A 57,671-nucleotide genomic window follows, 5' to 3' on the forward strand; every position below is an offset into this window, starting at 1 on the left:
GTCTATAAAGAAAATGACGAAACAACTGCAGTTGTAAATATATTAAGAAAAAACTGAATCATTTCGATTCAGTTTTTTTATTCATATCAAATGCGAATATACCCTCGTTATGTAATACGGAGTAAACTTTGTGAAACACACTTTTTAGTTCATCTAAATTAAACTATCACCGGCAGAGATGACCAGTCCCGCAACAAAGATCTAATATACGAGAGTAGGGAAGAGCATCTTGTAAAACGAGGCTGGGTAGGAGTGTTAAACAAAATGTCTCCAATGTTTATTATAGATGTTTGCTAAAATATCATAATTAGAATAAATTGTTTTTTTACATATGTATTCACCTAAAAATTCATTAAATTATAATAGTCATGCCTCGTTTTAATTTCAAAACCACATTGTGTATATAGTTTTAAAGCGTGGATATTTTTCGTTTCGACGTCTAACTCAATTGTTGAAACTCCTTCTGTAATAAGGGTATGTACTATATTACAAAGAATATCTTTTCCGTATCCTTTACCTTGATAAGAAGGATGAACGGCGAATCCTGATAGTGTAGTAGATTGCTCTTGTTTAGAAACTGTAATTGTTCCTATCACTTTTTCAGCAATAAGGGCACTGTAAACTTGATGGGAAGATGAATTCATCATTTTTTGTAACCATGTAGCCGTATTTTCTACTGAATCACCAAAAGCTTTACTAGAAATTTTAATAAGGTCAAGAAGTGATTCTGAAGGTGCAAGAGTAAGCTGTATATTATTATCTGTTGTTTTTTGAATTTCGTTTGTTTTGAACGCCATACTATATTCACTATATAAATATGGTAACTTCATATGTTTTACAAATTCATTCCCAGAAATAGAATCCCCATTAATAATAAGAAGAGCTTCATCTGTCGCTCTATTTTGTATTTCTTTCATTGCAGTTTGTAAAAGGATAGTTCCGAAACTTTGTTTTCTAAAATGAGGATGTACAAAGCCTATTAGTTCAAGCTTTGTTGGTCTTTCGAAATCATACATATTTAAAGCGCCAATTAATTGAGTACCGTTATAAAGAAGAAAAACGTTTATATAATCTTCATTTCGATTTTTTAAAAAGTTGATATGTAAATCTGAAGAGTAATCAAGATTATCTTGTTGTCCGCAAATATAAGCTAAATCCTTCATTTGCTGTATTTCACTTTCTGTTACAGAACGCTTTTTCTGAATATCCATTGTATACTCCCTCTCATTTGTATTTAAAAATAGGATGGGTGACTTAACCATTTCTTTAATTCCACATTACCTTGCACAGATAACAGTCGGTATAAATAACGATAAGGCTGTCTATATTCTTCTAAGTGAGGAATAGACATAATTGTTTCGTAACCACTTTTAAAGGCATGTGCTTCTTTTTCGGTAAGTACATATTCTAGTCCGATAAAATCAAACTCTCGCGGAGCAACAGCGTAAGCTTCACTATCTACTAAACCCGTAATAGTTGTACCGTCAGATAAAAATTGAGTAGGATCCATATCAATTAAGACGAGTGTAGATTCCTTTGGTACGGACAGGGAAGAAAGTTGTGATTCAAAGGTAGGGAATGCATTTTTTATGCTTTCATCATCGGAATAAAACATATTCACAAGCTCTTTACTCACGTTTAAAATATGTGATTGGAATTCATCTAGTGGAACTTGGAACGTGCCTGACGGATTTCCTATGAAATCGGCTCTAAATTTATGTATTTCTGCAAGTCCTTTTCCTAGGCTGAATAAAATAGAATCTGGTTGCTCGATAAAAGATTGAACTGTGTTACCTACTAACTTTTCGACCACCACAAATTCACGGCTATTTAAAACATGTTTTTCTAATATTGTTGGGATAGGAAGATTCGTATGTTCTTGCAGCAATGTATGTACAGTTTCTAAATGATGGACGTTCCTTGGATCAATTCCAAATAGATTTTTACATCCCCACCAAAAATCATTATTTGGTTCTTCATTCATTTTAGAAGCACGAACGATAACTTCTGTATCTTCTGTTTGAACGAGAAAAACATCACTTGCATGATCTTCATAACCTGGGTGCAAGGCTTGAACGGATAGAATAGGTGAATTGAATAGTTGTTGTAACATGAAAAGACTCCTTTTTCTGTAAATTCCATAAATTCATTATATAATAGATGATGTGTTATGAGGATAAAGATAAAAAGATTGAAAGCATACTTATATTTATAGTGAAAGCTCATTAAAAATATTATATTTCTCTATTTTTGTATGAATTGTCTAAAAATAATAGTGGTAATACTTGAATGTAAGACTCGTATCTTTAAATCTATGAAGAGTAAAAGTAAGCATTCATTTATAAGATTGTGAATCACAATAATGTAGACTATAAAAAATATTTCTCAATAATAAAATGAAGAGAAAAGCATGAAGAAGTAGAATGCATTCATTTATAATAGACTTAAATTAATTAATATAATTAATTGTTAATTTTGTTATATTAATTGGATAGGAGAGAATGTTATGGCAAATGTACTCGTAATAAATTTTCCTGGGGAAGGTCATATTAATCCGACTTTAGCTATTGTAAGTGAGTTAATTCAGCGAGGGGAAACAGTTGTTTCTTATTGTATTGAAGATTATAGAAAGAAGGTTGAAGCAACAGGTGCGGAATTCCGAGTGTTTGAGAATTTTCTCTCTCAAATTAATATTATGGAACGAGTAAATGAAGGTGGGAGCCCTTTGACGATGCTATCTCATATGATTGAAGCATCAGAGCGTATTGTTACTCAAATTGTAGAAGAAACAAAAGAGGAAAAATACGATTATTTAATATATGATAATCATTTTCCAGTAGGACGTATTATAGCGAATATTTTACAATTACCAAGTGTTTCATCCTGTACAACGTTTGCTGTTAATCAGTACATTAATTTTCATGATGAGCAAGAATCGAGACAAGTAGATGAAATGGATCCATTATATCAATCTTGTTTAGCGGGAATGGAAAGATGGAATAAGCAGTATGGAATGAAATGTAATAGTATGTATGATATTATGAACCATCCTGGTGATATTACGATTGTATATACTTCAAAAGAATATCAGCCACGTTCAGAGGTATTTGATGAATCGTATAAATTTGTAGGTCCATCAATTGCTACTCGAAAAGAAGTGGGGAGTTTTCCTACCGAAGATTTAAAAAATGAAAAAGTGATTTTCATTTCTATGGGAACAGTTTTTAATGAACAACCTGCTTTGTATGAAAAATGTTTTGAAGCTTTTAAAGATGTTGATGCGACAGTCGTATTAGTCGTTGGTAAGAAGATAAATATAAGTCAATTTGAAAATATCCCGAAAAACTTTAAGTTGTATAATTATGTCCCGCAATTAGAAGTTTTACAGCATGCTGATGTATTCGTGACACATGGTGGTATGAATAGTTCGAGTGAAGCGTTATATTACGGTGTTCCATTAGTTGTAATTCCGGTAACAGGAGATCAGCCATTCGTTGCAAAACGATTGACTGAAGTAGGGGCAGGAATAAGACTTAATCGCAACGAGTTAACTTCTGAATTGTTACGTGAGGCTGTAAAGAAAGTAATGGATGATGTGACGTTTAAGGAGAATAGTCGTAAAGTGGGAGAGTCGCTTAGAAATGCCGGTGGATATCAAAGGGCAGTTGAGGAAATATTCAAATTAAAAATGAAGCCGTACGTAAAGATTAAATAGATGTTAAAAACACACTTACTTTTAATTTGTAAGTGTGTTTTTAGTATTACGCGTTACATGTGTTACATAAAAATAGCGATAAAGGAGAAACTTTTGTGTATATAAATCGATACCTTTGAATTAGTAGTAAAATTACGTTAAAATAATACTAAGAAAATATATAAGTTTTGGGGGTAATGAATGAAGAAAGTATTTGAATACGTATTATTAACAATTGGCTCAATTATAGTAGCAGGTTCATTAGAGCTTATTTTAGCACCTAATGGATTAGTAGATGGCGGGGTAACGGCTATTGCTATTATGGCAAATAAAGTCGCAGGATTGCCGCTTTATGGTGTGTTCTTAGGAATTAATATCCCAATTTTATTATTTACTGCAAAAGTAATGGGAAAGAAATTTTTTATCCGTACATCTTATGCGAATGTAGTTACAACACTCGGATTAATTTATTTAAAACCATTTCCAGCAATTACGACTTCTGAGTTATTAATTGTACTTTATGGTGGAGTACTGTTTGGAATTGGTGTTGGGATTGTTGTTAAAATGGGTGGAGCAATTGACGGTTCGGAAATGTTGGCAGTTTGGATGAATAAACACTTTAATGTACCGATTAGTACATTTTTACTTGCAGTAAATGCAGTTATTTTCATTTTTGTTGCCATTTTATTTTCAATCGAACAAGCGATGTTCTCGTTAGCAATTTTCTATATTGTTACGAAGATGATTGATTTTATACTAGATGGTATTAATCAAGGTAAGAGCGTTATGATTATTTCTGGTAAGAATAAAGAAATAGGCGATTTACTTATGAAAGAATTGCAACTATCTGTTACGTATCTACATGGAGAAGGTGGTTTTTTAGGGGAGCATAAGAGAATCATTTATTGCATTACAAACCGATTCATTTATCCGAAAATGAAAGATCTCGTTCTCTCTGTAGATCCAACGGCTATAATTGAAGCTTCCTATTCAACAGAAACGACTGGTGTGAAACGTCCGGGAAGGAAAGCTAGGTCAGGTGAATAACTAGAAGAAGGCTGTCCAAAAAGTTATTTTGGAACAGCCTTCTTTTTTATTTTGTTGAATTGTTAACATGTTACAAGTTAAACCCACTGTTAACAAGTTTCCTTGCAACTAGGAAACCAAGCATCTTTCAATAATATAGCCAACGTTTCAATTTTATTTTCCGGAATACTACCAAAGCCGAGTAATACGTATGATTCCTTACGTAAATCATTCACGAAATCATATGGAGAAAGTGGGTATAATTTAACGCTTTGTTTTTTAGCGGATTCAATCAGTTCATTTTCATTCATACTGTTATTTACACATAAAACAATATGAAGTCCGGACTGTTCGCCAAGAATTTGAACATTAGCCCCCATTTCTTTCATAATGGATTTTACTAATGCATGATGTTTTCTTTTATAAAGTGTACGACTTCGATTAAGGTGACGTTCCCAATTCCCGTTTTGTATAAAGTTAGCAAAAGCAAGTTGTTGTATTGTAGCGACTGTTTGTTTGAAAATTCCATGCAGTTCTTGATATGTTTTTAAAAGATGTGGTGGTAAAACAACATATCCCATTCGTAAAGAAGGTAAAAAAGATTTTGAGAAAGTTCCCATATAAATAACGCGTTCATTTGAATCAAGACTTTGTAAAGAAGGAATCGGCTTACCAGCGTAGCGAAACTCTCCGTCATAGTCATCTTCAATAATGTATCCATTGCAATCATTAGCCCACTTTAACAATTCTAATCTTCTAGATAAAGGCATAATAATCCCGAGTGGAAATTGGTGTGATGGTGTAACGTATGCGACATTGGAATTTGTATTGTATAAACTAGAAATATCAATCCCTTTTTCATCCAATGGTATGGGATGAATTTGTCTATCACAGCTTTTAATAATTGCGTGTATACGGTGAAATCCAGGGTTTTCAATGCCGTATTCTTTTGTAGGGCCAAGCAGTTGAAGTAGTAGCCAGAGAAGTGGCTGTGTTCCGGCGCCGATCACAATTTGATCAGGTGAAGAATGTACACCGCGAGAATGATATAAATATGTTGATATATGCTCTCGAAGAGCGAATTCACCTTGAGGATCTTCTTTGGCAAATAGTGCATTTTCGTATGTAAGTATGGATTCTTGTAATGCTCGTTTCCAATTTGTAATCGGAAATGCATTTTGATCAATAAGCCCTTGGCTACAATCATATTCAAATTTTTCTTCTATCAAATTGTTCGTCTTCTTTGCTGCATTTCGTTTTTTATTTGGGATAACGTCAATATCGAAATTTGCTACAAAAATACCACGTTTCGGTTTACTTTCTGCATAACCTTCAGCTAATAACTGTTGATAAGCTGATTCAACAGTAATGCGGCTAATATTAAGTTGTGATGCTAAATTTCTGTGTGAGGGTAGACGTGTGCCAACAGAAATAGTCCCTTGTATAATTTCAGCTTTTATATATTCGTAAATTTGCAAGTAAATAGGTGTGTTACTTTGTAATTGCAATGGGATAGTAAAATCCATATAAAACTCTCCTTTAAAACTGGCCTTATAAAAAACACTTAAACTGTCACTTAAGTGAAGGGCAGTTACTTTCTATAATAATGATATAACATTTAGAAAATTATTTAAATAGTTAAGGGAGAGTTAAAAATGAATGTTAAAGAAGTAGTAACAGAAGAGCAATTACATGAAGTATTACCTGTTTTACAGCAATTAAGAACGAAACTTTCAAAAGAGGAAACAAGCTCTTTATTTCGAAATATGAAAGAAGAAAATTATAAACTATTTTCGCTGCGTAATGAGGATGATGAAGTTGTTAGCCTTGCAGGTGTAGCAATTTGTACGAACTTTTATAATAAGAAACACGTTTTCGTATATGACCTTGTAACAGCAGAAGCACATCGTTCAAAAAGACATGGGAAAGTATTACTTTCGTATATAGAGAACTGGGGAAAGGAAAACGAATGTGAGTCTATCGTCCTCACGTCAGCATTTTCAAGAATTGATGCTCATCGTTTTTATGAAAGAGAAGGGTATGATAAGGTGAGTTATTCTTTTCATAAAGAATTATAAAAAATAAGAAGAAGTTGTCCCGCAAAAGTTGGGAACAGCTTCTTCTTATTTTTTCAGTTATTATTAAACCGTAAATAGGTTGTAAGTTATGGTATATGTATTTGAAAAGGTTATATAGTGTATTTTGTCGAATTGTTTTAATTTAATAAAGAGAATGATTGGAGCGCTTATACTTGAAAAAAATAAAGAAACTATCAATCCCTAATGATGCTAGAGTTATCGTCATATCTGATATTCATGGAGAATTAAATCTTTTAAAAGAAGCACTACATAAAGTTAACTTTAAAGATGAAGATTATTTAATTATTAATGGAGATCTTTGCGAGAAAGGACGAGATAGCGTAGGCGTAGTAAACTACGTTATGAATCTTGTAAAGAACAATCCAAAGGTTCACGTTGTTGAAGGGAATTGTGAAGTTTTAGTTGATGCTCTTCTAAATGAAAATCCTGATCTTATTAATTATTTATGTATGAGAAAGCACTCGATTTTTAATGAATGGCTAGAGCAATTAGGTTTTTCAGTTCATGAGGGCACTTCAATTCGTGAAGTGAAAGAAGCATTGTTAAGTGAATTTTCACAAGAACTATATTGGCTAACAGACTTGCCAACAGCGATTGAAACAGAAGATTATATTTTTGTGCATGCCGGTCTAGAAGATAGAGTAGATTGGAAAGAAACAGAGCGCAAAAATGCGATAGCAATGCCACAGTTTTTTAATAAATCACATAAAGCAAATAAGTATGTAATAGTTGGTCATTGGCCTGTCGTGAACTATTCTGAAGAAGCACCGTCTAACAATCCAGTTATTGATAAGGAGAAAAAAATTATTGCAATTGATGGAGGAAATGCAATTAAAGAAGCAGGGCAATTAAACGTATTTATTATTCAGAGGAAACAAACGGGCGATACGTTTTCTTATACATATGTAGACTATTTTCCGGAGTATGAAGTAATAGCGGATTTTAATGCGAATTCAGAAATGCAGGGCGGAGTGACATATTCGTATTATTACATAGAGCCTATCGAGAAGATGCAAGATTACACCGTATGTAAACAAAAGGAAACGAATAATTTGCTCACTGTAAAAAATGAATATATGAAACAACTTGAGTCAGGTGAATATACAGTGAAAACCGATATTTCTTGTGCGCAAATAAGCGTTAGGAAGGGAGATATCGTTTCTCTCATTGATGATAGCTGTTCAGGATATGATTTAATTAAAAAAGATGGTGTAGAGGGTTGGATAGGGAAAGGGATTTTAGTTGAGATAGAAAAAGTGAAAAATAAAACATTAAGCTGGAATAGGAGGGATATAACCTCCTATTTTTTTAAAGGAGTAGATTGCTTGCTGTCTTTAATAAGTAAATAAATCGTACTCGGCAGAATGATAAGCGTCATTCCTAAAAGAATTGCTAGTATAGCATAACCTCTATAGGGAGCAGAAACGATAAAAGGAAGTATCGCTAAAAAAATACCTGCTATCATCATTGAAATACTACTAATATTTGAAGCTCTTTTTTTAAGGTGCTTATCATTCCATTCTAATGAAACGGTTGATTTAGTCGTATCAATTTTGGAACTGAAATAACCTATTAATATAAATAAAAGCCCTAATGCTAAAAATATGAAATGATCAAGAGGAAGTGAAAAGCCAAGAGCGATGAGGGCGATGACAATATCGACAAAAAATAAGAATAGTAACATTGTGTTGCCGATCCAATGGAAAAATTTCTGGTTACTCGCTGCTTTAGATAAAGCTAAAAATACAAAGAATAAGAAGGAACATATAATTATATTTACGATTACAAAAGTGCTTTTATCCATTGTTGATGTAGGCATTCCATTAAAGTCCCATTTCGTAACAATACTTAATGGTAAGAAGAAATAGAGAATAATATTTGTCATAATAATAGTAAGAAATAAAGCAATACTAAATCGATTATTCACTGAATCACCAGCTTTCTAAATCAATAATTGGTATCTAATAACAAAATTATACAATATAATATATGATATTAGTTTTGATTTTTCTGAAAAAATATTATAATTATATATGAAATAAAGAGGAATGCAGGAGGGAATTATGCAAAACGTTGTATTAAAGGGGAAGAAAGTTACAATTTGTACAATAGAAGAATCGGATATAAAAACATTATGGAATATCATATTTAAAGAAGAAAGCCCAGAATGGAAGAAATGGGATGCGCCATATTTCCCGTTCTCAATGCAAGAATACTCTTCCTATAAAGAGAAGATGCAAACTCGTTTGCAAGAAGAACCACTGTCAAATTTAATTATAGAAAATAACGGTCAAATTATAGGGACGGTCGGATTTTATTGGGAGCATAAACCGACGCGTTGGTTGGAGATGGGAATTGTTATTTATGACCCAACATACTGGAATGGTGGCTACGGTACAGAAGCGTTAACGTTATATCGAGATTTATTATTTGAAAAGATGGAAATTGGTAGAGTAGGGCTCACGACTTGGTCTGGTAATGAACGAATGATGAAAGTAGCGGAGAAAATAGGAATGAGCTTAGAAGGTAGAATGCGAAAGTGTCGTTATTATAACGGAACATACTATGATTCTATTCGAATGGGCATGATTCGTGAAGAATGGGAAGCGCTATGTGTAACGAAGGGGTGAGAAAGATTGTACGCTATTATTGCTACATTTGATCGTGTGTTTACTAATAAAATTACAGAACTGCAAAATGAATTAACAAATGTAATTGGAACAAATCAACTAGCTGGAGTAGAACCTCATATTACGTTAGCTGATTATAATGAGTTAGATGTTCATTTGTATACGGAGAAACTAGGGGAGTTTGTAGCTATTCAAGAAAATATGGATGTAGTAACTTTTCCTTCTGTTGGAATTTTTCCTACTAATGGAACGGTCTTTTTAGCGCCGACTGTTACCAGTGAATTGTTAAAACTTCATCATTCTTATCATGATTATTTTAAAACTTTTCATGACAACCCAAATTCATATTACGTACCGGGAAAATGGGTTCCGCATTGTACAATTGCAAATAGATTACATACAAAGCAGTTTTTAAGTGTACTGGAATATATTTATGAGAAATTTGATTTTGTAACAGCTTCAATTGAGAAATTAAAATTAATTAAGGTGAATTATGAAAATGGTTCTGCCATTTCTTCTAGTATATTAGCAGAATATAATTTAAAGAGAATGGAGACATCGAGATGACATATATAATTAGAGAAATGAAGCAAGAAGATATTCATGCTGTACAATCAGTAGCAAAAATAGCTTGGCATGATACATATGAAGGCATTATTCCGAGAGAAATTCAAGATAGTTTTTTAGACGAGGCATATTCTGATGAAAAAATGAAATATCGTCTTAAAAATACGCATTTATTCGTTGCGGAAGAAGAGGGTGAAGTAATAGGGTTTGCAAACTTTTCACCTGTTAGACTACAAAACGAAGCAGAATTAGGTGCGATTTATTTGTTACCAGATCAGCAAGGAAAAGGGATCGGAAGTGCTTTATTACAAAGAGGGATTAAAGCATTAAATGGGATACGGAAATTGTACATACATGTAGAAGCAGCAAATGAAAAAGGAAAACGCTTTTATGAAGCGAAAGGTTTTGCTGAATTAGAGCAATTTGAAGAAGACTTTGAAGGACATATGATGCAGACAGTAAGGATGGTTTTATACGTATAAGGAGGACTAGTAATGAAAATGTTTGATTTTAGTGAAAAAGTAGGAAAGCACCTATCAGTATTTGAATCTAATTTCATCATGTCGAAAATATTAAACCATCGAGGAAATATACATATCGGTGCTATGCATTTACACGAGAATGGAATCATCGGTAATCATGAAGCAGTTGTATCTCAACTGCTTCTTATTGTGGACGGGACAGGATATGTATGTGGAGTAAATAAAGAAAAGATAAAGATAGAGGCGGGACAAGCTGTGTTTTGGGAAAAGGGAGAGCTCCATGAAACAAGTACAGAACACGGATTAACAGCAATTGTTATGGAAGCGGAGAATCTTGAACAAGCGATAGTAATGCCTATTATTCAAGGGGAGTTGTGAAAAATGATTGTTAAGGCGAATCAAGAAGATACCAATGAAATATTAAAATATTCGGCTCAATCGCTTTTTGAAGGGACGAGAGGCAATTGTCAATTAAGTACCGAGAAAGCAATTGAGATTACAAAGCCGATTGTAGAAAAAGGAGCATACTATTTAATTATTAAAGAAGAAAATAAAGTAATGGGATGGATATTAATAGGGGAAAATACAGACTATTTTTCTCGTGAAAAACTTGGATTTATATATGAATTGTACGTTTTCCCAGAATATCGCGGGAGAGGATTATCGCGAGAACTGATGGAAGCTAGTATTAAGGAATTAAAGGAGAAGTATTCAGAAATTCGGTTGAATGTATTTGCTGGGAATTTTGCAAAAGAGATGTACGAAGAGTTTGGGTTTGTTGAAAGGCAGGTAATTATGACTTTGAAGTGAGTATTATAGTCTGAATGGGAGGAAAATAATGATTTAGTGGCTACTTTATCGCTGGGATTTAAAGTGAATAAGTCCTTATAAATATATAAAATAGATGGTTTGCCTTTATTTTATAGTAGATTTATGGAGTGTGCTTAAAAAACAAATAAATTAGTATTATACAATATATCGTTATTATAGTAAAAGAGAAATTTTGGAAAAATATCATTTTTTTGTTTAGAAATTTTTAAATTATTGATATAATCAATTTGTAGAATTGATTATTGGTTAATTTTACTATTTTTTAATTTTAAGGGGGATTTAATAATGGCAGGACAAATTCGTATGTCACCAGAGGAGCTTAAATCGAAAGCGACTCGATATGGACAAGGTGCAAATCAAATTGAGGACATTTTACGTCAACTACAAAACTTACAAAATGAATTAAGAGGAGAATGGGAAGGTCGTGCTTTCGAAGGTTTTGACCAACAGTTCAATCAATTAAAGCCAAAAGTACAAAACTTCGCACAGCTATTACAAGAAATTAATATGCAGCTTAATAAAACTGCAGAAGCTGTTGCTAGACATGACGAAGATCTTTCTCGTAATTTCGGTCTACAATAAGACAGATAAAAAGAAATATATAATTTAGCCATGCAACCATACGTTGTATGGCTAAATTACTTTAAAACTAGAGTAAGATACGAAGTCTTTCATTAGATAGACTCGCAGTCGCAGGAGTGATAAGTAGTGAAAAAGTTCAAATGGAGCATCTTGTTGTTTATTATTTTAGCTCTTGTACTATCAACAGGGGTCTCCTATTTAGCATTAAATCAAAATGTTAAGAAAGCTAATGAGAATACTACACCAAAAATGACAGTTGCGTTGGTAAATGAAGATCAGGGTACTGTATTTGAGGGTAATAAAATAGCGTTTGGAGATCAATTTGTTAAAAATGTAAATAAAAATACGAAACAAGAATGGTACGTAGTTAGTCGCGGGGTAGCAGAAAATGGATTGAAAAATAATAATTACAATATGATGATTGTTATTCCAAATGATTTTTCTAGGAAAGCAGTTGCGATTGATTCAGAGATTCCGGAGAAATTAACGTTAAACTACAAAGTAAATGCAACTGGGAATAAGGATTTGAAAGCTGAGGCAGAAAATACAGCTTCTGTTATTTTAGAAGATTTCAATAAGCAAATAATCGACGTTTATTTTGCGAGTATTATCGGTAAGCTACAAGGTGCACAAGATAATATAGGTAAAATAATTGAAAAAGGAAACGTTCAAACAACTATGTATAAAAAAGATATACATAGTCCGTTAGCGAATTACACAAATCAATTTAAAACAGTACAAGATTATACAGGTGTTTCTGTTAATAGTTTCAAAGGATTTCAGGATGTTTTAAAAGGTTTCGGTCAAGCGTTAGATGAAGGGAATAAATCTAACAGTACGTACTTAGATGGTTTTAATAACTTTCAAAAAATGCAAACTGATAACAATTTGTTAGCGAATAATTTCACAAATCAATTCAATCAATATATGAATGATATGAATACAGGCGATGCTTTAAAGCAATTAAGTGCATTGGAATCCGCTAATAAAATTATTTCAAATCAATTTACGTTTTCAGAGAAAGAACCAAATATTTTAACTGATGCTTCAGCAATTCAAAAATATTTAGCAGATGTAAAAAAACAAGTGTCTGAATATGATACAGAACTTGCAGGGAAGTTAGAAAGTGATATTCAAGAGACGGTAATTAAGAAATTAAAGCAATCTATGTCGAATGATGGAAAGCAAGAAATCTTCATAAATACATTAATGAAACAACCAGATGCTCGAATAAAGAAACAAATCGAGAATTTAATTGCGAAATTACCTAGTTTAAACATGGAAGAAATCGGTCAAAGTGATTTGCCAGATACAACGAAATTACAACTGCAAAATGTAATTCAATTTACAAAAAAATATAATAAAGAAAATAATTTTTATTATGATCCTGTAAATAAAATATCTTTAGGAAACGCAATTAAAGAAGTAAAGGATAGACTTTATACAGAGGGAATTACATTTAGTGATACTGCTAAAGTAATTAAAATGGAATCTCCGCAAATTTTGAAGATAAAGATTCCAGAAGAATTTAAACTAGATGGAAGTACAGGATTCTTACATATTGATGATGTGGATCGTACAAGTGACTTTCTTCAAAGCGAAGCAGGAGAAATTACAATAGCTCCTCGTAATGAAGGGGATATAAAGATTAGCTTGGATGTGAAGTTAAAAGATCCAAACATCAATATAGATGTTTTCTCTCCTGTAACATGGCAGTGGGAATTGAGTGGGACTCATACAAAAGAAACTAGTCCTGAAAAAGAAAAACCTAACAAAGAAGATAAAGGAACACAAACGGAAAATAGCAAAGTGGAAAATGTGGTTCATAAATCACAGTATGGCATAATGCCGTTAGTACACAATGCTAAAACGCCTATTATTCAAAAAACAGAACAGAGTAATAATGGTGACAGTGTCAAGCCTGATGCAGGAGGAAAACCTGATACGGGAGGAAATCCAGACACAGGAGGAAAACCTGATACAGGAGGAAAACCTGATACGGGAGGAAAACCTGATACAGGAGGAAAACCTGATACAGGAGGAAAACCTGATACAGGAGGAAAACCTGATACAGGAGGAAATCCAGACACAGGGGGGAAACCTGATACAGGAGGAAATCCAGACACAGGAGGGAAACCTGATACAGGAGGGAAACCTGATACAGGAGGAAATCCAGACACAGGAGGGAAACCTGATACAGGAGGAAATCCAGACACAGGAGGGAAACCTGATACAGGAGGAAATCCAGACACGGGAGGAAACCCTGATACAGGAGAGAAACCTGATACAGGAGAAAAACCTGATACAGGAGAGAAGCCAGACACTGGGACAGATAACGGTAGCAATTCAAAAATTATTGAAAGTACAACGAATCAAGTTGTACATCAAAAAGCAGAAGTATTAACAAAAAATATATCTAGTGTATTAATTAAAGAAGCAGTAGATACAGTCGAAAGTTATCAAGGTTTAATGAGCCTTTACGAAATGTATTATGGGATTGATTTAAGAACGAAAGATGTAGGTCCTAAGTTAGAAGAGGGAAGTTTAGATGCAATTGCGACGGACCAATCTTTGTACTACGTATTAAATAAACAAAGCTTAATTGATTTAATTTCAAATCTTGTTTCATCAAGTATTACTACAGAAATAAAGCAAGATATGTCAGGTTTAAAACAAAAAATAAACTCTTATCAACAATCTATTACTAGTGCGGATCAAAATTCTATGCTACTAGCGGAGAAATTAAATGGAACGACGCAACAAGCAACTAGTATGAATGAAAATTTAGGAGAGTATGTAAAAGGTTTAGCGAAATGGCGTGAGAATAGCTTAAAGCTAGTTGAAGAGCAGCAAGTATTAACAACAAATCATGCTGGTGAGCAAACAGCTATTTTATCGTTAGATTCTGGTATTAAATCATTAATGATGCAAAGTCAGTCATTGGTCGAAAGTTCGAAGCATAGTTTAGCAACTTCAGACGATGTATATAAAACATTTGATCAAATTAATGGACAAGCAAAAGAAATTCAAGACAGCGGAACGACAATTGTTTCGAAAGCTGATTTATTATTAAACGACTTTACGAAGAAAATGGAAGATGATAAATCATTCTCCAAAAACTTTACGAAAATTTTAGCGAATAGTCGTATTGGAGATCGTCAAAATGAAATGCTATATGACTTTTTAGCTAGTCCAGTTCAAAAGCAAAATGATGGAGTAATTGTAGCAGGTAATGCTTTTACACCATACTTAATTGTATTAACTTGTTTCATTGTTGCATTATTTACAGCATACGCAATTGCGAATCAAGAAAAGAAACGAATGCAATCAGATCATTTTGAAGAGAAATTCTCATTAATTGATATGAATGTACCAACTACAGTAGTAGCTTTCGGTATATCAATTGTGGAAGGGATTAGTATAGGTATCATTTCTGGGCGTCTTTTAAAGTTCGGTCAGGATCAAAGTTTACTATGGATTGCGTTCATCACATTTATTATGATGGCGTTTGTATTGGTCTCAACCTACTTATTAAGACAAATAAAAATGGTAGGTATGTTTATACTATTAGTATTTTTAAGCATGTACCTATTTTTAACTGAGGCAGTTGGAAGTAAAGTAGATCAAATGTCCTCTGTCGGAAAGATACGTCAATTCTCACCGCTTCAGTATATAGAAAGTTTTCTAAATGATTTTATTAGTGGTAAAGATACTGGGAAAGTTATTTTTGTCGTATTGTTTGTAATTGCCATTATTGGATTGGTTAGTAATCTATTTGTATGGCATAAGAAATGGGAGGAAAAAGAAGTAAATGATCAAACAATGGAGCATAGTGGCTAAGTTATCATTTCTCTCTATCCTTTTACTGTTTGTCGCGCTACCGATAAGGAGCGCGGCTGACAGTTATCTTGGTGATGATGGGAAGATTAAGTTTAAAGTGGATCGACTTGAAGAAAGCGACCAAGAAAAAAATAAAAAGGAACATAAGGAAACAGAATTAGATAAAGCATCGATTGAGTTATTTAACAAAGATATAGAAGAAGAAATTGAGAAAAAGAAAAAGAAAGAACAAAAAGATATGGAAGCTTTGCGAGATTCTCTTTTTATAAAACAAAAAGAGAATAATAGTGTTAAAGATACGAAAAATAGTTTGTTTAGCAGTGAATACATTGTCAGAAAAAGTGCAGATGAAGTAGCAAGTAATGAAACAATGAATGAAGCGCCAATTAGTATAACAATAATATTATTATTTGGCGGCGGCATTCTACTTATTTGCATCGGTATTTATACGGTTCTTCGTAAAAGTTGGAGGTAAAGCGATGGCAATACAAACACATATCAATGTGACAGTAGATTTTAGTAAATGGAATGGAAATACATATGATTTGCGTATTCCGAATCATCAATCTATTAAATATTTATTGAAAAACTTATTAGATACGCTAAAGATTGATAATCATGAAGGTTCACATTTTGTGATTAAAGTGAAAAATAAGTCAATTGTTTTAACAGATAATGATCGTTTAATTGATCACCAAATAACAGATGGAGATATTTTGCAAGTTTTATAAAGAATATTTTTTACTTTTAGTTATTTGAAAATAAGTTATTACGGGTTATAAAGAAAAGGAGAAGAGGATAAACATGACGGAAAAAATAATTCAAATTGATGCAATGAACTATCAATTTCAAATAGAAAAAGAAAATTGGAAATTGGAGATGACCAAATCTCAAACACGTATAAAAGACTTCCGTCAATTCGATATAATTACGGGCGAATCATCTGAATTTGTACCATTAACAATAGAAGAAACGGATGATATGTTTACGTTTCTATATCAAGTAGATAAAAAATTATATAAGTGGGACGATCTTAGCCGTTTTGGAAGAAATGAGAAATTAAGACTACTTCGGAATGTTGCGCAGTTTCGTAAATATTTAAATAAACGAATCACGTTCTTTTTACATCCAGACAATATAGTTTTTAATGCTAATTTAATACCAAGTATTATACATAGAGGAATTCGAGATATTGTTCCGCCAACCCCGTTATTAGAAGAGCAATTTTTAACACAATATAAGTGTCTAATTATTGCTTTATTCTCCCAAAAACATAACTTTGATGATTTGTATGCTGGGTTACTAAAAGATGCAAAAGAAACAACATTTGAACAAACCGTTGCTCAAATGGAAAGCTTAGATGCATTACTGCAGTTTCTTGATGACAGCTTTGAGAAGGAACAAACAAAAACAGAAAAAAATATGCAGTTAGTACCTAAAAAAAGCTATAAATCATTTAAATACTTAGCTTTTTCCTTCATAGCGGCGACAGTTATTTTAGCTGCTCCTTTAATATATTTCACTTTTATAAAATTTCCTTATCAAAATAAATTGTTAGAAGCAAATGCAAGTTTCATAGCAACTGATTATGACAAAGTCATTACGCAATTGAATGAGGAGGAGTTTGAATCATTACCGATTGCATCTAAATATGAGTTAGCATTTGCATACATTACAGCTGAAAAACTAGGTGAAGCTCAAAAGAAATCGATTATGAAAAACATTAGTTTGAAAAGTGATGAAAAGTATTTGCTGTATTGGATGTATAACGGAAAAGGTAATTTTGATAAATCATTAGATTTAGCTAAGACACTTGATGATCCTCAGCTTATTATGTACGGCCTTGTTAAACAAATTGAATCACTGAAAAATAATCCAGATTTATCAGGGGAAGAACGTGATCAAAAGTTAAAAACATATGAGCAACAATTAGATGAATATAAAAAGAAATATGGCAATTCATCAAGCGATAAAAATTTGTCGGACACAGAGAAAAAAGAGTAAGCACTTGATGAGACAGTTGAAAAGGAGCGGTGAACAAGGATGGAGCAACTATTAGTATTGACTTATGGAGACAAAATATATAAGTGCACATTACATCCAAATGAGCAATCAATAGTGTCGATTGGAAAAGAGTGGACAAATGATATTACGAATCCAAGTTTAGAACAAGAAGTAGAGTTAAAGTGGAATAATGAAGTAAATGCTTGGATGGTACAGGATCAATTAATAGAATTTAATAAGGAAATTGAGATTGGGAAAACAAGAGATGTGAGCTTGAAAATCTTTATATCTATTGTTGGCACAACTAGAGTGTTTGATATCGGAACGAAACATTCTCTTACAGTGAGTCAAAACGATTACGATGATATTTCTATTACCGGGACTAGTGTAGATTTAATGCTATCTCGCGAAACGTTGTACGATTCTTTTAAAGTGAACGTGTATGGCGGGGATGTATTTCATAATTATACGAAGTTAAAAGATAGCGTTATGTTGGAATCAGGAGACGTATTATATTTTGATGGTATTTTATTGGAGATTGGTAGTGAAGACATTCAAGTACTTTCTTCAGAAGATAAAGTGAAATCTGAGTTACCTATTTTAGTAGAATCAGAAACAAATTATCAAAGTGGTTATCCAGACTATCATCGTTCACCACGTATTATTTACCGTGAACCAGAAGAGAAAATGACAATTGCAAAGCCTTCAAGTATGCCATCAAAACCAACGGAGCATTTAGCAAGAATCATTGCACCTTCACTTGTCATGATTGTCGTAACCGTATTACTTGCTATTTTCATGAAATATGGAATGTTTATTATCGCATCGATTGCGATGACATTAGTAACAATCATTGTTTCTGTCACATCGTATATAAAAAATTTAAAGCAATATAAAGTCGATATTGTTGAACGAGATAAAAGCTATAGAGAGTATATAAAACAAAAAACGAAAGATTTACATGCAGAAAGTGAAAAACAGCGTCACGCATTACATTATCACAATCCAAATGTAGAAGTAATACGTAATATGGCAGTTCAAGTAAATCCTCGAATTTATGAAAAAACAATGTTACATCATGATTTCTTAACATTTAGCGTTGGAACAGGACAAGCTAATACGAGTTTTGAAATTCAATTTAATGAAGAAGAATTTAGTCAAACGAAAGATGAATTAATTGATATAGCACGTGAACTAAGACAGCGTTATCTATCGTTGGAAGATGTACCAGTTGTAACAGATTTAATGAATGGACCAGTCGGTTATATTGGTCAACGCTCTTTAGTGTTAGAGCAATTACAATTATTAGTTGCACAAACGGCTTTATTCCATAGTTATTATGACTTGCAGTTTATTACTATTTTTCCGGAAGAAGAAAAAGAAAAATGGGATTGGATGCGCTGGTTACCTCATGGAAGTGTTCGCGATATAAATGTACGTGGATTTGTATACCATGATCGTAGCCGTGATCAAGTGTTAAATAGTTTGTATCAAATATTGAAAGAACGAAAATTAAAACTAGATGAAAAAATTTCTACTAATGAAAAAATGTACTTTGCACCGCACTATGTCGTTCTCATTACAGATGAAAAACTAATATTAGACCATGTTGTTATGGAATTCTTTAATGATGATCCGAGTCAATTAGGTGTATCACTTGTATTTGTACAAGATGTTATGCAAAGTTTACCGGAGCATGTGAAAACGGTAATAGATATAAGAGATGCAAAACAAGGGAACATCATCTTAGAGCAAGGAGAACTTGTTAACCGTCAATTTAAACTAAATCATGTGCCAAAAGGATTCAATTTAGAAGATATTTCACGGGCATTAGCACCATTAAATCATTTGCAAAACTTAAAAAATAGTATTCCAGAAAGCGTAACATTTTTAGAAATGTATGGCGTTGAAAAAGTAAAAGAACTGAATATTACAAGTCGTTGGGAGAAAAATGCAGCGCATAAATCTTTAGCTGTACCACTTGGATTACGTGGTAAAGAAGATATCGTAAACTTAAACTTACACGAAAAAGCACACGGACCACACGGATTAATAGCAGGTACAACCGGTTCAGGTAAATCGGAAATTATACAATCGTACATTTTATCTCTAGCAGTTAATTTCCATCCGTACGAAGTAGCCTTTTTACTAATTGACTATAAAGGCGGCGGTATGGCGAATTTATTCAAAAACTTACCGCATTTATTAGGAACAATTACGAACTTAGATGGAGCGCAAAGCATGAGAGCGCTCGCATCAATTAAAGCTGAATTGCAAAAAAGACAACGCTTATTTGGGGAAAATGATGTAAACCATATTAATCAGTATCAAAAACTGTATAAAGAAGGCTTAGTAAGTGAACCGATGCCGCATCTATTTTTAATTAGTGATGAATTCGCGGAACTGAAGTCAGAACAACCAGAGTTTATGAAAGAGTTAGTTTCAACAGCGCGTATCGGTCGTTCGCTCGGAATCCATTTAATATTAGCTACGCAAAAACCGAGTGGTGTTGTAGATGATCAAATTTGGAGTAACTCGAAATTCAAACTAGCATTAAAAGTTCAAAATACGTCAGATAGTAATGAAATTTTAAAAACACCGGATGCTGCTGAAATTACATTACCAGGACGTGCTTACTTACAAGTTGGGAATAATGAAATTTATGAACTATTCCAATCAGCTTGGAGCGGAGCAGACTATGTAGAAAACAAAGAGGATAAAGAACATTTAGACGCAACAATCTATGCAATAAATGATCTAGGACAATATGAAATATTAAGTGAAGATTTGAGTGGACTTGGTAGCAGTAAAGAAGTAATAACCGTACCATCTGAACTGGATGCTGTTATTGACTACATTCACGATTACGCAGAAATAAATGAAATTGAAGCATTAGCAAGACCGTGGTTACCACCACTTCCAGAAAGCGTATATTTACAAGACTTACACGCTATTCAGTTCAAAGAAGCATGGACGAAAGAAAAGAAACCATTAAAAGCAACAGTTGGTCTACTAGATCAGCCTGAATTACAATCACAAACACCATTAACACTAGATATTAGTAAAGACGGACACGTAGCGGTCTTCTCAAGTCCAGGCTACGGAAAATCAACATTCTTACAATCAGTCATTATGGATGTAGCTCGTCAGCATAGTCCGGAGCATTTGCATGTGTATTTAGTGGACCTTGGAACAAATGGTCTTCTACCTTTGAAAGGATTACCTCATGTAGCGGATACGATTACGATTGATGAATCTGAAAAATGTTTAAAGTTTGTTGAAAGATTAACTCAAGAAATGAAAAATCGTAAACGATTATTAAGTGAATATGACGTTGCAAATATTGAAATGTATGAAAAGGCAAGCGGGAAAGAAATACCACATATTATTATTGCAATCGACAATTATGATGCAGTAAAAGAAGCGAAGTTCTATGAAAGCTTTGAAATGCTAATTATGCAAATTGTCCGAGATGGTGCAAGTTTAGGAATTCATACCTTAATTAGTGCAGGGCGACAAAATGCACTTAGAATTCAATTGTACAATAATATTAAAATCCAAACTTGCCTATATATGATTGATCAAAGTGAAGTAGCTAGTATTGTAGGGAGATCTGATATAAAAGTGGAAGAAACAGCAGGAAGAGCGTTAATAAAACTAGAATCTCCTACATTATTCCAGGTTGCACTACCTACGAAAGCAGAAGATGAATTACAGCAAATTCAATTATTACAACAAGAAGCAAATGATATGGATCGAGAATGGGATGGAGAACGTCCGAAGGCAATTCCAATGATGCCAGAAGTGATTGATATTGCTACTTATCGTAAAAATAAAGACGTTACAAAAGCTCTACAAGCAGCAAGAATTCCAATGGGGCTTGATTTTGCAAACGTAGAAGTTGTAGCTCATGATATTGCAGTGAATGATCATTTAATGATTTATAGTGTAGATGATAGTATGAGAAAACAAATTGTATCTAGCATCCTATCTCAATTGAATAAAGATTATTTTGAAAGTGTGACGTTGGTGGATACAGCAGAGTATAGTTTCGTTCAATATAAAGACGATGTGACGCACTACATTGTAGACGAAAATGAAATCAATATGCATGCGAAGTATTGGATGGAAGTAATTCGTGAACGAGCTCTTGAATTAGCACAAGCAAGACAAGAAGGTAGAGAAATTCCTGCATTCACAAAACAACTCATTATCATGACAAATGTTGAAGAGTTTAGTAAATTTGTTTATTTAGAAATGGAGGATGCAGCGACTTTAATTGATTTATCTCGTACAGTAGGTATTTACTTTGTATTAGCAGGTCACCACGACTACATGGACCGAAATCGTGAAGCTCTACCTATGAAAATGAGAAGTAAGCTAACAGCAGCAATTATCGCAATGCCATTAAATGATCAAAGTATCTTCAACATAAAATATATAAGCAACGAAGCACCATTAGGTAAAGATGAAGTGTATTACTATCAAAAAGGGAACATAATGAAACTAAAAATGCCTAGAGTAACTAACGAGGTGACAGTATGAAATTAAAGAAGAAAGCTAAGGTGATGATAGTCGTGTCAATAATGGCAAGTTTATTAAGTGGATGTGGTTTTGGGGAAAAGCAAATAGATTATAAGCCATTTGTCAAAGCTTTGGATGAAGGTGACATGAGAAAGGTTATGTCTGCGAGTGATGATGGGTATGCGTATGTGAAACAAAGAGGTATATATAGTACATATGAACAAAAGGAAGATGGAGAGCATAGAAAAACAATCTATCAAACTTCGGAAGGGATATATAATACGAAAGATAAAAGTTTATATGGAAGTACAACACAAGCGGTTACTTCAGCAGTAGACAGCAAAGATAATAAAAAAGAAGGTGTTTATCGTACCAATATTATGTATAAAAATGGACAGGTGAAAAGTCCGGATTCAAATCTGGATGTTTCATACGTAAACTTAATTGTTGATCGTTTAAAAGGAATAGGGAAACTAAAGATGAAGCCCGGAGATGATATAAAAAAGTTTGATCAACCTAGTACAGTTGGATATAAACTAAATGAATCAGAGTTTCAGAGTATTGTTAATGATAAGTTGAAAATACAATATGATGAATATGATGGTGGATCGATTGTACTGCATATAGATTCTAAAGATGGTTCAGAGCAGATATTGGAGGTAAGTATTGTAATAAATTATAAGAAGCGAAATGATGAAGGTAAGTTAGTAGAATATATATCACAAATACACACATATTTTGATAGTCAAAAAGGCAATAATCAAGATGCAAAAAAAAAATATATAGATTACAGAGCACAGGATAAAAATAATAAGTAATTAGGAGTGAGTAATATGAGTAAGGATGTGGAGCAAGATAAAGAAATAATAGAGGATATAGAGGTAAGAGAGATAAATTCTGATTGGGGGAAATTGGAGCTAGCTGGAAAGGATATTTATGACTTTAAAGCTGGTAAAGAACCGTATAACCAACTAAGTCAAAAAAATAAAAAGACATTACAGGATAAATTTAACGCAGATTTTATAGATGATAAAGTTGATGAAAATACAGGATTTGCTGCATACGCTTTTAAAGATAGGTCTACAGGAGAAATTGTAATAACATATGTAGGAACGGAAGATGCAACGGATGCAATAACAGATGGTGAAATTGGGGGACATAATATAACAGGTGCAAATAAAATAATGTTAGGTAATTTGGAACACGATTTTACAGTTAGACAGTATGATCAAGGAGAAGAATTTTATTTGAAGGTTAAACATGATAACCCTTCTGCCAAAATTAGTGTAACAGGGCATTCATTAGGTGGTGGTATAGCTAATACTGTATCGTTAAGACACCAAGAAGATAATATTGAAACATTAACATTAAATCCAGCGCCTGTATTAAACCGAGATGTTGATAAATTTGGTAATGGGTTTGATATGAAAAATGTTCGGAATATCATTAATCAGAATGATCCACTACATATTGGGATAAAGGCAGCAGACTTCACACTTCCGGGAAGAATGTATAAAATTCCGAATCAAGCTGGTCACTCATATGCTTTTACAGTGAAGGATTATGATGAGAATGGACATCTAATATGGATTGATAAACTAGCAAGTGATAACGATACGGGGTGGGATATTATCCCAGGATTTATGGAGTTTTCTCAATCTGCTGGGGCTATATACACAGGAACTATACATGATGTATTTCATAGAAAAGTTTCTATAGAAGAAGAAAAGGTAGCTGGAACTGCAATTAATTTGATACTAAATGCAACGCCAATTTCTAGTATTATAGGTGGAATATTAGGTTACTCGGACATTGTACAAGGCAGCAAGGAGCTTGAAAAGCTAAGAGAAAAAGTTCAAGAAGGTTTTTCAAGATTAAATACAAAGTATGAAGGACTAAAGTCTCAAATTACAGCAGAAGCAATCCAATTTAGTATAATGGCTACAGTTGAAATAAAAGGAGCGGTAGATATCGCTGTAGAATGGATTGAAACAACTTTAGCGAAATGTAAGGAAAAAGTTTTAGAAGTATTAGAGTCTGTATTTAATACTGCTATAAATTTTTTATCTGGAAGTGTTGTAGTATATTTAGCTACAAGTGAAATTTTAGATATTGCAAAAGAAGTTGCAGCTTCTTACGTGCAAGATTTACTAGATTTGTTTAAAGGAGATTTTGTAGTTGATACAAATGTAGCTGCAATTGTATCTGAACATATATTAAGTCATCGTCACTCATTGTTAAATCTCTTTATGAATGATAACAGTAGGGGGATAAACCGTTCTTTATTAGGTGAAATTGCTAAAGATGTGAAGGAGTTATCGAAAGATTTAAAACAATTAAACGACGATGTTTCAGAAGCGGTATTTTCTATGTTTGCAAAAGACGAAGAATTAGGAGCAGTTTCATATTATTAAAACTCCAAGTTTATAAATTTAAAAGAGAGGGGTATGAAGGTGGATTTACATACGATAATGTCAAGAGTTCATAGTACATTTCCAGCTAGTGGTGGACGAGAACAAATTATAAACGTTGTAGTGCAATTGGAAAAAGCAGCTACATCTTTAACGGGAGATATTAGAAGGTTAGAGAGTAGTATTGATAGTACATTACAAGGAAAAACACGTGAGGCATTTATTGATCGTATCCGTCAATTAGAGAAAAAAAGACAAAAAATAGAAGAGAAAATTAGCGTACTAAAAGGGACAGTGAATTAATATGAAAGACTATATGGATAAAGTATTACCTTTAGGCAGTGTTGTAAGATTGGGTCTTAAAGAAGAGGAAGATGTGGAGTATGTAATCACTACGAGAGGTTTATTACTTGATGAAAACACATTCTATGATTATGGTGGAGTGTTGCATCCAGTGGGTTTAACCGAAGAGACGTATAAATTATTTAACCACACGGATATTGCAGAGGTTAAATTTGAAGGGTATCGAAATAAAATTGAAGGTCAATTCGCAGCTAAGTTTAAAATGTGGCGGAATGAGTTTGTTGAAAAAGTAATTGAAAAAAATAAAAAGCAACAACAAGCACAAGAGTTAGAAATAAAGGGAAAAAAATAAATTTAAAAGGAAATAAGCTTTCCTCTTCCAAAATGGAAAGAGGAAAGCTTATTTTGATTGAATAAGGGTGTCAGTATGAAGTTAAAGAAGAAAGCTAAGATGATAATAGTTCTGTCAATAGTAGCAAATTTATTAAGTGGATGTGGTTTTGGGGAGACGAAGATAGAGTATGAGAGATTAGTAAAGGCATTGGATGAAGGTGATATGAAGACGGTTATGTCTGCGAGTGATGAAGGGTATGCGTATGTGAAAGAAGAGGTTAGGAATAGTACTTTTATTGAGGATAATAATAGGCAAATAGGAGTAGTTTATCAAACAACGCAAGGTATTTATAGCATTAAAGATAATATTCTTTTTGGTGAGACACAAAAGAAAATCAATACTCCAGTTGAGGATGAAAAACATAGTGACAACCCACAATATAAAGAAGAATTTGTATTCAAGTCAGATATAAGATACGAAAATGGACAGCTAGAAGCTTCAAATCGAGGGAAAGATATGTCTAATATAAAATTAATGCTCAATAGAGTGCAAGGAATAAATGAATTGAAACCAAATGTGAATAAAAAAAGCTTCAGCCAACCAACTACGATAAGCTATAATTTATCAGAAACTCAATTTAAAGAGATATTTAATGGGAATTTAGAATTAGAGTATGAGAAGTTTAGTTATGCAACACTACTAATTGAATTTAATTCTGCTAAGGATACAAAGGAAAATCCGATGAAAATAACAGAGATAACAATTTCGATAGGCTATAAACAAAGAAATGAAGAAAATAATATGATTAGGCATGATCAAGAAATAACAACATATTTACGTAATAAAGAAGAAAATAATCGGAAATCAAAAAAAGATTACTTACAATATGAAAAGAAATTTAAAGAAAGCCATTAATATATAAGGGGGAGAATATGGTGAACGAGGAAGATTATAAATTAAGTAGTGATGTAGGAAAATTAAGATTATCGGCAAGAGATATTTATGATTATAATGGACAAGAAAAAAATATAATAATTCTGATCCAATAATAAATAAACAGAAGTTACAAGACAACTTTAATGCTAATCTTATAGTTTCTGATGATATTCATTCAGTGACTGGATTTGGGGCATATGCTTTAGAGGAAAGAAACACGCATGAAATTTTCATTGTATACGTTGGAAACCAACCGAGCCAAATAGGCTATTTAGCAACCGATGGAGCAATTTGGCTGCATAATTTAACTAATTCACCTATATTGGGATCATTAGCGGAATTTCAGTATAGTCAAGCAGAAAAATTTTATGAAAAAGTCAAGGCGAGTAATAAAGGAAAGAAGATAACTTTACTAGGGCACTCTTTAGGTGGCGGAGCAGCGAATACAGTTGCATTAAGACATCAAGAAGATAATATAAACGTATTAGCTTTAAATCCTGCGCCTGTTTTAAATAAGGATGTGGTTAAGTACATATACGGGACCAATATGAAGAATTGCCGCAGTCTTATAAATGAATATGGTCCTTTGGATGGCGCCATTAAAGCCACAGATTTTGTAATACCTGGACAGGTTTATAAAATGGAAAATGGGGATATTTCGGTATTTTTATAGTTAGGAAAAAGTTATTCTAAAAGGAGTAAGTTGGGTGAATCATAGACGTAAGAAAAAGAAACCGAAACAAATAAGAAAAGAAGCTGTTCAGATAAAACCGATAGTAGAAGAAAAACCACTAAAGAAGAGTAGCAATAAGTTGGTCGATATTTTCCTAGGTATTCTTCTTTTTCCAATTCTTATATGGGCTGTCTTGGAAGGTTGTGCAACACAATTAAGCAAAGGGAAGACTTTCCTTATTATCGTTTTCTTTCTCTTAATTGCAATAGGGTTATCTATGATAGGAAACAAATAAGGGGGAGTGCAGATGTTTAAGAAGAAGGAGAAAAAAAACATTTACGTTAGATTGGTAAACACACAAGGGGAAATCATTCGAGAGTTTAATTGTACAGAAAAAGACTTGCGAAAAGTAAAAGAAAATGGTACTGAAATTCGTTTGGTTGGAGATAACTCATATGAGATGGTAGCAACCGATGAACAACTAGAAAAACTAGCAAGAGCTGAAGCAGAAATCGAAGCGGAAATTAAGGCATGGGAAGATGCTTTAAATGAGAGTTTGGATGAACGCGAAGAAAGAGAAGCGAGACAGAAGGAATTGAAAGAAAAGAATAAATGGAGTACAAAGAAGAAAGTAATCGTATTTGGACTGATATTCTTTGTATTTATTGGATTACCTATTATCGAAGGGTATCAAAATAGTAAATTAGTTGAAGAAGGTACATCATTACATGCAGAAATTGTAGGTAGGCATGTAGAGAAGGAATTCATGTTTACACACCCCACATTAGTAGTTGAGGTAGATGGTAAAAAGCATAATGTATGGGTAAGTGAAGAGACATATAAGGGAGCAGAGTGGTTAGGTAGACTAAAAGTCATCAAAACAAAAGATGGTAAAGTTGAGAAAGACCCTAGATATGAGGGTGAAGACTTAATTACGAGTTATTAAGCAGTAGGTTTTTAATATTCGCTTCTCTCAAATTAAATAACATTATTATTTGCAAAAATCGAATCCATTAAAATAAAAACAAATTTAAAATAACTGTAATAACCTCCTAGCATATTGTTGATGGGAGGTTATCACCTTTCTGAAGATAAAATTAAAGAGCTTTATTATCTCGATACAATTGTGATGACAGTAATGTTTTTACTAAGTGAGTGCAGTTTCGGGGGAAACAAAAATAGAGTATGAGGGATATGCTTAAGTGAAAGAGAGAAGAATATTTAGAGCTTTTGAGGAGAAAGAAGGCTATTTGAACTATCAAAAGCATTCTGATTATGTACGGTAATTAATGTAGAGGTAATATTATCTGAATATAGTTACGCAAAGATGAATGTACTTAAAAAGTTAGGAATGTAATGGGATTTTAGTGCCTGGAAATTATTTAAACTGTATAGAAGGTGAAAAACTGAATGTGGAACATAAAAGAAGAAGATTTAGATGGATTTCGAGTAACATGTAGCAGCCGTTTAAGTCCTGAGGGTACTTTAGGTTTTATGATAGGAACAATAGTGTACGTTTCAGTTATGATGTTTTTTCTTATTGGTACTTTAGTAACCTTTGGTTGGGATTACTATACTACTTTATTCGAAAAAACAATTTTTAAAATTGAACTTGTGCTATATAGCTTACAAATAATTTTTTTAATTCTATATTCATTTCCAAAAGCTCGATTTAAATTTCAAAAATTACAAACGATTGTCGTGTTATTATATGCATTTCAATTAGGTACAATATTATTCACAGCTCTGATTCTTCCTGGAATGTCTGATTATACAATCGACGGAATTACATTAGTATATGTAAGCTTCTTATTTATAGGAGCAGTGATTGTTCATATTGTGACAACGATTGATACGTTTAAACAGGCAAGTGAAGGTACATTTAGTATGAATGAAAGATCCGCTTCCTTTTTTAGTAAAACAAAAGGAACTATGATGAAAGTAACTTCAATATACGCATTAATCCTACTTATTTTGATTTATTTTCATAATGATTATGCGATTGATACTTTTATTGGATATGTAATAGGTACTGTTTTACTGTACACAGTAGCCGTTGGTGTAGCAGAATTCCAGTTATTGGTGTACTGTAGATTCAAATTTAAATCATTTAATATTACGTGGGAAGAGAATGAGAGAATGCGTGGGAGAATTCGAAAACAAAATACAAAATCCAAAACGAAAAGTAAATAAGGGTGAAATGTATTACTTTTCAAAAAGGAAGATAATGAACTTAAAAAAATGCTTAGGGAAATCAACGGGGTGTCAGTATGAAGTTAAAGAAGAAAGCCAAGATGATGATAGTTCTGTCAATAATAGCAAATTTATTAAGTGGATGTGGTTTTGGGGAGACGAAGATAGAGTATGAGAGATTAGTAAAGGCATTGGATGAAGGTGATATGAAGACGGCTATGTCTGCGAGTGATGATGGGTATGCTTATGTGAAAGAAGAGGTTAGGGATAGCACGTTTGGGGCGGAAAATGATAATCGCATTAGCGTTGTATATCAAACAACAGGAGGAGTATACAATATTAAAGAAAAAAAGTTCTATGGAACAACTTTGCAAGAAATTGCTAGTTCATTAAATAGTGAGCAAAAAAAAGAAGAGATTGTATATAGAACTAGTATTAAATATGAAGATAATCAATCAAAAAGTCCAGATCAAAATTTGGATGTTTCGAATGTTCGATTTATATTTAATAGATTAAAGGGAATAGATAGTTTAAGACCCAAAAAAGATAAAAAAAGATTTAGTGAGTCATCCAAGGTAACATATTACTTAACCGAATCGGAATTTCAAGAAATAATTAATGATAAGTTAAAGGTGGACTACGATAAATTTGATGAAGCAATATTATTAATGGAATTTAGTTCGGCGAAAGATTCAAAAGAAAATCCAATGGAATTCACTACAATAAGCATCACAATGGGATATGAAAAAAAGAATAAAGAAGGCCGATTAATAAGGCATGATCAAAAAATAGCAATCTATTTAAATACTAAAGAAGATAACGATAAAGCTTCTAAAACCCGATATGAGGAGTATGAAAAACAATATTTGAATAATAAGTAATGTATAAAATAAGGGGAAAGGTGTAGTTATGGCATGAGTAAAAGGTTAGTTAAAAAAATAGTTATTGTAATGACAGTAACGTTTTTACTAAGTGCGTGCAGTTTCGGGGAAACAAAAATAGAGTATGAGAGATTAGTAAAGGCATTGGATGAAGGGGATATGAAAACGGTTATGTCTGCGAGTGATGATGGATATGCATATGTGAAAGAAGAGACTAGCGAAAGTACTTATGAAGAAAAAGAAGATGGTGAACATAGCAGGATAATATATCAAACAACCCATGGAGTATATAATGTGAAAGAAGACGACTTATATGGGAAAACAACTCAAAAGGTTGTTACTGATATAAAAAATGATAAAAACGTTGGTAGTAATCAAAATTACAAAAAAGAAACGGTCTATAGTACAAATTTAAAAAATGAAAAATCCCGTTCAGTAGCTCAGGATCAAGCTATGAATGTTTCATATGTAAAATTAATGTTTAGAGGATTAAATGAACTTAGTAAATTGAAACCGAGTGAAGATACAAAAAGATCTAGTGAACCGAGCATAATAAGCTATGATTTAACTGAATTACAGTTTAAAAACATCATGAATGATAAGTTAAATTTAAAATATGATAAATTTGATTCTGCAATATTGATGATTGAATTTAATACGCCTAATGATACAAAAGAAAATCAAATGAGAATAACACAAATAACAATATCGGTAAATTATGAAGAAAAAAAAGAAGATAAGCTTATAAAACGCAATCAAGAGATTTCAACATATTATCATACCAGGGAAGATAATAATCAAAGTTCCAAAAAAGAATATGTAAATTATGAAAAAGAGTATATAAATCAAAAATAATATATTTTAATTGAATTTTGAGAACGATAAATGTTGTGAAAATATGAGTAAAGGGGTAGTGAAAAATAGTTATTGTGATAACAGTTATGTTTTACTGAGCGCGTATAGTTCTGGTAAATCAAAATAGAGTATGAGAGTCTAATAAAGGCATTGGATGAAGGTGACAAGAAGACGGTTATACTTAATTGAAAGAAGAATATTTGGAACTTTTGAGGAAAAAGAACACTACTTGAACCATCAAAAGGCATTCTGGTTAGATGATTATGGTAATTAATATGGTAATGATATACCTAAAAGATTATCTGAATTTAGTTGTACAAAAATCTATGTACTTAAAAATATTAAGAATGTAATAGAATTTTAGTGAATGAAAATTATTTAAACTGTATAGAAGGTGAAATGTCAGGGTGTGGAATATAAAAGAAGAAGATTTAAATGAATTTAAAAGTACTTGCAAGAATCGCTTAAGCCCCGATTGGGCTACAGGGTTTATGTTTGGAACGATGTTTTTTATTTCATTAATAATGTTTTTTCTTATTGGAGGGTTAATAAGGTTTGGTTGGAGTTATTACCCGACTCTCTTTGATAAAATAATTGTTAGCCTTGAGTTGGTGCTTTATAGTCTTCAAGTAATTTTTTTAATTATTTATTTGTTTCCTAAGATGCCATTTAAATTTCAGAAACTACAAACACTCGTGGTACTATTATATGCGTTTCAGCTAGGCACTATAACATTTACAATGTTGATAATTCCAGGAGCGTCAAATTATTCAATTGATCAAGTTACATTAATGTATGTCGGGTTATTATTTTTAGGTGCAGTCATTTTACATATTTTAGCGACTATTGATACTTTTAGACAGGCAAGTAAAGGGGCATTTAATACGGGAGAAGAGTCCTCTTCATTTTTTAGTAAAACAAAGAGGACTGCAATTAAGTGTGCTCTAATTTATGTGTTAACTCTTCTCATTTTAATTTATGTGCATAATGATTATACACAAAATATTTTAGGATTGTATGCGGGAGGAACTCTAATCATGTACGCGGTAGCCATAGGTGCAGCAGAGTTCCAATTATTAGCCTATTGTAGATTTAAATTTCCATCATTTTATATTTCGTGGGAGGAACATGAAAGGGAACGTCAGAAAAGACTAAAGCTTTATGAAGAGAAGGAAAAAAGAAAACTAAAGAAATAAAATAAGTTTTGGTTTCTGAAAATTCGAACAGAATGTATAAACAATTAAGGATTGTATATGAATTAATGCTATTAAAAATTAAAGTATCTTCAATATAATCTGTATGAGTTAATAAATACCGGTAAGTAAAGGTGAACTATATTACTATCAAAATGGGAATGTAATGAACCTAAAAATGCCTAGAGAAATCAACGGGGGGTCAGTATGAAGTTAAAGAAGAAAGCTAGGATGATGATAGTTCTGTTAATAGTATCAAGTTTATTAAGTGGATGTGGTTTTGGGGAGACGAAGATAGAGTATGAGCCATTTGTCAAAGCTTTGGATGAAGGTGACATGAAAAAGGTTATGTCCGCTAGTGATGATGGATATGCGTATGTGAAACAAAGAGGTATATATAGTACATATGAGCAAAAGGAAGATGGAGAGCATAGAAAAACAATCTATCAAACTTCGGAAGGGATATATAATACGAAAGATAAAAGTTTATATGGAAATACAACACAAGAGGTTACTTCAGCAGTAGACAGCAAAGATAATAAAGAAGAAGTTGTTTATCGTACCAATATTATGTATAAAAATGGACAGGTACAAAGTCCGGAATCGAATCTGGATGTTTCATATGTGAACTTAATTGTAGATCGTTTAAAAGGGATAGGGAAACTAAAGATGAAGCCCGGGGATGATATAAAAAAGTTTGATCAGCCTAGTACTGTTGGATACAAACTAACTGAATTAGAGTTTCAGAGTATCATTAATGATAAGTTGAAAATACAATATGATGAATATGATGGTGGATCAATCGCATTGCATATTGATTCTAAAAATGGTTCAAAGCAGATATTGGAAGTAAGTATTGTAATAAATTATAAGAAAAGAAATGATGAAGGCAAGTTAGTAAAATACATATCACAAATACATACATCTTTTGATAGTCACCAAGGTAATAACAAAGATGCGAAACAGGAATATATTGATTTTAAAGCAAAGTATAATAAGACGCAGTAATATTTAGAAGGGCATTTGTACGTAAAGATAATAGCGACATAAGTGTGATAAATGTTTCATAAATATAGTGGAAAGAATTTGAGGATAAACGCCCCAATTGCTGGAGTAGATGCAACAACTGGGGCGTTTATCTGTCTAAATTTAGCTTGAATACATGACATGTTTTAGTTAGGGGCACGGCTTTACAAGTAGTTTCTCCATCTTCATAATAACGGTGAGAGTTATTTTGTAATTTGCTTGTATTACTAAGTTACGACTATTTCCTCTTATAGAGTTACTTCTTATTATCGATACATCGTCCACATTCCAATGTCTTTAAATCCTAGTCGTTTATAAATTCGTCCAGCAACTGGATTGTTATAAAATAAACAAAGTGTTCGGCTTTCTTTCGTAAAGTCTTGAATCATTTTTTGTAATATGAGTGAAGCAAATCCATTTCCACGATAATTCGGGTGTGTACATACACCAACTACCATAGCGGATAATGAATTTTCAGCGGAAGTAGAGGTGGATGCGATGATCACGCCGTCTTTTTCAATATAGTATGTGCGTCCTGTATTCGTTTCGATAGCCTGCCTTAATATTTTCTCTGATTCATTAGTAGTCGGAAATTCAGCAATGTCACTTCGTAATTTCATAATTCGTTCTATATCATCGAGTGACGCAAGTTTAATCGTTTCATGAATAGGCGTGTCAGGTAAGTTGTTGTCATTTAGACATTCACAAAAATACATTTCATTTTTGACGCCTAATTGTAGACTTGGAGCAGTTTCAAACTTTTCTACAATAGTTGACTTACCAGAGAGTTTAAGTGGCTTATATGCGGAAAGAAGTGCCTCAAAATCAGTGGTAATAAATTCTTCTTTACTATAGGGTATAAATGAATCGTGGAATCGGAGTAGAATTGATTTTAATGTTCCATTCTCTTTAAATACTCCCCATAATTCTTGAAAATCTGTGTCATAACCGAAAGCTTCAATATCTCCAATAATAAACAAGTTAAGGGCTGCTTCTTCTTTTAGATAAGCGAATACTTGTTCATGATCTTTCTTTGTTAATTTTCGCATCATAACGAATCGACCTCTTTTTTTATTTTTCTAAATATTACAACTTAAGTTTTTTGAAATCAATATAAAATTTTATGTTTAGTTCACAAACTTTCGGAAAAACTAGGAAAGATATGACAAAGGAGGTTATGAACGGTGGATCATCCAATTCAAGGGTTAATGAAAGCAGCAATGGAAAATTTAAAAGAAATGGTCGATGTAAATACGATTGTTGGAGAGCCTGTTCAAACGGCTGACGGTGGTGTAGTGTTAACGGTTTCTAAAGTAGCGTTCGGTTTTGGAGCAGGAGGTTCTGATTTCCAAACGAATGATGGACAAAGAGCGAACGGTAACCCTGCATTTGGTGGCGGTAGCGCGGGTGGTGTTTCGATTACACCAGTAGCATTTCTTGTGGTGAATAAAGATGGAGTAAATATTCTACATCTACAAAATGCGACACATTTAGCAGAAAAAATGATTGAATTAGCTCCACAAACAATTGATAAAATTCAATCGATGTTCCAAAAAGAAGAAAAGAAAGAGGGAAATCATCATCCTCAAAACCCTGATGAAATCCTTTAAAAACGCCTGCTTATGAGCAGGCGTTTTTTCTTGTAATCACTATGTAATAAAACACATGAAATTGTAAATAGTTTTTGAAGTTTTTTCTATGTTTCTAAAATTTTTCATGTTAAAATATGCTATAGAATTGAAACATATAAAACGAAGGTGGCTAGGTGCTTTGTCTGGAGGATCTGACCAAGTAAAGAATATGATATATATTAATGGTAATCGTCGAGGTCATTGTTTTATTACATCAGGAATTACGTTTAAAGAGTTTGCGAGTAACATCCCTTCACCGCTTCATCAAGTGTTGCTTTTGAAGCACAACTTTGAATGGACGGATTTTCATTATCATACTTTATTTGAATATGTTGAGGAAGAAAATATACATAAGTTAATTCAAGCAGAGATTGATGAATTTGATGAATTTTGTTGGGTAGATTTTGATGATGCAAGCGATTTAGATGAATTAGAGCCGAAAGAAATTGCAGAATTATTATATTTGGCTCACAAAAAAGAACCACTTGCAAGAACATTCTTTCCGTTACTGAAAAATCGATTTGTTTATTTTTCACATGATGACGGATGGTACAACAAAGTGTATTATCGTAGAATTGCTGATTTTGTAGGAATGTTAAGTAAAGTCATTCCGTATAAACTCGGTGCTTTCGGTAAGAAACGTTTTTCTTTCTTCCAAAAATCAAAAATTTTCCCAGCGATTTCAAAAGAATTGATTATGGGACTTATTCCACTAATGGAAGATGGTCTTTACATAGATTTAGCAGGGAAGATTGAGTCAAGAAGAGGTCTTGAAATTCCGGTATATGTAGTTGGTTCGTATGAAAGTACGGATGAGGTGTTAGATAATATCGATGAATTGAAAGAGGAAGCAACAGAAACAGGTTGGCTCATTTTTGATAAGAAAGAACAAGAGTGGCAATGGGTTGTTGACTAAGAAAACTTGGCGTATGAAGTCAAGTTTTCTTGTCATTTGAAAGGAGTACAAATGAAGAAATATTATACAATTGTGGGTATTATAAGTATTATTCTCGTGGCAATATTACTTATAACTTGTCCGAAAGAATCAGATTTTAAAGTGTATGTACAGGATAAGTATGCGTTGAATTGTAATGAGAGTAGTTTTGAATGCACGCAAAATGTAGATGGTAAAAAAGAAAAACTACAATTTGAAAGTACAGATGCACGAAATGGTGTATTCTTTATGACTGTAAAGCAAACATTTAAAACAGAAGCTGGTGTTTCAAAAGAATATAGCGGAGTAGGAATGTTTGGTACATTTCTTTTTGTTTCAGAGAAGACTTTCTAGTAATAGAAGGTCTTTTTTTTATGCTTATGTTCATATAGATGAAGTAAGACAAGCATAGGAGGGGTATTGATGAAGAACACATGTATTGTTTGTGGCGGTGAGGAGTTTTTTTCCTCAACGTTATATGCACGTACGAAACAAGATTGGGCATATGCACCAAACATGTATCGATTTGAAAAAGTATTTATTGAGCATCGAGATGAAGAAAATTATCCAGTGTTTCAAGAAATTACAGCGAAACATTGTTGTGGATGCGGTCATATTATGTTGTATCATGAATGAACACACCAAGTATGACTTGGTGTGTTTTTTTAAAACGCTGACAAAGCAAGCGGATAAAGTAAAGTAAATAAAACAGAAAAACTACCAAAACCAATGGCTGTATATCCAAGTGTTCTTGCTCCGAAATTGACAGCTAATAGGCCAACTAAAATTGCTAGGGAGCCGAGCGTAACTGGATAAAAAGCAATGGAGAATAACGAAAGAAATAAAGCGACATAGCCTACCATTGCACCGGTATTTGTACCTTCTATCTCATTTGCAATTTCTTTACGCTTATGTCTAATTGGAATGCCAGCTGGTGATATTTCAGCAGCATACTCTTCGTTTTTTTCACCACTTTTAAAATGATGATTTCTCTTTCTTCGCATGTACATCCCTCTCTTTCAATTGGGTGTATCTATAGTATCTTTCAAAATGAGAAGAGCATGAGTATGAGTTAAACCCAAGTAAAGCAAAAAATGGAGAATACGTATTCCATCGTTAACATATCCATCTCCTATTGAAGATAAAGTGAGGGATTTTTTCCATCACGACTGATTATCAGCCAGTAACAATTGGATTTTTATGAGCAGTTCTCTCCCATTAACTGGTCCGCATCCATTGAATTTTGAGGTAGGTGTCTTACTGCAAGCGGGATAAAACAGGAATTTTGGAAAATGATGTAGAATGAAATGAGTGATAAAGCGTGAAGGTAGGGGAATGTATGACGAAATTTAATTGGCATGAATCAGCAGAAAAGAAATGGGATAGTAGCGCAGAGTTTTGGAATCAAAATAGTCAAGAGATGTGGGACAGTGGTAGCAGAAGTACAATTATTCCGTTTTTTGAACAATACGTGAAGAAAGAAGGACAAGTGCTCGATGTTGGTTGTGGTGATGGGTACGGTACATATAAATTAAGTAGCGCAGGCTATAAAGCAGTGGGAGTAGATTTATCGGAAGTGATGATTCAAAAAGGTAAGGAGCGCGGAGAAGGACCGAATTTATCTTTTATAAAAGGAGATCTTTCTGCATTACCATTTGAAAATGAGCAATTTGAATCAATTATGGCAATTAATTCTTTAGAATGGACGGAAGAGCCATTACGAGCGTTAAATGAAATAAAGCGTGTGTTAAAGAAAGATGGATATGCATGTATTGCAATTTTAGGGCCGACAGCAAAGCCACGAGAGAACAGTTATCCTCGCTTGTATGGAAAAGACGTTGTTTGTAATACGATGATGCCTTGGGAATTTGAACAGTTAGCGAAAGAACAAGGTTTTAAAGTTATAGATGGCATCGGCGTATATAAGCGCGGAGTAAATGAGAAGATGTTAGGTCAACTACCTACAGAGTTACAACAATCGTTAACATTCTTATGGGTATTTATGTTAAAAAACGTATAAAGAAATGAAAGAATTTTTAGGAGGTAAATAAGTGCAGAAAATACAAAAAACTGATACAATATCATCAGAACCAATTAAAGGGGGACTAGGGTATATGACAACTACTACAACAGTGAAATCCGATATTGAAATCGCACAAGAAGCGAGTATGAAGAAGATTCAAGAAATTGCAGCTGATTTAAATATTTTAGAAGATGAATTAGAGCCATACGGGCATTATAAAGGTAAGTTATCTCTTGATATTTTTAAGCGCTTACAAGATGAGAAAGACGGTAAAGTTGTTTTAGTAACAGCGATTAACCCAACTCCAGCTGGAGAAGGTAAATCAACAGTAACAGTTGGTTTAGGTCAAGCTTTTAACAAAATTGGTAAGAAAACAGTAATTGCACTTCGTGAACCATCTCTTGGACCGACGATGGGATTAAAAGGTGGAGCAGCAGGTGGCGGTTTTTCACAAGTCGTACCAATGGAAGACATTAACCTTCACTTTACTGGAGATATCCATGCGATCACAACTGCCAATAACGCATTAGCAGCGTTTATTGATAATCATATCCAACAAGGAAACACACTTGGAATTGATACGCGTAAAATTGTTTGGAAACGCTGTGTTGACTTAAATGATCGTGCCCTTCGTAACGTAGTAATTGGTCTTGGTGGACCTGTACAAGGTGTACCACGTGAAGACGGTTTTGACATTACAGTAGCATCTGAAATTATGGCCGTGTTCTGCCTTGCAACAGATATTCAAGACTTAAAAGCGCGTCTATCTCGCATCGTAGTTGCTTATAACTTTACAAATCAACCTGTAACGGTTAAAAATTTAGGTGTAGAAGGTGCGTTAACACTATTATTAAAAGACGCATTAAAGCCGAACTTAGTACAAACGTTAGAAAATACACCAGCTATCATTCATGGCGGACCATTTGCGAATATCGCTCACGGTTGTAACAGTGTTATCGCTACAACAATGGCAGCAAAATTAGGTGATTATGTTATTACAGAAGCTGGATTCGGTGCTGATTTAGGCGCTGAGAAGTTTTTAGATATTAAAGCTCGTGCAGCTGGCATTAAACCAGAAGCAGTTGTTATTGTTGCGACGATTCGTGCGCTTAAAATGCATGGCGGCGTTGCAAAAGATCAATTAAAAGAAGAAAATGTAGATGCATTAGCAAAAGGTATGGAAAACTTACAGAAGCATGTTGAAACAATTCAAAGCTTCGGTGTGCCTTTCGTAATTGCAATTAATAAATTTATTACAGATACAGATGCAGAAGTTACATACTTACAAGAGTGGTGTAATGAGCGTGGCTATGCAGTATCCTTAACAGAAGTTTGGGAGAAAGGTGGCCAAGGCGGAGTTGACCTTGCTGAAAAAGTACTAAAAGAAATCGAAAAAGGTGAAAACAACTACGCACCACTTTATGAATTAGAATTACCATTAGAAGAAAAAATTCGTACAATTGCTCAAAAAGTATATGGCGCAAAAGATATTGAATTTGCTCCGAAAGCACGTAAGCAATTAGCTCAATATGAAGGAGAAGGTTGGAGTAATCTACCAGTTTGTATGGCGAAAACACAATACTCTCTTTCTGACGATGCAACAAAATTAGGTCGTCCATCTGACTTTATCGTTACAATTCGTGAGTTAAAACCATCTATCGGTGCAGGCTTTATCGTTGCGTTAACAGGTACAATGTTAACAATGCCAGGTCTTCCAAAACAGCCAGCAGCACTTCAAATGGATGTAAATGAAGATGGAAAAGCAGTAGGTTTATTCTAAAAGGTTGTAATTCATCTCGTTTATCTGTAAACTATATATACATCAAGTGGCGCCTTTCCATCGAAAGGCGCCTGTTTTTTGGAGGAAATTATGTTTGATCCAACTGCTTTTGACAATTTAAAAGTAATCGTAGAAGGTGCTGTGTATGATTTTGATCTACATGGAGATATTCTTGTAACAGATCGAAAAGATATGATGGATCTTGCTTCATTAAGTCGTATATATCATATCTCATTTCAATTAACAGAACCGTTTGAACCATTAGTAGAAGCAACATTTTCATTATCTGTGGATGCAAAGAACTTGTCTGGTGAAATACTAGAAGTGCCTCAGTTTACACCAGGTTGTGAGATGAAGCTAGCATTTTCATTCCCGTTAGAACAACCAGAAGTAAAATGTGAAGAAATTGAAACATTAATGCGTTCTATATGGGGAAAAGAAAGAATGATTATGCAGAAAGTTTCATACGAATATAATAAGCAAGCGATTTCATATCATAATAAGGTAGAGGTTCTATTTCAAAAAGCGATTACAGAAGACCATGTTGATGATTTAATAGCTGTTATTTCACACATGATAGAAACGGTGCGAACAATACAGCATTTTCTTCAAAAATAGAGATAAAGGAGAAAAACAAATGATAAAAGATATGCAACCATTTTTACAACAAGCTTGGGAGAAGGCTGGTTTTAAAGAGTTAACTGAAATTCAAAAACAAGCGATTCCAACTATTTTAGAAGGACAAGACGTTATAGCTGAATCTCCAACTGGAACAGGAAAAACATTAGCGTACTTATTACCCCTTTTACATAAAATTAATCCTGAAGTAAAACAGCCACAAGTTGTTGTTTTAGCGCCAACACGTGAACTTGTAATGCAAATTCATGAAGAGGTTCAAAAGTTTACAGCAGGAACTGAAATTTCAGGTGCATCTTTAATTGGTGGTGCAGATATTAAGCGCCAAGTTGAAAAATTAAAGAAACACCCAAGAGTAATTGTCGGTTCACCAGGCCGTATTTTAGAATTAATTCGTATGAAAAAGCTAAAAATGCATGAAGTAAAAACAATTGTATTTGATGAGTTTGATCAAATTGTAAAGCAAAAAATGATGGGCGCAGTGCAAGATGTAATTAAATCAACGATGCGGGATCGTCAATTAGTATTCTTCTCGGCGACAATGACAAAAGCGGCAGAAGATGCGGCACGTGATTTAGCAGTGGAACCACAATTAGTACGTGTAACACGTGCAGAATCAAAAAGCTTAGTTGAGCATACGTATATCATTTGTGAGCGACGCGAAAAAAATGATTACGTAAGAAGAATTATGCATATGGGCGATGTAAAAGCAGTTGCGTTCTTAAACGACCCATTCCGTTTAGATGAAATTACTGAGAAATTGAAATTCCGTAAAATGAAAGCAGCAGCTCTTCATGCAGAAGCAAGTAAACAAGAGCGTGAAGCGACAATGCGTGCTTTCCGCGGAGGGAAATTAGAAATTCTACTTGCTACTGATATTGCAGCACGCGGTATCGATATTGACGATTTAACACACGTAATTCATTTAGAGTTACCAGACACAGTAGACCAATATATTCACCGCTCAGGACGTACTGGACGTATGGGTAAAGAAGGAACTGTCGTGTCTCTTGTAACACCACAAGAAGAGCGTAAATTACTGCAATTTGCGAAAAAACTAGGCATTGTATTTACGAAGCAAGAAATGTTCAAAGGATCATTCGTAGAAACGAAACCGAAAGCACCAAAGAAAAAGAAACCAGCATTTACTGGGAAGAAAAAGCCTAGATAAATGATAGGGAAGGCGTAACTATTTGTAGTTACGTCTTTTTTGTTTGTAAACAAGTGATAATGGGAATTGTATTAGTGTTTTTAATGTGCCTATCATATATATGCTTCTACTGGGAGTATCGAAAAAAGGGTAGTTTATTTATTTGGTTTATACGAGGAAATAATATAAAAAAAGTCGAATATTAAACTGACACGAAATAATAAAAAGAAGGTACACATATGGATAGGAAATTAGGAATGTTTTTAAATACGAAACATATTGAAGTAAACGAAGGAATACAAAAAGCAAGGGAATGGGATTTAGAATATATTCAATTATATGCTATGAATAAAAACTTTAACTTAGCTAATATCTCAATGGTAGAATGGAATGCTTTAAAGAAAAGCTTATCTTTTAATGGGATAAAGATTCCATCATTAGCAATTAGTTTTGGAGAAAATGGAATTATGGGAATAGAAGCTGAGAGTGCAATAGATCAGTTTAAATATATTACTGACAGAGGTTTGGGGCTTGGGGCAAAGATCATAACAGCTCATATTGGGAAAGTTCCAGATGATGAAAAAAGTGCCTACTATGATAAAATGGTACGGGTTTGTTATGAGATAGGGGAATTAGCGTTCAAATTTGGGGGATTCTTTGCTATTGAGACGGGATCTGAAAAAGCAATAGTATTAAAACGATTTTTAGAAACTGCAAACTCGAAAGGACTAGCTGTTAACTTTGACCCAGCAAATTTAATAAGTGATGTAAATGAAAATCCGGGAGAAGGTTTATTACTATTAAAAGATTATATAGTACAAACTCATATTAAAGATTGTAAAGAAGTGAAAAGTGATCGTTCAACTAAGTATATAGAAGTAGCAGTAGGGAATGGTGAAGTAGATTTCGATATATTCTTCAAAGTATTAGATAAAATTGGATTCGATGGATATAACATGATTGAAAGAAATGATTATTTTGACGAACTGGATGGGATGAGTCAGTCGATAAATTTTGCAAAGAAGTACATACCAACTCACAAGGAATAACGATAGTATTTGTAGAAAGCTACATAGAATATAAAAACCATTAGGGGGAAATGTAATGATCCATAAAGTAGGACAAATTATGTTATATGTAAATAATCAAGATGAGGCAGTAAATTTTTGGACGGAAAAGGTAGGGTTTCATGTAGTAGCAGAGGAAGATAACAAGCAAGGAATGAGATGGATTGAAATTGCTCCGACTAACGGTGCAGAAACGAGCATTATATTACATAATAAAGAAGTTATTTCTAAAATGAGCCCAGAATTGAATCTTGGTACACCGTCCTTAATGTTCTTCTCAGAAAATCTTGATCAATTATATACAGATTTAACAAACAAAAATGTTACTGTCGGAGAAATGGTAACTATGCCTTCTGGTAAAGTGTTTAACTTTGCTGATAGCGAAGGGAATTATTTTGCGGTTATGGAGAAGAACCAATAATAATATTGCTATGTGAAAATCCCCCTCAAATATATTTGAGGGGGATTAAATTTTTGAAGTGGATTTTTCATTAGAGAGTTGTTTAATAAAAAATACTCCTTTTTCAATCGCTGTCTCAATATAGCCAACGATTTGGTCAAACGTAAATACCTGTAAGTCTTCATGCAAATGTTGCTTTGGATACAACATATCTTCAAAAAGATACTTTCGAAAAGCTAAAACGTTTTTTTTAGAAACCTCTTCAATATCCACAATGTGAGCCTCTTGATTGAGAAGAGAGAAAAGCTGTTGTTCTTGATCGTAATGATGAAGCAACTTTGCATTTAACAATTTAAAATCGTTATAGTACAGGGGTGCGATCGTTTCGTCATTCTCTATTCTATTTTTTAGCCAAGGTAGAAAAAATCCACTTAGCCAATTATCATCGGCAATGAGGTGGGTATAATAGCCTAAAATAAATGGGGAATCTATATGTGATTCATATTTATGAAAAAATGAATCATAATCTATTCTTCTCGTATAGTTCTTCGTTGTACCGGCATAAAAATGTGAGGCTCCTTTTTCTTTTTTTGAATGAACAGCATCAGGGGCTACAGCTCCAAGTAAGAAAGAAGTCTTATCGTGAATAGATAGTTTCTCAGCAATACCGTTAGCGATAATAACATGCATAATTCGTGATCCCATGAATGCCACCTCTGTTTCCAGTATTCATTTCAGGAAGAGGACTAAACAGTTAGTATTACTTTCCCTGTACTTTTTCTACTTTCGACCCATTCATGTGCTTTCCCTGCATTTTGAAGTGGAAAAGATTTCGTAGCCTTAATTTGTAAACGTCCGTCACGCAAATAACGGAAAACTTCATTTGCAGTTTCTTGGAGCAGTTCAGGACGCTTTTTTCGTGTGGTTCCAAAGCTAAAACCGAGTATAGAGCGGCAACTTGCATGTAAATCTTTCGTTTGAAAGTTACCAATTTCACCGCTAGCATTACCGAAATGAACGAGGCGACCGTAATAAGCAAGGCAGTTTAAACTTCTTTCAGAAACAGTTCCAGAAATAGAGTCCAAAATAATATTCACTCCTTCTCCGTTTGTCAGCTCATTGACTTTCTCTACAAAATCTTCAGTTTGATGACAAATTACATAATCAGCTCCAGCATCTAAAGCGATTTTTCTTTTCGTTTCACTTCCGATAGTACCGATAACTGTTCTAGCCCCTAATAGTTTTGCAAATTGAATTGCGGTAGTACCAATCCCGCCAGCAGCTGCATGAATGAGTACAGATTCACCTTTTTGAATCCTTGCAACATTTGCGAGTAAATTATAGCTTGTAAAGGATACGATTGGACAAGCGGCTGCAGCTTGAAAGTCAACTTCATGGGGTAATACGAAAGTAAGATTTTCATTTGCAACAACGTATTCTGCGTAAGATCCATTTTGAGGAAAAGCAATGACACGTTGTCCAGGGTGAATATTTTTCACATGAGAACCGACACGTTCTACAATACCAGTGGCATCTATACCTGGAATAAAAGGTAGTGCTTTATTTCCTTTTTTGCCATAACGTGATTTAATATCAGCGAAATTTACACTAGTAGCAACTACGCGAATTAAAACTTGATCTTCTGAAATAGCCGGTATATCAAAATCTGTATATTTCATCACTTCAGGACCACCGAACGACGTTACAACGATAGCTTACATTATATGTCCTCCTAAATTTGACTATATAAATTATTTTAAATCTTTATCAGAAATTGGAAAATTATATAATAGTTATGTGTGGTTATAAGTGAAGCTTATGAACTCAATGAATCATAATATTAATTTATATAAAAAAACTTTAAAAAAATCGAACGAAATATGAATTACTTGCCAATATATAGTGTAGGACAAAGGAGGGATGGTATGTGAAGGATGGAACAGTGTATACAAATTTAATCCAATTAACTTTATCAGGCAATAAAGAAGCGTATAGCAAGTTGTATGATAAAACGATTCAAGAAGTATATAAAACAGCACATTTTTTAATTGAAGATAAAACGGATGTAGATGATGTCGTTCAAGAAGTATACATACAGCTATATGAATCGCTTCGTAAATATGATAGCGAGAAGCCATTTCGCCCTTGGCTAATTGGGCTTGCGATTAAACAAATTCATTCTTATAGAAGAAAGAGGTGGATGCGACTACGAATTATAAAAAAAGCAGAAGAGCAAAGAAAGCCAGTGCAAATTGATTTTTCTAACGATGTTGTAAGTAAAATATCAAACCAAAAACTAATCGAACTCATTCATAAATTACCGTATAAATTGAAACAAGTTATTATCTTAAGATACTTACACGATTATTCACAAGAAGAAGTAGCACAAATATTACATATTCCAATCGGTACAGTGAAATCTAGAATTCATGCGGCATTAAAGAAACTACGTCAAAAAGAGCAAGTAGAAGAAATTTTTTTAGGAGAGGTAGGGAATGTGAAATGAGTTTAGATTGTAGAGTTAGGGAATCTATACAAGAAGAAGCAAAGGGTATTGTTGCCCCGCCGGATTTAAAAGAAAAAGTAATCGTGCAAATAAAAATGAAGCACGGCGGGAGTAAGAGGAAGAAACGCCTTATCGCAGGAGTACTTGCAGCAGCTCTTTTAATCCCGACGACAGGTTTTGCGTACCAATCTATTATGGCGGATGGTATATATGGATCTTTTGAGAATTTAAAAAAACATGCCGGAGCAATGACATTAGAAACGTATATGCGTTTTAATGCAAAATTATCAGAAGCGAAAGATGAAATGGGTGCGAAGGAATATGAAGAGTTTACAAAAGAACTGAAAAAATTAACTAATGCAAAGCTTGCGTACGGAGATTCGAACGGTAATATAGATTATGATCAATTATCATCAGCTAAAAAAGAGGAATTGAAAAAGGTAGTAATGGAGCTTCATCCATATTTTGATAAATTAAATGGCCATAAATCTAGTAAAGAAGTACTAACTCCTGAAGAGTATGAACAATATATGGAGGCATTAATGTCACATCAAACTGTGTTAGTAAAAACGAAATCGAGTGGAGGGATAACAGTAGAAGAAGTACCTGAGGCGTACAAAGAAAGATTTATTAAAGCGGAGCAGTTTATGGAGTATGTAGATGAAAAGGTGAGATAAGTAAAAAAACTCAAAGCTTTAGCTTTGAGCTTTCTTTATTAAAAGAAAATAGAGGATTCAATTATATTTTTTCATCGTTGCATTGTCCTTTTGTATAAAACAATCTAAAAGGGAATAACCAGCTATTAAACTAATAATCGTAACAAAAGTTGTATTTATTAGAATAATATTAACTAAATAAGGTAGGTATTCGGCAAGTGGTGAAAAGAGTAGTGCTGGGGAAAAGGAAATGAATAGTGTAGGCACTGTAATAGCAATAAATTTATCCGGTTGAAAGCTCCAGTTTTGTTTACTCGTTTCGCGATTAATAGATTGAAGGAATCGTAATAAAATGCCAACTATAAGAGGGAAGAGTGTAAAGTAGAATAATCTTGGATAAACGTTAAAGTTCACTTGTGCATCTGTATCTAAATAAAATTGAATTTTTACTCCTACAAATAATAATAAGACGATAAATAATGTGAAGCAGAGGTATAGCATCAATTTTTGCATTATATTCCACCATCCTTTACTCAAAATATATTCAAAAAAAGAAGAGATATACAATAACTACTGTTGTATATCTCTTCTTTTACTGTTAGTTAATAGTGGAGTTTGCTTTTTCTTGCTTCGTGAAATAATCAATAATACCCATTGCGCTAATTTCTATATCTAAATGTAAAATATTATAAACGGAATGATCTGATGGAACGTTTAACTTTGTAAGATGAGAAGAGATTTTATCCATTAACAAAGTTTGTAAAGCTTTAGTCGCTTCATCGAAATCATTATACTTTTCAAAGACTTCCTTACCAGTCTGAACGAAAATAGGTAGCCAATGTTCCAGTTGATTATATACTTCTGTAACATTGGATGATGCACCATAATGCCCGAAATAAATAGTATCTACATCCATACTTTGAATGTGATTTTTAGAAGCAATCATCGCATCTGGTTGGAATTGTGAAGGGGACGTTGATGGTAGATACAGTTCTACACCAAGGTCTGCGAGTTCTCTATAATAAATTCCAATTGTATCGCCAGTAAAAATCCCGTTTGTTAATGAATCGTGAATGCTAATATGGTGCTTCGCATGTCCTGGTGTATCATAAAATGTAAGGGTGCGGTCTTTTGCAATTTTTAACGTATCACCATGTTGTACAATATGAACACGTTCTTCTTCAATTGGAAGAATTGGGTAAAAGAGTTTATCGAAATCTTCTTTGTAGACAGCTTTTGCACCTAAAATAAGTTTTGTTGGATCAATCATATGACGAGCACCACGAGAATGCACATATAACGTAGCATTTGGACACTGTTCCATCATTAAACCAGCTGCGCCAGCGTGATCTAAATGCACATGTGTAACGATAATGTTTTTAACATCGTTTAAATCAATATGTAATTGTTGTAAGCCGTCTAAAATATACGGAAGAGAAGGGGCTGCACAAGTTTCAATTAAAGTAATATCGTCACCTAATAAAACGTACGTACCTGTTCGTTCATTATGCTGTAAATCGAAATCATCAATAAGATATAGGTGAGAAGATAATTGCTCTACTTTTTTCATATTTACCACTCCTTATATACTGCATGTTTCTATTATACGCTAAAATAGAAAAAAGGCAGAAAACGAAAGCTCGTCTTCTGCCTTTTTGTAATGTTCTTATTGTCTTTGTTGTTTATTAATAGACATAACGAATAGCCCAACAATGCCGCCAACTAATGGAAGCATAATCTCTCCCGCTAAATTAAAGTAGGAGCTTAAGAATAAACCATTTACATCGATTACCCAGCCAATCACATACAATAACATCATATATAGTACGAAATAAAACTCGCGATTTGAAATCGTTTCATGTTGTGCAGTTTTCATAATGAACACCATCCTTTTCTTTTATAATGGAATATAAACTGTCACATTTTGTTCACATTTCAATTGTAAAACTTTCCATCATAAAAGTCTAGTAGTTTGTGTCGAATTTTCGAACAGAAATAAAGCGCTATCATTACAACTTATAAGTACGTAATAAGAGCTGTATATTCACGAATGTAGTATAGTATAAACATAGAATGATAGTGAAGAGAGGGGCAAAGACAATGACAGTTTATGATTTTTCAGCTAAAACAATTACCGGTGAAGAAAAATCGTTAAAAGATTACGAAGGAAAAGCACTTCTTATTGTAAATGTAGCTAGTAAATGTGGTTTCACACCGCAATATAAAGGATTACAAGAGGTGTATGATAAATATAAAGACCAAGGACTTGAAATACTCGGATTCCCTTGTAACCAATTCGGAGGACAAGAACCAGGTACAGAAGCGGACATTACTAGTTTTTGTGAATTAAACTACGGTGTAAACTTCCCAATGTTTGCAAAGGTTGATGTGAAAGGTGATAAGGCTCATCCTTTATATACATACATGACAGAACAAGCACCAGGTTTACTCGGTATGAAAGCAGTGAAATGGAATTTTACGAAGTTTTTAATCGGAAAAGACGGGAAAGTAGTAGGGCGTTTTGCGCCGCAGACGAAGCCGGTAGATTTAGAAGTTGAGATTGAGAAGGTACTTGGAGAATAATTAGGAGTTTCACTTTATTAAAAAACGTCTCAAAGAACAATGTAGTTCTTTGAGACGTTTTCTTTAAACTCACATTTTCAAGATTAAATAACTGTATCAAAGCCATCTGATTTAGGTAGAGAAGCTGCTTTTTTCATAAGCACTTCCCATAAGTGTACAGATTTCTTCCATTCTTCTGCAGCCTGCCCATGTTTATACATAGCGTTCTCATAACTGGCAGTAAGTTGTTGCATATCGGCCGAGTTGTAAAGTGTATCGATATGGAGAGCGTATTCTCGGAATGTTTGACTTTCACTCCGTGGTATGCCAATTCTCGCAAATTGTTTTAAAAGTGCACCGTAAGCTTTTTGATAAACAGCATCATTTTTTCGGTATTTATAGAAATGAATAATAAGAAATGTCATCCATTTCATTCTAGTGGTGAAGAGAATGTATCCTATAATACTAATTAGTATCGTAGAGAGGAATACGTACCACCAAGAAAAACTAGTTTTAGAATTTGTGACCTTTTTAGTAGAAGCTTCTTCTGTATTTTCTATTAAACTTTTAAGTTTTGCTTCATTATTTCGTTGTTGTATTTGCTCGTTATTAGAATTATTTGCTTCGCTATTTTGTGAAATAGGAGCAGGCGTATTATTTATAAAATTATAGGGATTGGTAAATCCTTTTGTTGGTTCGAATGGAATCCATCCGTATCCTGGGAAATATACTTCGACCCAAGAGTGTGCGTTATCGTTCGTGATTGTATAAACATCCGCACCTTCTGCAGAGGCAAGCGTATTGTCAAGAGTTCCTTCTGTATAGCCTTTTACCCAGCGAGCAGGAATCCCGGCAGAACGAAGTAGTACAATCATAGACGTCGAAAAATTATTACAGTAGCCGCTTTTTGTATCGAAAAGGAATTGATCTACATAATCTTGGCTTTTGGCAGGGAATAAGACATTCGTTGATTCGTATGTAAAAGAGTTGTCTGTGAAGTAATTTTCAATAGCTAATACTTTATCATATCGGTTGTCTTTATCATTTGTAAGATTGACAGCCAAGTCTTTTACGCGCTGTGGTAATGACTCGGGAAGTTGTGTGTACTTTGTCATAAAATAAGGGTTTGTTTCTTGACCTTCATTTGTTTTTACAGCTTTCAAGTTTTCTATGGAAAACTCAGGGATCTCATATGTTACTTTATACGAATGTAAAGTAGTAGAAGAGTCTCCATTCATTGTATAAATTTTTTCTGAAAACGGGTCAACACTGTATGATACATCAGAAGAAGCCTCAACTGATACTAATCCTGCTGGATAGGTAAGGTGAGGGTAACTTTTTTGCATGGTAATTGTTGCCTCAGTCGTTTCCGTTTTTGTATTTTGTTCGTACCAGCTTACGACGTCGTTTTTATTTTTAAAAGAAATCTTTTTCGGATTTTCAGAAATTTCCCAGCCTTTTCCTGTATAGAAATCTTTTGTTTCTACTCTCCAATATTGTTTGTTTTGCGTTCGTGCTGTGAAAACAATTGTAGGATCCGCCTTAAAAGGACCACCTAATCGCGAGTCATCTAAACCATACCCAATTGTAGAAACTTTTTGTTCTTTACTTGCTTCAGATGTGTTGAATTTTAAAAAATCCATTGGGTTTGGCCATTGAGGGCCAAATTTTGGAGCAAAGTATGCGATGGTTGCTAATAATACAATAAATATTGTAAGTGGTCTAAGTAATTTTGAGATTTCCCTAGCATAATTTTGTAAGTGTTCACGCTCTTTTATTCGTTCTACTTGAAGAAGACTAAGCATAAAAAATCCGATGACAACAGTTCGAATAATAGCGTAGTTTGCATTGTATAAATGTAAGTTATGAAAAGTTGCGATATAAATAATAGTCAATACAAGAAATAGAAACCCACGTTTTTTATGAATAATCCAAAATGAAGTGAAAGAACTCAAAAACCAAAATGAGAGAAAAAATAAAACCGTCGGAAAAACTGGAGAAATATCTAGTAAATTCCCTTGGAAAAATAGGGAGGAATTTCGAGACATATCAGAAAAGAATGTTGTTAGCCAAGATGGATTTATAAAAGCATTTTTATAATATAGGGAATGAATGATAAATAGGACTGTGACAATTTTTATTGGAATCTGCCACCTCGTTTGAAAAAAAGAGAGAGCGAAGCAAATTCCTATAAATGTTACGAAAATATCTAATCTACCTACATTTGTAATACCTATAAGAGGTCTTAGCCATTCTAGTAAAAGAAGAAATACACATGCATGCATAAAGAATCTGTTCGTATCCCACTTGTATTTTGTTTGTAATGTTATCATTTGCTCACCTCAAAAAACACGTTTGTATACCGGTTTTCATAAACCGTGTTTACAAATATTTGTCGTTTTTTTAGAGTTTCTATTATACTGATTTCTCGGTGTGAAAGTTGATTCGCTTTTTCTTTCACGACAAAAACCATACATTTTCTATTTTTTATAGCAGCACAATCAGCCGCCTTTTGAATATCGGGAGAAAGATTACTGGTCACGAGTATAACCGTGACGGGCTCATAAATTTTTCTTAGTTCCATGTCTACACTCTGGGAGAGCGGGAATACACTGTCTGCTTGCACTTTTGCTAAATGACAAAGGATTTGTTGTAACTGCGTATCTCCATTGTCTAAAGGGAAAATAGTTTGTTCTTTTCCGATAGACACGAATGATGCTGGTGAATTTTGTTTCAAGACAGCCCTTACGATAGAGGCAGTAAATGTGACGACTGATTCGAATAGAGGAGACTCGGTTCTGTCTATGAATATCATGACATTATGGCTGCGCTGCTGTTCAAACTCTTTTGTCATAATATTGTTTGTTCGTGCAGTTGCTTTCCAATCAATCCATGAAAAGCGATCACCAGGTTTATAGTCTCTGACACCGACAGAGATTGTAGAGTCTTTTGCTGAATTTATATTTGCTGAAAGCGCTCCTTGTTCGAAATGATTTTCCAATTGTCGATATGCTATATCTACATACTGGGGATAGACTAAAAATGTATCTGGAACTGAAAAAGTTACTTCTTTCTCTATCATGCCGAATAAATCGCCGGTTTTGACACGAACGCTTGAAAAAGTGTGCTCGCCTCTAGGGATTGTGTCAATAACATATTGAAACGAAATATTTCGTTTCAATCCTGGGAAGAGTACTACCTTATTCATCTTTGTTTGTTTACAACTTATAAATTGTGGTGGCAGTTCATCTTCTATAACTAAATAAAGTAAGGGAAAAGGAAATTTTCTTTTTATTGTAATCGTGCTTACAAATTGTTCTCCTACTACATATCCATTCTGGTTTGTTATTCGCTTTACTTCAGCGTCCCGTAAAGCGTAGAAGGGGAGTAGTAGCGAATAAAGAGCAATGGGAATTATGCTGTAAAACAAAAACCAACTGACAAACCCGCCTTGAAACATAGCGTACATAAATGTTAAGACTAGGCATAAAGGGAGTAGCAATAACTTCATAACGTGATATAGCGCTCGCAGCATTCGTTTTATCAAGGGTTCATCGTCCTTTGAGTAGGCACGGTAGTTCGTGCAACGATTTTTTCGATAACTTGTTCTCCTGTTATTCCTTCAAATTTTGCTTCCATTTTTAGAATGAGTCTATGTGCTAAAACGTAAGGAGCTAAAATTTTAACATCGTCTGGAATAACATAATTCCTGCCATGGATAAATGCATAAGCTTGTGAAGCTTTCATTAAAGCAACCGAGCCACGTGGACTTGCACCTAACTGTATAGAACTGTACGTACGAGTCTGATTAACAAGCTTTACAATGTAATGCTTAATTGCTTTGTCCATACTTACTACCCGTACGCTTTGTTGTAAATAAATTAATTCTTCTATTGTAGTAATGGTCTGTAATTGAGAGAGTGGATTTGTTTTTTCCATCCGGTTTAAAATTTCAAATTCTTCCTCTGGTGTAGGATATCCCATTTTTAGTTTCAATAAGAAACGATCGAGCTGAGCTTCTGGTAGAGAATATGTTCCTTCATATTCGACCGGATTTTGTGTAGCCATGACAAAGAACGGTTTTGGTAAAGGTCTTGTAATGCCATCTATTGTAATATTGCCTTCTTCCATACATTCAAGTAAAGCAGATTGTGTCTTTGGAGATGTACGATTAATTTCATCAGCAAGTACAAAATTCCCCATAATTGGTCCAGGCTTGAACTCAAATTGGAGCTCTTTCGGATTATAAATAGAAACTCCTGTTACATCTGACGGCAATAAATCAGGTGTAAATTGAATTCGCTTATAATCAGCATCAATGGATTTAGAAAGAGCACGTACTAGCATTGTTTTCCCGACACCAGGAACATCTTCTAATAGCACATGACCTTCAGCTAAGAGAGCTGTCAAAGCTAAGATTGTTTCTTTTCGTTTTCCGACCATTATTTTTTCAATATTATTGATTATTTTTTCTACAGTGGGATGTAATGAATCAAGCTGGGGCATCGTAATCCTCCTAATGTTATTATCGTTTTCTAATCAATTTATTGGACATATTTCTAATTCTATATGTAGATAGTAAAAGGTCTACCTTAAATTCTGGGAATATTCAGATTATTTATTTCGATTACATCTAGTATAATTGTTTCCGTAACTAAGGGCAATACAGTAAATAATGATTTGTAGTTTTATGTAAAATCAGACTCAATATAAAATAATAACATTGGGAAAAAATTTCTTACATACAATTTATACTCTTTTCCTTATGGCAGTTTTGAAATAATATCAAAACTCTTTTTCTTTTGTAAAATAGTCGATACCTCAAAATACTATTCTCCTAATAATTACGATTAACCATAACCTTCACAACGGAACAAAAGGTTTTCTCACAAACTTATTTTCTACTGAATTTTTGACAATCTCTTGAACTGTGCGAAATGTCACATCTGCATTTTACAACCTCTCTTATAGTAAGGGTATGTAAGAGAGACGTATTAAAGGAGTGAACAGTATGAAGAAAAAACCTTCAGCACTAATGAGACGTTTAAAATATTTTTCACCAATAGATCGATATAACGATAATCATACACAAGAAACATATGAAGATCGCGAATGGGAAAATGTGTACAGAAAGAGATGGCAACATGATAAAGTAATTCGTTCTACACACGGCGTGAACTGTACTGGTTCATGTAGCTGGAATATATATGTGAAAGATGGAATTGTGACGTGGGAAGGGCAAGAGCTTAACTATCCAACGACAGGTCCTGATATGCCAGATTTTGAACCGCGAGGATGCCCACGTGGAGCAAGTTTTTCTTGGTACATTTATAGTCCACTTCGTGTGAAATATCCGTATGTACGTGGTGTTCTTTGGAGTATGTGGCAAGAGGAATTACAAAATAATGAGTCACCATTAGATGCTTGGAAAAGCATTGTGGAAAACCCTGAAAAAGCACGAAAGTATAAGCAGGCACGTGGTAAAGGGGGATTCATTCGTGTGAATTGGGATGAAGTGTTACAACTCGTTTCAGCTTCATTATTATACACAGTAATGAAATACGGTCCAGACCGAAATGTTGGTTTTTCACCAATTCCAGCTATGTCGATGTTAAGTCATGCTGCAGGCAGCCGCTTTATGCAACTTATGGGTGGGCCGATGCTTAGTTTCTATGATTGGTACGCAGATTTACCACCAGCTTCTCCGCAAATTTGGGGCGATCAAACAGACGTACCAGAAAGTAGTGACTGGTATAACTCTGGTTACATTATGACATGGGGTTCAAATGTACCGATGACGAGAACACCAGATGCTCACTTTTTAGCAGAGGTTCGATATAAAGGAACGAAAGTCGTTTCTGTCAGTCCTGACTTCGCTGAATCTACAAAGTTTGCGGATGATTGGATTAGTGTGAAACAAGGTACAGATGGTGCACTTGCGATGGCAATGGGGCATGTGATTTTACAAGAGTTTTACGTAGATAATCAAGTGGAATATTTCACAAAGTATGCGAAGCAATATACTGATTTTCCTTTCTTTGTCACATTGAAACAAAAAGGAGATCAATTCGTTGCTGATCGTTTCTTAAACGCTGCTGATATTGGACGCGAAACGAAGTTAGGAGAATGGAAACCTGTTCTTTGGAACGAGAACACGAATGATTTTGCAACACCTCATGGCACAATGGGCTCACGTTGGGATAACGAAAAGAAATGGAACTTGCGTTTAGAAGATGAAGAAACAGGTGAAAAGATTGATCCACGTCTTTCTTTACTTGGAATGGAAGAATCGATTGGAACTGTACAAATTCCGTACTTCTCTGATGATGGAAACAAAGTATTAGAACGTACAATTCCAGTGAAAAAGGTTATGACAGAAGAAGGCGAAGTGTTCGTTACAACTGTATACGACTTAACGTTAGCAAATTACGGTGTGAACCGAGGGCTTGGCGGACAAGAGCCGAAAGACTTCAATGATGATGTTCCGTTTACACCTGCATGGCAAGAGAAAATGACAGGAGTAAAACGTGAGCTTATTATTCAAATCGCTCGTGAGTTCGCACAAAATGCTGTTGATACGAACGGTCGCTCAATGATTATTGTCGGAGCTGGTATTAACCATTGGTTTAACTCTGATACGATTTATCGCGCCGTTTTAAATCTTGTACTTGTCGTTGGGGCACAAGGTGTAAACGGCGGTGGCTGGGCGCATTACGTTGGGCAAGAAAAATTACGACCAGCAGAAGGATGGCAAACAATCGCGATGGCAAAAGATTGGCAAGGGCCACCAAAATTACAAAATGGTACATCTTTCTTCTATTTCGTAACAGATCAATGGCGCTATGAAGATACACCAGTTGGACATTTAGCATCACCAGTGGAAGGAAACTCTCGTTATCAACATCACGGTGATTACAATGTATTAGCAGCACGACTCGGCTGGTTACCTTCTTATCCTACATTTGAGAAAAATGGAATTGAACTATATAAAGAAGCTGTTGCTGCTGGGGCAACAACGCAAGAAGAAATCGGAAAATACGTTGCACAAAAATTAAAAGAAAAAGAACTGAAATTTGCGATTGAAGATCCTGATAATAAAAACAACTTCCCGCGCAACTTATTCGTTTGGCGTGCGAATTTAATTTCAAGTTCTGGTAAAGGGCATGAATATTTCTTAAAACATTTATTAGGTACAACAAACGGATTAATGAATGACGATAGTGATTCATTACGACCAGAAGAAATTAAGTGGCATGAAGAAGCGCCAGAAGGGAAGCTTGATTTACTCATTAATTTAGATTTCCGTATGGCTGGAACAGCACTGTATTCTGATATCGTCTTACCAGCTTCAACTTGGTATGAAAAACACGATTTAAGTAGTACAGATATGCATCCATTTGTGCATCCATTTAATCCAGCAATCGGTTCACCGTGGGAAGCACGTTCTGACTGGGATATTTTCACTTCACTTTCTAAAGCTGTGTCAGATTTAGCGAAGAAAATTGATCTTGAACCAATGAAAGAAGTTGTTGCAACACCACTTCTTCACGATACACCGCAAGAATTAGCGCAACCACTTGGTAAGATTAAAGATTGGAGCAAAGGTGAGTGTGAACCGATTCCAGGTAAAACGATGCCGCAAATTCATGTTATCGAAAGAGATTATAAAACGATTTATGACAAAATGACTGCGCTTGGACCGAATGCCGGAAAACAACCGATTGGTACGAAAGGGATCTCTTGGTCTGCGGAAAAAGAATATGAGCAATTAAAGAGCAAATTAGGAGTTGTTCGAACGGATTCTATCGCGAAAGGTTGCCCAGACATAAAAGAAGCAATCAATGCTGCTGAAGCGGTATTAACGCTTTCTTCTACAACAAACGGTCATATGGCTGTAAAAGCATGGGAAGCACTTGAAAAACAAACGGATTTAAAACTACGTGATTTAGCAGAAGAACGTGAAGAAGAATGCTTCACCTTTGAACAAATTACAGCACAACCGAAAACAGTAATCACTTCTCCGGCCTTTACAGGTTCAGAAAAAGGTGGACGCCGTTACTCACCATTTACAACAAATGTGGAACGTCTTATCCCTTGGAGAACGATAACTGGTCGACAATCTTTCTATTTAGATCATGACATGATGAAAGAATTTGGTGAAACGATGGCAACATTTAAACCAATTCTTCAACATAAACCGTTCCGTAAATCACGGCCCGAAGTAGAAGGGAAAGAGATTACACTAAACTATTTAACACCGCATAATAAGTGGTCGATTCATAGTATGTACTTCGATTCATTACCGATGTTAACGCTATTTAGAGGTGGTCCAACTGTTTGGATGAATAAAGAGGACGCTGCTGAAGCCGGTGTTGCAGATAATGATTGGATTGAGTGCTTTAATCGTAACGGTGTTGTTGTAGCACGTGCTGTTGTAACGCATCGTATACCGAGAGGAATGGCATTTATGCACCATGCGCAAGATCGTCATATTAACGTACCTGGTACGAAATTAACAAGTAACCGGGGGGGAACGCATAATAGTCCAACTCGAATTCACGTTAAACCAACACATATGATTGGTGGATACGGTCAATTAAGTTATGGATTTAACTATTATGGTCCGACTGGGAACCAGCGCGATTTAAACGTTGTAATTCGCAAACTGAAGGAGGTAGATTGGCTTGAAGATTAAAGCACAAGTCGGAATGGTAATGAACCTAGATAAATGCATCGGTTGCCATACTTGTAGCGTAACGTGCAAAAACACCTGGACAAATCGTCCAGGTGCTGAATATATGTATTTCAATAACGTAGAAACGAAACCTGGCATTGGTTATCCGAAGCAATGGGAAGATCAGGAGAAATATAAAGGCGGCTGGGAATTGAAAAATGGTGAAATTCAGCTGAAATCTGGTTCGAAAATGAAACGTCTTATGAACATTTTCCACAATCCAGATCAACCAACAATTGATGATTACTTTGAACCTTGGAATTATGATTATGAAACATTAACAAATAGCCCACAGCGTAAGCATCAACCAGTTGCTCGTCCGAAATCAGCAATTACAGGCGAATTTATCGACAAAATTGAATGGGGTCCAAACTGGGAGGACGATTTAGCAGGCGGACATATAACAGGATTGCAAGATCCGAACGTAAAGAAAATGGAAGAAGAAATTAAAACTGATTTTGAAAACGTCTTTATGATGTATTTACCACGCATATGCGAACATTGTATG

At 34.0% G+C, this 57,671-nt stretch carries 56 protein-coding genes and 5 pseudogenes (2 of these 61 cut by a window edge); 46 read left to right on the plus strand and 15 right to left on the minus strand.

Features of this window, described 5'->3' with window-relative positions; genetic code table 11:
- Positions 1-57 carry the 3' end of an alanine racemase gene (gene alr / locus ACTFP3_RS06460; RefSeq protein WP_440009988.1) on the plus strand. It extends 1,119 nt beyond the left edge of the window, so the window shows 57 of its 1,176 coding nt (coding positions 1,120-1,176); its start codon lies off the left edge, out of view; it ends in the stop codon at positions 55-57.
- Positions 58-79: 22 nt separating this feature from the next.
- On the opposite strand, the pseudogene ACTFP3_RS06465 reads toward alr, so the two are convergent.
- The 3 genes and pseudogenes from ACTFP3_RS06465 to ACTFP3_RS06475 form a co-directional block, all read right to left on the minus strand.
- Positions 80-333, minus strand: a pseudogene (locus tag ACTFP3_RS06465) (class I SAM-dependent methyltransferase); the annotation flags it as partial.
- 8 nt (positions 334-341) lie between these two features.
- The gene (locus tag ACTFP3_RS06470) at positions 342-1,211 is read right to left on the minus strand and encodes a GNAT family N-acetyltransferase (protein ID WP_440009698.1); all 870 of its coding nucleotides are present in this window, start codon (positions 1,209-1,211) and stop codon (positions 342-344) included.
- A gap of 23 nt (positions 1,212-1,234) precedes the next feature.
- Positions 1,235-2,113 carry a nitrate reductase gene (locus tag ACTFP3_RS06475; RefSeq protein WP_326036043.1) on the minus strand — a complete coding sequence of 293 codons (879 nt, stop codon included), beginning with the start codon at positions 2,111-2,113 and terminating at the stop codon, positions 1,235-1,237.
- Positions 2,114-2,506: 393 nt separating this feature from the next.
- On the opposite strand from ACTFP3_RS06475, the gene ACTFP3_RS06480 reads away from it, so the two are divergent.
- On the plus strand, positions 2,507-3,715 hold the full coding sequence (locus ACTFP3_RS06480; RefSeq protein WP_006923787.1) for a macrolide family glycosyltransferase: 1,209 nt from the start codon (positions 2,507-2,509) through the stop codon (positions 3,713-3,715).
- 180 nt (positions 3,716-3,895) lie between these two features.
- Positions 3,896-4,741 (plus strand): YitT family protein, encoded by an 846-nt coding sequence (locus ACTFP3_RS06485; RefSeq protein WP_000755126.1) that lies wholly within the window; start codon positions 3,896-3,898, stop codon positions 4,739-4,741.
- Positions 4,742-4,830: 89 nt separating this feature from the next.
- On the opposite strand, the gene pdxR is transcribed toward ACTFP3_RS06485, so the two are convergent.
- Positions 4,831-6,246 (minus strand): MocR-like pyridoxine biosynthesis transcription factor PdxR, encoded by a 1,416-nt coding sequence (gene pdxR, locus ACTFP3_RS06490; RefSeq protein ID WP_440009702.1) that lies wholly within the window; start codon positions 6,244-6,246, stop codon positions 4,831-4,833.
- Positions 6,247-6,375: 129 nt separating this feature from the next.
- On the opposite strand from pdxR, the gene ACTFP3_RS06495 reads away from it, so the two are divergent.
- The gene (locus tag ACTFP3_RS06495) at positions 6,376-6,798 is read left to right on the plus strand and encodes a GNAT family N-acetyltransferase (protein ID WP_001101116.1); all 423 of its coding nucleotides are present in this window, start codon (positions 6,376-6,378) and stop codon (positions 6,796-6,798) included.
- A 173-nt stretch (positions 6,799-6,971) separates the two neighbouring features.
- Positions 6,972-8,096: pseudogene (locus ACTFP3_RS06500) on the plus strand (metallophosphoesterase); the annotation flags it as partial.
- A gap of 23 nt (positions 8,097-8,119) precedes the next feature.
- Here the strand turns inward: ACTFP3_RS06500 and ACTFP3_RS06505 are convergent.
- The gene (locus ACTFP3_RS06505; RefSeq protein WP_266001671.1) at positions 8,120-8,746 is read right to left on the minus strand and encodes a DUF1648 domain-containing protein; all 627 of its coding nucleotides are present in this window, start codon (positions 8,744-8,746) and stop codon (positions 8,120-8,122) included.
- Between the two features lie 136 nt (positions 8,747-8,882).
- Here ACTFP3_RS06505 and ACTFP3_RS06510 point away from each other — a divergent pair, with 136 nt between their 5' ends.
- The 26 genes and pseudogenes from ACTFP3_RS06510 to ACTFP3_RS06635 all read left to right on the plus strand — a co-directional run bounded on the left by ACTFP3_RS06510 (position 8,883) and on the right by ACTFP3_RS06635 (position 33,066).
- On the plus strand, positions 8,883-9,449 hold the full coding sequence (locus ACTFP3_RS06510) for a GNAT family N-acetyltransferase (protein WP_001181848.1): 567 nt from the start codon (positions 8,883-8,885) through the stop codon (positions 9,447-9,449).
- Positions 9,450-9,455: 6 nt separating this feature from the next.
- A complete protein-coding gene (locus tag ACTFP3_RS06515) occupies positions 9,456-10,016 on the plus strand; it encodes a 2'-5' RNA ligase family protein (protein WP_322367605.1) in 561 nt (186 codons plus the stop codon).
- Positions 10,013-10,498, plus strand: coding sequence for a GNAT family N-acetyltransferase (locus tag ACTFP3_RS06520; RefSeq protein WP_000221050.1), 486 nt, complete (start codon positions 10,013-10,015; stop codon positions 10,496-10,498). Before ACTFP3_RS06515 ends, ACTFP3_RS06520 begins: the two co-directional genes overlap by 4 nt.
- Before the next feature lie 12 nt (positions 10,499-10,510).
- Positions 10,511-10,876: a cupin gene (locus ACTFP3_RS06525; protein ID WP_046392635.1), complete on the plus strand. Its 366-nt coding sequence runs from the start codon at positions 10,511-10,513 to the stop codon at positions 10,874-10,876.
- 3 nt (positions 10,877-10,879) lie between these two features.
- On the plus strand, positions 10,880-11,308 hold the full coding sequence (locus tag ACTFP3_RS06530) for a GNAT family N-acetyltransferase (RefSeq protein ID WP_046392636.1): 429 nt from the start codon (positions 10,880-10,882) through the stop codon (positions 11,306-11,308).
- Positions 11,309-11,614: 306 nt separating this feature from the next.
- Positions 11,615-11,911, plus strand: coding sequence for a WXG100 family type VII secretion target (locus tag ACTFP3_RS06535; protein ID WP_000918601.1), 297 nt, complete (start codon positions 11,615-11,617; stop codon positions 11,909-11,911).
- 126 nt (positions 11,912-12,037) lie between these two features.
- Complete coding sequence (esaA, locus tag ACTFP3_RS06540; RefSeq protein WP_440009709.1) at positions 12,038-15,751, plus strand: type VII secretion protein EsaA; 3,714 nt, start codon at positions 12,038-12,040, stop codon at positions 15,749-15,751.
- Entirely contained in the window at positions 15,723-16,226 is a 504-nt protein-coding gene (essA, locus tag ACTFP3_RS06545; RefSeq protein WP_440009712.1) for a type VII secretion protein EssA, read from the plus strand. Before esaA ends, essA begins: the two co-directional genes overlap by 29 nt.
- A 4-nt stretch (positions 16,227-16,230) precedes the next feature.
- The gene (locus ACTFP3_RS06550) at positions 16,231-16,482 is read left to right on the plus strand and encodes an EsaB/YukD family protein (RefSeq protein ID WP_001007571.1); all 252 of its coding nucleotides are present in this window, start codon (positions 16,231-16,233) and stop codon (positions 16,480-16,482) included.
- Between the two features lie 73 nt (positions 16,483-16,555).
- Positions 16,556-17,755, plus strand: a complete 1,200-nt coding sequence (gene essB / locus ACTFP3_RS06555; RefSeq protein ID WP_000136612.1) for a type VII secretion protein EssB — start codon at positions 16,556-16,558, stop codon at positions 17,753-17,755.
- Between the two features lie 39 nt (positions 17,756-17,794).
- Positions 17,795-18,076, plus strand: a pseudogene (locus tag ACTFP3_RS06560) (FtsK/SpoIIIE N-terminal domain-containing protein); the annotation flags it as partial.
- Positions 18,071-22,300: pseudogene (gene essC, locus ACTFP3_RS06565) on the plus strand (type VII secretion protein EssC); the annotation flags it as partial. The pseudogenes ACTFP3_RS06560 and essC, both read left to right, overlap by 6 nt.
- On the plus strand, positions 22,297-23,097 hold the full coding sequence (locus ACTFP3_RS06570; RefSeq protein WP_000768467.1) for a DUF3952 domain-containing protein: 801 nt from the start codon (positions 22,297-22,299) through the stop codon (positions 23,095-23,097). The pseudogene essC and the gene ACTFP3_RS06570, both read left to right, overlap by 4 nt.
- Positions 23,098-23,112: 15 nt before the next feature.
- Positions 23,113-24,693 carry a lipase family protein gene (locus tag ACTFP3_RS06575; RefSeq protein WP_163093490.1) on the plus strand — a complete coding sequence of 527 codons (1,581 nt, stop codon included), beginning with the start codon at positions 23,113-23,115 and terminating at the stop codon, positions 24,691-24,693.
- A 39-nt stretch (positions 24,694-24,732) separates the two neighbouring features.
- Positions 24,733-24,993 (plus strand): hypothetical protein, encoded by a 261-nt coding sequence (locus ACTFP3_RS06580; protein WP_025687481.1) that lies wholly within the window; start codon positions 24,733-24,735, stop codon positions 24,991-24,993.
- A 1-nt stretch (position 24,994) separates the two neighbouring features.
- The gene (locus ACTFP3_RS06585; protein WP_000656383.1) at positions 24,995-25,345 is read left to right on the plus strand and encodes a DUF4176 domain-containing protein; all 351 of its coding nucleotides are present in this window, start codon (positions 24,995-24,997) and stop codon (positions 25,343-25,345) included.
- 75 nt (positions 25,346-25,420) lie between these two features.
- Positions 25,421-26,242, plus strand: a complete 822-nt coding sequence (locus ACTFP3_RS06590; protein WP_139372020.1) for a DUF3952 domain-containing protein — start codon at positions 25,421-25,423, stop codon at positions 26,240-26,242.
- 17 nt (positions 26,243-26,259) lie between these two features.
- A pseudogene (locus ACTFP3_RS06595) lies at positions 26,260-26,933 on the plus strand (lipase family protein); the annotation flags it as partial.
- A gap of 37 nt (positions 26,934-26,970) precedes the next feature.
- Entirely contained in the window at positions 26,971-27,231 is a 261-nt protein-coding gene (locus ACTFP3_RS06600) for a hypothetical protein (protein WP_001016544.1), read from the plus strand.
- 12 nt (positions 27,232-27,243) lie between these two features.
- The gene (locus ACTFP3_RS06605; RefSeq protein ID WP_000473567.1) at positions 27,244-27,882 is read left to right on the plus strand and encodes a hypothetical protein; all 639 of its coding nucleotides are present in this window, start codon (positions 27,244-27,246) and stop codon (positions 27,880-27,882) included.
- Positions 27,883-28,346: 464 nt separating this feature from the next.
- Entirely contained in the window at positions 28,347-29,129 is a 783-nt protein-coding gene (locus tag ACTFP3_RS06610; RefSeq protein ID WP_000267105.1) for a hypothetical protein, read from the plus strand.
- 77 nt (positions 29,130-29,206) lie between these two features.
- Positions 29,207-30,010 (plus strand): DUF3952 domain-containing protein, encoded by an 804-nt coding sequence (locus ACTFP3_RS06615; protein ID WP_000768457.1) that lies wholly within the window; start codon positions 29,207-29,209, stop codon positions 30,008-30,010.
- Positions 30,011-30,043: 33 nt separating this feature from the next.
- Positions 30,044-30,865: a DUF3952 domain-containing protein gene (locus ACTFP3_RS06620; protein WP_000044430.1), complete on the plus strand. Its 822-nt coding sequence runs from the start codon at positions 30,044-30,046 to the stop codon at positions 30,863-30,865.
- Between the two features lie 123 nt (positions 30,866-30,988).
- The gene (locus ACTFP3_RS06625; protein WP_223153424.1) at positions 30,989-31,054 is read left to right on the plus strand and encodes a hypothetical protein; all 66 of its coding nucleotides are present in this window, start codon (positions 30,989-30,991) and stop codon (positions 31,052-31,054) included.
- Positions 31,055-31,272: 218 nt separating this feature from the next.
- A complete protein-coding gene (locus ACTFP3_RS06630; RefSeq protein ID WP_000267161.1) occupies positions 31,273-32,061 on the plus strand; it encodes a hypothetical protein in 789 nt (262 codons plus the stop codon).
- Positions 32,062-32,265: 204 nt separating this feature from the next.
- Entirely contained in the window at positions 32,266-33,066 is an 801-nt protein-coding gene (locus ACTFP3_RS06635) for a DUF3952 domain-containing protein (RefSeq protein WP_440009720.1), read from the plus strand.
- A gap of 284 nt (positions 33,067-33,350) precedes the next feature.
- On the opposite strand, the gene ACTFP3_RS06640 is transcribed toward ACTFP3_RS06635, so the two are convergent.
- Positions 33,351-34,136: a GNAT family N-acetyltransferase gene (locus tag ACTFP3_RS06640; protein WP_000984752.1), complete on the minus strand. Its 786-nt coding sequence runs from the start codon at positions 34,134-34,136 to the stop codon at positions 33,351-33,353.
- A gap of 132 nt (positions 34,137-34,268) precedes the next feature.
- Between ACTFP3_RS06640 and ytfJ the strand changes: the two genes are divergently transcribed.
- The 4 genes from ytfJ to ACTFP3_RS06660 all read left to right on the plus strand — a co-directional run bounded on the left by ytfJ (position 34,269) and on the right by ACTFP3_RS06660 (position 36,285).
- Positions 34,269-34,694, plus strand: coding sequence for a GerW family sporulation protein (gene ytfJ, locus ACTFP3_RS06645; protein ID WP_000349991.1), 426 nt, complete (start codon positions 34,269-34,271; stop codon positions 34,692-34,694).
- A gap of 160 nt (positions 34,695-34,854) precedes the next feature.
- Complete coding sequence (locus ACTFP3_RS06650) at positions 34,855-35,631, plus strand: oxalate:formate antiporter (RefSeq protein ID WP_000014087.1); 777 nt, start codon at positions 34,855-34,857, stop codon at positions 35,629-35,631.
- A gap of 51 nt (positions 35,632-35,682) precedes the next feature.
- Positions 35,683-36,003, plus strand: a complete 321-nt coding sequence (locus ACTFP3_RS06655) for a hypothetical protein (protein ID WP_000761174.1) — start codon at positions 35,683-35,685, stop codon at positions 36,001-36,003.
- Positions 36,004-36,072: 69 nt separating this feature from the next.
- Complete coding sequence (locus tag ACTFP3_RS06660; protein ID WP_000798747.1) at positions 36,073-36,285, plus strand: hypothetical protein; 213 nt, start codon at positions 36,073-36,075, stop codon at positions 36,283-36,285.
- 29 nt (positions 36,286-36,314) lie between these two features.
- On the opposite strand, the gene ACTFP3_RS06665 is transcribed toward ACTFP3_RS06660, so the two are convergent.
- A complete protein-coding gene (locus ACTFP3_RS06665; RefSeq protein ID WP_001253201.1) occupies positions 36,315-36,653 on the minus strand; it encodes a hypothetical protein in 339 nt (112 codons plus the stop codon).
- A 335-nt stretch (positions 36,654-36,988) separates the two neighbouring features.
- Between ACTFP3_RS06665 and ACTFP3_RS06670 the strand changes: the two genes are divergently transcribed.
- From ACTFP3_RS06670 to ACTFP3_RS06695, 6 genes are all read left to right on the plus strand, one after another.
- On the plus strand, positions 36,989-37,669 hold the full coding sequence (locus tag ACTFP3_RS06670; protein WP_440009728.1) for a class I SAM-dependent methyltransferase: 681 nt from the start codon (positions 36,989-36,991) through the stop codon (positions 37,667-37,669).
- A gap of 94 nt (positions 37,670-37,763) precedes the next feature.
- A complete protein-coding gene (locus ACTFP3_RS06675) occupies positions 37,764-39,452 on the plus strand; it encodes a formate--tetrahydrofolate ligase (RefSeq protein WP_440009991.1) in 1,689 nt (562 codons plus the stop codon).
- Between the two features lie 90 nt (positions 39,453-39,542).
- The gene (locus tag ACTFP3_RS06680; protein ID WP_000460219.1) at positions 39,543-40,070 is read left to right on the plus strand and encodes a hypothetical protein; all 528 of its coding nucleotides are present in this window, start codon (positions 39,543-39,545) and stop codon (positions 40,068-40,070) included.
- Between the two features lie 19 nt (positions 40,071-40,089).
- Positions 40,090-41,259: a DEAD/DEAH box helicase gene (locus ACTFP3_RS06685; protein ID WP_000588613.1), complete on the plus strand. Its 1,170-nt coding sequence runs from the start codon at positions 40,090-40,092 to the stop codon at positions 41,257-41,259.
- Between the two features lie 218 nt (positions 41,260-41,477).
- Positions 41,478-42,287 (plus strand): sugar phosphate isomerase/epimerase family protein, encoded by an 810-nt coding sequence (locus tag ACTFP3_RS06690; protein WP_440009731.1) that lies wholly within the window; start codon positions 41,478-41,480, stop codon positions 42,285-42,287.
- 55 nt (positions 42,288-42,342) lie between these two features.
- Positions 42,343-42,726 carry a VOC family protein gene (locus ACTFP3_RS06695; RefSeq protein ID WP_000581478.1) on the plus strand — a complete coding sequence of 128 codons (384 nt, stop codon included), beginning with the start codon at positions 42,343-42,345 and terminating at the stop codon, positions 42,724-42,726.
- A gap of 45 nt (positions 42,727-42,771) precedes the next feature.
- On the opposite strand, the gene ACTFP3_RS06700 is transcribed toward ACTFP3_RS06695, so the two are convergent.
- Positions 42,772-43,410 carry a hydrolase gene (locus tag ACTFP3_RS06700; protein ID WP_440009734.1) on the minus strand — a complete coding sequence of 213 codons (639 nt, stop codon included), beginning with the start codon at positions 43,408-43,410 and terminating at the stop codon, positions 42,772-42,774.
- Positions 43,411-43,451: 41 nt separating this feature from the next.
- Positions 43,452-44,384 carry a quinone oxidoreductase family protein gene (locus ACTFP3_RS06705; protein WP_440009993.1) on the minus strand — a complete coding sequence of 311 codons (933 nt, stop codon included), beginning with the start codon at positions 44,382-44,384 and terminating at the stop codon, positions 43,452-43,454.
- Between the two features lie 248 nt (positions 44,385-44,632).
- On the opposite strand from ACTFP3_RS06705, the gene ACTFP3_RS06710 reads away from it, so the two are divergent.
- Together ACTFP3_RS06710 and ACTFP3_RS06715 are read left to right on the plus strand one after the other, a co-directional pair.
- Positions 44,633-45,211, plus strand: coding sequence for a sigma-70 family RNA polymerase sigma factor (locus ACTFP3_RS06710; protein ID WP_440009736.1), 579 nt, complete (start codon positions 44,633-44,635; stop codon positions 45,209-45,211).
- Positions 45,208-45,888 (plus strand): DUF3600 domain-containing protein, encoded by a 681-nt coding sequence (locus ACTFP3_RS06715; RefSeq protein ID WP_349561333.1) that lies wholly within the window; start codon positions 45,208-45,210, stop codon positions 45,886-45,888. The genes ACTFP3_RS06710 and ACTFP3_RS06715 overlap by 4 nt, the downstream gene beginning before the upstream one ends.
- Positions 45,889-45,945: 57 nt before the next feature.
- On the opposite strand, the gene ACTFP3_RS06720 is transcribed toward ACTFP3_RS06715, so the two are convergent.
- The 3 genes from ACTFP3_RS06720 to ACTFP3_RS06730 form a co-directional block, all read right to left on the minus strand.
- Entirely contained in the window at positions 45,946-46,380 is a 435-nt protein-coding gene (locus ACTFP3_RS06720; RefSeq protein WP_001170914.1) for a hypothetical protein, read from the minus strand.
- A gap of 85 nt (positions 46,381-46,465) precedes the next feature.
- Entirely contained in the window at positions 46,466-47,437 is a 972-nt protein-coding gene (locus ACTFP3_RS06725) for an MBL fold metallo-hydrolase (RefSeq protein ID WP_440009739.1), read from the minus strand.
- Between the two features lie 96 nt (positions 47,438-47,533).
- Positions 47,534-47,743 (minus strand): DUF3925 family protein, encoded by a 210-nt coding sequence (locus tag ACTFP3_RS06730; protein WP_000844978.1) that lies wholly within the window; start codon positions 47,741-47,743, stop codon positions 47,534-47,536.
- Between the two features lie 224 nt (positions 47,744-47,967).
- Between ACTFP3_RS06730 and bsaA the strand changes: the two genes are divergently transcribed.
- Complete coding sequence (gene bsaA, locus ACTFP3_RS06735) at positions 47,968-48,450, plus strand: glutathione peroxidase (protein WP_000219434.1); 483 nt, start codon at positions 47,968-47,970, stop codon at positions 48,448-48,450.
- Between the two features lie 83 nt (positions 48,451-48,533).
- Here bsaA and ACTFP3_RS06740 read toward each other — a convergent pair whose 3' ends face one another.
- Genes ACTFP3_RS06740 through ACTFP3_RS06750 form a run of 3 tightly spaced genes read right to left on the minus strand, consistent with a single transcriptional unit; the run spans position 48,534 to position 52,935 of the window.
- Positions 48,534-50,762: a transglutaminase TgpA family protein gene (locus tag ACTFP3_RS06740; RefSeq protein WP_000631797.1), complete on the minus strand. Its 2,229-nt coding sequence runs from the start codon at positions 50,760-50,762 to the stop codon at positions 48,534-48,536.
- Positions 50,759-51,973, minus strand: a complete 1,215-nt coding sequence (locus ACTFP3_RS06745) for a DUF58 domain-containing protein (RefSeq protein WP_440009996.1) — start codon at positions 51,971-51,973, stop codon at positions 50,759-50,761. Before ACTFP3_RS06745 ends, ACTFP3_RS06740 begins: the two co-directional genes overlap by 4 nt.
- The gene (locus ACTFP3_RS06750; RefSeq protein ID WP_440009743.1) at positions 51,973-52,935 is read right to left on the minus strand and encodes an AAA family ATPase; all 963 of its coding nucleotides are present in this window, start codon (positions 52,933-52,935) and stop codon (positions 51,973-51,975) included. The genes ACTFP3_RS06745 and ACTFP3_RS06750 overlap by 1 nt, the downstream gene beginning before the upstream one ends.
- Positions 52,936-53,440: 505 nt before the next feature.
- On the opposite strand from ACTFP3_RS06750, the gene ACTFP3_RS06755 reads away from it, so the two are divergent.
- Complete coding sequence (locus ACTFP3_RS06755) at positions 53,441-57,124, plus strand: nitrate reductase subunit alpha (protein ID WP_440009746.1); 3,684 nt, start codon at positions 53,441-53,443, stop codon at positions 57,122-57,124.
- A protein-coding gene (narH, locus tag ACTFP3_RS06760) for a nitrate reductase subunit beta (RefSeq protein ID WP_440009748.1) crosses the window boundary here: on the plus strand, positions 57,114-57,671 show its start. The gene runs 918 nt beyond the window's last position; the window shows 558 of its 1,476 coding nt (coding positions 1-558); its start codon is at positions 57,114-57,116; its stop codon lies beyond the right edge, outside the window. The genes ACTFP3_RS06755 and narH overlap by 11 nt, the downstream gene beginning before the upstream one ends.

Origin of the sequence: Bacillus cereus group sp. MYBK5-2, assembly GCF_051915685.1 — a bacterium.
GTDB classification, from domain to species: Bacteria; Bacillota; Bacilli; order Bacillales; family Bacillaceae_G; genus Bacillus_A; species Bacillus_A cereus.

What these genes read in the sequence shown, in the direction of transcription:
- ACTFP3_RS06475 (WP_326036043.1), bottom strand. Translation starts at nt 2,113, where the DNA reads ATGTTACAACAACTATTCAATTCACCTATTCTATCCGTTCAAGCCTTG.
- ACTFP3_RS06575 (WP_163093490.1), top strand. Translation starts at nt 23,113, where the DNA reads ATGAGTAAGGATGTGGAGCAAGATAAAGAAATAATAGAGGATATAGAG.
- ACTFP3_RS06700 (WP_440009734.1), bottom strand. Translation starts at nt 43,410, where the DNA reads ATGGGATCACGAATTATGCATGTTATTATCGCTAACGGTATTGCTGAG.
- ACTFP3_RS06620 (WP_000044430.1), top strand. Translation starts at nt 30,044, where the DNA reads ATGAGTAAAAGGTTAGTTAAAAAAATAGTTATTGTAATGACAGTAACG.
- ACTFP3_RS06720 (WP_001170914.1), bottom strand. Translation starts at nt 46,380, where the DNA reads ATGCAAAAATTGATGCTATACCTCTGCTTCACATTATTTATCGTCTTA.
- ACTFP3_RS06725 (WP_440009739.1), bottom strand. Translation starts at nt 47,437, where the DNA reads ATGAAAAAAGTAGAGCAATTATCTTCTCACCTATATCTTATTGATGAT.
- ACTFP3_RS06740 (WP_000631797.1), bottom strand. Translation starts at nt 50,762, where the DNA reads ATGATAACATTACAAACAAAATACAAGTGGGATACGAACAGATTCTTT.
- ACTFP3_RS06705 (WP_440009993.1), bottom strand. Translation starts at nt 44,384, where the DNA reads ATGAAATATACAGATTTTGATATACCGGCTATTTCAGAAGATCAAGTT.
- ACTFP3_RS06675 (WP_440009991.1), top strand. Translation starts at nt 37,764, where the DNA reads ATGACAACTACTACAACAGTGAAATCCGATATTGAAATCGCACAAGAA.
- ACTFP3_RS06570 (WP_000768467.1), top strand. Translation starts at nt 22,297, where the DNA reads ATGAAATTAAAGAAGAAAGCTAAGGTGATGATAGTCGTGTCAATAATG.
- ACTFP3_RS06550 (WP_001007571.1), top strand. Translation starts at nt 16,231, where the DNA reads ATGGCAATACAAACACATATCAATGTGACAGTAGATTTTAGTAAATGG.
- ACTFP3_RS06605 (WP_000473567.1), top strand. Translation starts at nt 27,244, where the DNA reads ATGTTTAAGAAGAAGGAGAAAAAAAACATTTACGTTAGATTGGTAAAC.
- ACTFP3_RS06715 (WP_349561333.1), top strand. Translation starts at nt 45,208, where the DNA reads ATGAGTTTAGATTGTAGAGTTAGGGAATCTATACAAGAAGAAGCAAAG.
- ACTFP3_RS06485 (WP_000755126.1), top strand. Translation starts at nt 3,896, where the DNA reads ATGAAGAAAGTATTTGAATACGTATTATTAACAATTGGCTCAATTATA.
- ACTFP3_RS06755 (WP_440009746.1), top strand. Translation starts at nt 53,441, where the DNA reads ATGAAGAAAAAACCTTCAGCACTAATGAGACGTTTAAAATATTTTTCA.
- ACTFP3_RS06510 (WP_001181848.1), top strand. Translation starts at nt 8,883, where the DNA reads ATGCAAAACGTTGTATTAAAGGGGAAGAAAGTTACAATTTGTACAATA.
- ACTFP3_RS06690 (WP_440009731.1), top strand. Translation starts at nt 41,478, where the DNA reads ATGGATAGGAAATTAGGAATGTTTTTAAATACGAAACATATTGAAGTA.
- ACTFP3_RS06585 (WP_000656383.1), top strand. Translation starts at nt 24,995, where the DNA reads ATGAAAGACTATATGGATAAAGTATTACCTTTAGGCAGTGTTGTAAGA.
- ACTFP3_RS06750 (WP_440009743.1), bottom strand. Translation starts at nt 52,935, where the DNA reads ATGCCCCAGCTTGATTCATTACATCCCACTGTAGAAAAAATAATCAAT.
- ACTFP3_RS06470 (WP_440009698.1), bottom strand. Translation starts at nt 1,211, where the DNA reads ATGGATATTCAGAAAAAGCGTTCTGTAACAGAAAGTGAAATACAGCAA.
- ACTFP3_RS06590 (WP_139372020.1), top strand. Translation starts at nt 25,421, where the DNA reads ATGAAGTTAAAGAAGAAAGCTAAGATGATAATAGTTCTGTCAATAGTA.
- ACTFP3_RS06530 (WP_046392636.1), top strand. Translation starts at nt 10,880, where the DNA reads ATGATTGTTAAGGCGAATCAAGAAGATACCAATGAAATATTAAAATAT.
- ACTFP3_RS06640 (WP_000984752.1), bottom strand. Translation starts at nt 34,136, where the DNA reads ATGATGCGAAAATTAACAAAGAAAGATCATGAACAAGTATTCGCTTAT.
- ACTFP3_RS06535 (WP_000918601.1), top strand. Translation starts at nt 11,615, where the DNA reads ATGGCAGGACAAATTCGTATGTCACCAGAGGAGCTTAAATCGAAAGCG.
- essA (WP_440009712.1), top strand. Translation starts at nt 15,723, where the DNA reads ATGATCAAACAATGGAGCATAGTGGCTAAGTTATCATTTCTCTCTATC.
- ACTFP3_RS06495 (WP_001101116.1), top strand. Translation starts at nt 6,376, where the DNA reads ATGAATGTTAAAGAAGTAGTAACAGAAGAGCAATTACATGAAGTATTA.
- pdxR (WP_440009702.1), bottom strand. Translation starts at nt 6,246, where the DNA reads ATGGATTTTACTATCCCATTGCAATTACAAAGTAACACACCTATTTAC.
- ACTFP3_RS06610 (WP_000267105.1), top strand. Translation starts at nt 28,347, where the DNA reads ATGTGGAACATAAAAGAAGAAGATTTAGATGGATTTCGAGTAACATGT.
- ACTFP3_RS06615 (WP_000768457.1), top strand. Translation starts at nt 29,207, where the DNA reads ATGAAGTTAAAGAAGAAAGCCAAGATGATGATAGTTCTGTCAATAATA.
- bsaA (WP_000219434.1), top strand. Translation starts at nt 47,968, where the DNA reads ATGACAGTTTATGATTTTTCAGCTAAAACAATTACCGGTGAAGAAAAA.
- ACTFP3_RS06655 (WP_000761174.1), top strand. Translation starts at nt 35,683, where the DNA reads ATGAAGAAATATTATACAATTGTGGGTATTATAAGTATTATTCTCGTG.
- ACTFP3_RS06680 (WP_000460219.1), top strand. Translation starts at nt 39,543, where the DNA reads ATGTTTGATCCAACTGCTTTTGACAATTTAAAAGTAATCGTAGAAGGT.
- ACTFP3_RS06520 (WP_000221050.1), top strand. Translation starts at nt 10,013, where the DNA reads ATGACATATATAATTAGAGAAATGAAGCAAGAAGATATTCATGCTGTA.
- ACTFP3_RS06685 (WP_000588613.1), top strand. Translation starts at nt 40,090, where the DNA reads ATGATAAAAGATATGCAACCATTTTTACAACAAGCTTGGGAGAAGGCT.
- ACTFP3_RS06525 (WP_046392635.1), top strand. Translation starts at nt 10,511, where the DNA reads ATGAAAATGTTTGATTTTAGTGAAAAAGTAGGAAAGCACCTATCAGTA.
- ACTFP3_RS06695 (WP_000581478.1), top strand. Translation starts at nt 42,343, where the DNA reads ATGATCCATAAAGTAGGACAAATTATGTTATATGTAAATAATCAAGAT.
- ACTFP3_RS06730 (WP_000844978.1), bottom strand. Translation starts at nt 47,743, where the DNA reads ATGAAAACTGCACAACATGAAACGATTTCAAATCGCGAGTTTTATTTC.
- ACTFP3_RS06660 (WP_000798747.1), top strand. Translation starts at nt 36,073, where the DNA reads ATGAAGAACACATGTATTGTTTGTGGCGGTGAGGAGTTTTTTTCCTCA.
- ACTFP3_RS06670 (WP_440009728.1), top strand. Translation starts at nt 36,989, where the DNA reads ATGACGAAATTTAATTGGCATGAATCAGCAGAAAAGAAATGGGATAGT.
- essB (WP_000136612.1), top strand. Translation starts at nt 16,556, where the DNA reads ATGACGGAAAAAATAATTCAAATTGATGCAATGAACTATCAATTTCAA.
- ACTFP3_RS06665 (WP_001253201.1), bottom strand. Translation starts at nt 36,653, where the DNA reads ATGCGAAGAAAGAGAAATCATCATTTTAAAAGTGGTGAAAAAAACGAA.
- ACTFP3_RS06635 (WP_440009720.1), top strand. Translation starts at nt 32,266, where the DNA reads ATGAAGTTAAAGAAGAAAGCTAGGATGATGATAGTTCTGTTAATAGTA.
- ACTFP3_RS06480 (WP_006923787.1), top strand. Translation starts at nt 2,507, where the DNA reads ATGGCAAATGTACTCGTAATAAATTTTCCTGGGGAAGGTCATATTAAT.